Consider the following 57671-nt stretch of genomic DNA (forward strand, 5'->3'; position numbering starts at 1 on the left):
GTCGGCCCCATGGCAATTAATGGGGCTACGCATGTTGATGGGCTTAACCTCCGGCTATATTCCTAATGCGATGGCGTTAGCTGCTGCTGAAATGCCGCGTGAGCGCACAGGTTGGGCGCTTGGAACACTCACCACTGGGCAAGTGAGTGGCGTGATCCTCGGGCCATTGATTGGTGGGATGATGGCCGATCAGATGGGGTTTAGAATTGTATTTTTAGTCACTGGTGGGCTGCTTTTCTGCTGTTTTCTTTGTACGTGGTATTTGGTGCACGAACAATTTGAGCGTCCCGCTCGTGATGAAAAACCACTCACGCGCCAGCAGGTCTTTGCATCGTTATCTTCTCCCGGCTTGGTATTGGGGTTATTTATCGCCACGATGATGATTCAGTTAGCGAATGGTTCGATTAATCCTATTTTGACCTTGTTTGTGTCGCAACTTTCAGAAAACACCCATAATTTGGCATTTATCAGTGGGGTGATTGCGGCTGTTCCTGGTGTGTCTGCATTGTTTTCTGCATCTTGGCTGGGCAAGCTGGGTGATCGCATCGGAAGTGGTCGTATTTTGCTGGTGGCGTTAACCATGACCGCTGCGTTATTACTGATGGTTTCATTGGTGCAAAATACTTTTGAGCTGGGATTAATACGCTTTTTAATGGGATTTTGTGATGGTGCTATGATGCCGGCTGTGCAAGCACTACTAGCGCAGCAAGTGAGTGGCAAAGTGCTTGGGCGAATTTTCGGCTATAACCAATCCTTTTTGTATTTAGGTAGTGTCGTCGGACCGATGCTGGGCGCTGGGGTTTCAGCGTACATGGGGTATCGCTGGGTCTTTGTGATTTCAGCGGTGTTAGTATTAGTGAATTTATTTCAAATGCACTATTACCTAAACCAACCTGACATGGCACGCACTAAGTCAGCATAGGCTCGTCAGCAACGAGCCTATAGTCATCTGCCTTGATTTATTCGTAGTGATAACGCTGCTCAAAACGTTGACTGAAATATTCAATCAGCTCCCATTCCAGGCCACTGTGATCAAAGAAATACAAACGCCTACGATAAGTTTCATTCGGGGTTGCCATTGAGCGTCTGTAACCGGCCGCAATTAATTCTGTTTCAATTTCATCTAAGTTTTCAACCTGTAATCCCCAATGGTTAACGCCAAGTTGGTGATAGGGTATTCGCTTGGAATTCACGCGTGATTGATCACGAGGCTCTTGCAGGGCTAAATAATGCTGGTTATTACCAACATGAACCCAATGATGCTGAGGGGTTTCGCCGCGATGGCGAAGCCGAAAATCGGGGGCGACAATCGCTAAAAATTGTAGGGTTTGTTCAATGCTGCGCACCGTGATATTGGCATGTTCTAAAATAGTCATAATGGCTCCTGATCGATGAATTAGATTCATTCTAAAAGCTCAAGTTAACTTGAGATCAAGAAGTTATTTAGTTATTTTTAAAGCTAAATTTTCGATCTATTTTTTAAATGCAGGGCATGTGATGGAACAATTACTCAATATAGGCAAAGTCGTGAAGCGCAGTGGGGTTGCCGCCTCGACATTGCATTACTATGAAACGCGCGGCTTAATTCAAAGTGTCCGTAGTCCGGGCAATCAACGTCGTTACCATCGTGATGTATTGCGCCGAGTTGCGCTGATTAAAGTGGCACAAAACTTAGGGGTGAGTCTGAGTGAAATTGAACAAGCGTTTAAGCAATTACCTGAAGGCCGTATTGCCAAGCAGCGAGATTGGCAAAATTTAGCCAAGGTTTGGCAATTACAATTAGATCAGCGAATCAGCCAGTTAACCCAATTGCGAGGGCAATTAAGTCATTGTATCGGTTGTGGTTGCCTGTCTGTAGAGGATTGTCCGCTACGCAATCCTGCCGATCAATTAGCCACTAAAGGTAGTGGGGCTCAACTTTTAGATGGGGGAATGTCGGTTACATCATAAATAAATAGATGCTGTGATTTTTGCCAACTAAAGCCATGTTGCTGATAAAACTGATGCGCTCGTTCTCGTTTGACTTGGCTTCGTACGCGCAGCTCAATGCTTTGTTGGCAAGCGAGCTGTTTCACCCAATCAAGCAGTTGCTGACCAATACCTTGACCTCGGTAAGCTTCGTCGACTACAAATGCAAGGATCTCTAAATGTTCGCCACTCGTTAACTGATATTGGCGATCAAGTTGCAGCCAAGCGAGTACTTGCGCATTTTGTTCATATACCCAAATCTGCTGATGGGCGCCTAACTTGTTGATGCGTTGCTGCACTTGCTCAATCGTTACTGGATAACCTAATTGGCCACTTAATAAGGCGATGCGAGCATGGTCTGAGGGAATGGCTTGACGAATGGACATAAGATCTCTAGGTCGATGATAACGATTAATATTAGCATGCGATTATGACAATTCGCTATGTATATAGGCAGTTAACCCAATTGTTCGATTGTCTTGCTTGAGTGATGATAAGTCTCACAAGTTAACACGAAAGGTATTCATCATGAAAAAGACGGTTGTTGCTTTATGTTTAACGATGGTTATGTCTCCGTTGGTGTTTGCTGATGCGCCTGTGACAGACATGAGTACTCCGGAGCAGTCGAGTACTGAGCCGACGCTGCAACAAAAAGCGCAGACAATGGAGAAAGATGTTAAGCAAAAAGCTGAGGTTGCGGGTCAAGATGTGACACAAAAAACGCATCAGGTAATCACTCAAACTGAAAAGTCAGTGAAAAAATGGAAAGCAGAGTCAGCCACTAAAAGTCATAAGATGATAAAAGCTGTACAAGCTGATCTTAAAGAGCTTGGTTATAAAGTGGGGCAGATCGATGGGATGATTGGGGCAAAAACTAAAGCAGCCATTCGTAAATTCCAAGCAGATCATCATCAAACCAGCGATGGCCAAATTACTCAGAAGCTTAAAAATACACTGCAAAAAGTCAAAGCAACATTGAGTGGTCAATCGTCTAACGAGCAATCATCTCAATAAATGGCAGTGAAAGGGGCCAAGGCCCCCTTCACTATTCATCCGTTAGCTATATTGCTATTCTGAGCCGCTTTGGTCGACAGGCGATTGGCAATAATGGCACAGACAAAAATCTGAATTGGATGATAGAGCATAATTGGCAGAAGTAACATTCCCAAGATTGGACTTGCGCCAAAGATAACTTTAGCCATCGGTACTCCCGCTGCGAGCGTCTTTTTAGTTCCGCAGAATAGGCCAGCAGCGAAATCTTCATCATTAAATTTAATCCATTTGGCGACAAAAAATAGGATCAGCATCACCACTGTTAAAATAATGCAGCACAAGACAATGGCGAGTAATAAAGTGCTTAGCTCAAAATCATGCCAAATTCCTCGAATGACTGAGTCAGAAAATGCATTGAATATAATGAGCAAGATGACAAATTTATCGAGTTTGCCGGTAATGCTTTTATAGCGGCGCATCCATTCTCCGATGAGAGGGCGCAGCAGTTGGCCTAACACCATAGGGAGTAGTAACATATAGGCAATATGCAGCACAGTTTGTTCGATATCCATATGCCCATTACTCAATCCAATAAATAATTTAACGTACAACGGCGTTAAAAATATCCCCAGTACACTTGATAGTGAAGCGTTAAAGATAGCACCTGGAATGTTTCCTTTAGCAATGGCTGTCATCGCCACCGATGATGAAATTGTACTGGGTAATACCAATAGATAACAAAAGCCGTAGGCTAATGGTTGCGGCATCAGAGTTTGAAAATAGTGGCCAAAAAGTAACCAAATAAGGGGGTAGAGAACAAATGTTGCCGCTTGGGTATAGATGTGTAATCCCCAGTTACTCATGCCTTGACGAATATCTTTGGGAGATAATGCAATGCCGTGTAATAAAAAGACCAAAGCAATCCCATACTGCGTGACAATATTTAGATGAAGTGGTCCGACACTCGATCCCCAGTGTGGGATAAGAATTGCCAATCCAATGGCGATCAGCATGCCAAATAAAAACCATTCTTTTTTTAATTTTTGCCAAATTATCACGTTGCTCTTCCCATTGTCACATCCGATAAAATAGCGTAAAAGATCTACTCATTGTTATCTGTCGATATAATGCAAAAAAATGTCGAGAATAAGCCATCATCGCACTATCCCAGATTTTGACTCGCTGCCAAGACCGGTTTATGCCCGTCCTGAACAGTGGGATGATCAAGGGAGCCAAACCAGTTGGCATCAACACCCGTGGGGGCAATTTTCCTATGCAGCATCTGGTATTTTAACCGTGTTAACGCCAGATGCGCGTTATGTCGCACCGCCTCAATATGCCATTTGGGTCCCCGCTGGCGTTGAACATCAAGTCGTGTCAAAGACAGCTACGCAGATGCAAAGCCTTTATATAGAGGCATCAGCGTTGACTCAGTCGCGCTGGCGTGATGCGCAAGTGTTAGATGTCTCATTGTTGGTGCGGGAATTAATTAAGCAGTTTTGCCAGCAGGAGCCTTTGTGGCAAGAGAGTAGTTCTGAAAAGCGTCTCGCTCAGGTGTTACTTGATCAAATTGCACAGCTTCCTTGCGCGCGAACGCAACTGCCACTACCGTCGGATCGACGCTTACAAGCATTATGTCAAATCTTGCAGAATCAACCAGATAGCTGCGCTACAATGGTTCAACTGGCCACACAAGTAGGTATTTCTAGTCGCAATGTGAGTCGCTTATTTGTGCAGCAGACCGGCATGAATTTTAGGCAATGGCGACAACGCCTGCGCTTGTTATATGCCTTGGATTATTTAGAGCAAAATCAGCGTGTGACGGATGTGGCATTGGCCTGTGGGTATGATTCGCTTTCTGCATTTGTGGCGGCTTTTCGGGAGCAATTTGGGGTTACACCCGGACAATATACTTAAGTAATTTTACCATAATAACAAGGGGTTATATGCAATCAGCGCTTAAGATCCTGCATACAGCTGACTGGCACTTAGGGCATCAGTTGCACGGCTATAGCCGATATCACGAACACCAAGTTTTTCTTGACTGGCTTTCTGAACAAATTGAGACGTATGACGTTGATATATTGTGTGTTAGCGGTGATCTCTTTGATACCGCTAATCCGTCGGCGACGAGCTGGCAGCAGTTATATCAATTTTTGGCTTATATCACCCATCGATGCCCTGGATTGCAAGTTATCATGGTGGCAGGAAATCATGATTCGCCCAGTAAAATCAGTGCACCGGGTGAATTATTGGCTCATTTTGACTTGCATTTGGTGGGGCAGGTTCATAAAAGTGAAAACGGTCAGCCGGAATTAAACAGATTGCTGATCCCTATGAAAAATCGTCAAGGTGAATTGCAAGGGTGGGCATTAGCCGTTCCATTTTTACGAGCCAGTGATCTGGTTTTAGATAGTCAGATCGGTGATGGTCAACAGCGCTGGCAGCAGGCCATTACGACGCTTTATCAGCAGTTAGGGGAATTGGCTGAATCGGTGCGTCAGCCAGGGCAAATGCTGATGGCGATTGGACATGGCCATATTCGTGGCGGTCAAGTTTCAGAACTGTCAGAGCGCCAGATTCTTATGGGGGGAGAACATGCCCTTCCAGCGAATATATTTCCGGCGAGTTGTGATTATGTTGCGTTGGGGCATTTGCATTTAGGTCAGAAAATTAGTGCACCGATCCCAATTCACTATAGCGGTTCGCCCTTGCCGCTGTCGCTCAGTGAACGGCGTTATCATCACCATGTGCAATTAGTCACGTGGCAACATCAGCAGGTGTCTATACACCCCCTAAATGTGCCACGGCATTGTCAAATGTTGCAAATCCCCAGTGAGCCCAAACCGTTACCAGAAGTATTGACTGAATTAGCTCAGCTACCCGTTTATCAAGGTGCATTGGATGGGGCACCCTATTTAGAGGTACAGGTGCGATTGGAAACCCCTGTTGCACATTTGCGTGAGCAGGTGATGCAAGCTATTAGCGATAAAGGGATGCGTTTAACACGTATTCGTAGCGTCTATCCAGATAGTAATTCGCAAGGCTATAGCCACTACAACGGCCGTGATTTAGATGAGCTCACACCGGTGCAGGTGTTTGAGTTGTGTTACCAGAAACAATATCAGCAAATGCCGGGTGACGAGTTAATGCAGGCATTTGCTCAAGTTGTCCGTGAAGTTGAGGAACAGCAATGAAAATTATCGCTATTCGCGGAGAAAATATCGCCAGCTTAGCGGGTTCATTTGCCGTTGAGTTCGGTTCTGAGCCATTAGCAGAGCAGGGGCTTATTGCCATCACCGGTAAAACCGGCAGCGGCAAAAGTACGTTGCTTGATTGTTTGTGCTTGGCTCTTTATGAACAGGTGCCGCGTTTTGAAGATCAATCTCGCACGGTTGAAATAGGCGAAGAGCAAAATGATAAGCTTAAAGCCAACGATGTGCGACATTTGGTGAGCCGCGGGATGGCACATGCCAGCGCAGAGGTTGAATTTATCGTCAATGACGGCAAACGCTATCTAGCGCGTTGGCAAGTACGACGAGCACGTAACCAGATCAGCGGACGTTGGCAGGCCAGTAGCCGTGAACTACTTGATTGCCAAACTGATCAACCCTTCAGCGCCAATAAACGTGAATTTCAACAGATCATTAATGATCTGGTTGGGCTTGATTATGAGCAATTTCGCCGTTCGGTTATGCTCGCTCAAGGCGATTTTGCCGCATTTTTAAAAGCGCCAGAAGATCAACGTTCTGCTTTGCTCGAGCGGATGACGGGCACGTCGTTGTATAGCCAAATTTCTCAGCAAGTGTATGAAAACTATAAGCAGCAATCACAAGCTTTGACAAATCTACGTGCCCGGATGCAAGAGGTTGAACTACTCGATGAAGAAACGGTCACCCAGCTGCAAGGGCAATTAACACAGGCGCAAACACGTCAAACGCAGTTGCAACAGGTCAAACAAGTCAACCAAAAGCTCAGCCAGCAGTTACTTGATTTAGACAGTGCAAATGCGGCGGTGCAATCTGTTGCCAATACGATTAACACCCATCAACAAGAGCACGTTTTGATTGAATCGCAGCGTCAACAATTAACCCAGTTGGGTCAAGTTGAACCACTGCGAGAAAATTATCAAGCGCGAGCGCGGCTGGCGCAAGCCTTAGCTCGGCAAGATGAACAGCAACGTCATTTGGACAAGATTTATCAAGAGCAGGTTGTCGCAACGGAACAGACGCAGCAGCAAACTCAACAGGCGCGTGAAGCACTGACGTTATTTTCAAAAGAGCAAGATGATCGAGCCCAAGAGTTAGAAACGGCTCGAATGTTAGAAGAACAGCACAAATTGCTATATCAACAGCAGCTCAATCGCCAGCCAGAATTGGCGGACACGCACCAGCAACTCGCCAAGCAGCGGCTATTGTCTCAAGATTTAGACGCGCAACTTCAAAGCTTGGAGGCTGAAGTGCAAACGCTAAATCGCTGGCTTGATGCGCATCAGGTCGAGGCTTTGTGGACACAGCACTATGCACAGATAGAGCATCTGCTACATGATTATCAACGCATACAACAGCAGCAAATCCGTCGCCAAACTCAATTGCAGGATTATCAGCACAATCACGATGAGGCAAAGCTATTTGAACAACGTTTGAACGAGTTAAATCAAGCGTTGGCATTGGTTGACGCAAAACGCCAACCTTTTGCCGAGATAAACCAACATGAAAATCAGCTACGAGAAGCGTATCAGCAACTGACGACGTTATTAGATAGTACCCAGCATCAGCAATCGGCGCTGACTCAAGCGTTGCAGTTCGCTGAACAATACCATGCAGCTCAGCAAAAAATAGTGAGTTGTCAGCCTGCTCTTGATGACATCTACGCGTCACAATATGGCGATAACCAGCAGTTAGAGCAACTCAATGCCCAGGTGAGCGAGTTGCAAAACCAATATAATTTGGCCCGTCAAGTCGTTGAGTTGGATGATTATCGCCAGCAGTTGCAAGTTGATGTACCTTGTCCGCTCTGTGGCAGTAAGCATCATCCCTATCTGGATGAACGTGCCAACGCTCCGGTACAGTCCATTTTGACGCAATTGTCGCAGCGCATTGATGTATTAAACCAGCAACGCCAACACTACCAAGCGCGCCTCTTTAGTGCACCGCAACAAATAGACATGCTTGTTCAGCAGCGTATTGAGGCGGAAGAGATCCGAACTTACAGTCAAGAGCATTTAGCCACACTGGCACAAGATCTCGGTGAATCTCTCTCGACTCTGTTGGAGCTGGCCCATGTAACTTCGCGTTATCAACAAATAGCGGCTCAAGTCAATGAATTGCTAGAGCGGCGCCAAGCGCTTGAGATGAAATGGCAACGATTGAGCGAAGCGAAAGTGCTTCGAGATGATCTCGACAATGAGTTTCAGCATCTCAGTCAATTACGCGATCAACAAGCAACACAGCAGCAATTGTGTCAGCAACGTCTAGAACAGCTGAGCACAGCTCTAGAACATGACGCTGATCAAAGTGAACAATTGGTGCAAATGGGCGCGCAGCTTAGTGAGCGGTTGGGGGATATCGAATGGCAATCTCAGCTGCATCATTATGGTCTCGTCGCGCTGTTAAGCTGGTTGCATGAACAGGTTAGCGAGTACCAAGCAAATGCGCAACGCCACGCCGTGCTTATCACGCAGTGTCAGCAACAACAAGCGCAGTGTCAGCAGCAGAGGCTTAGATGCGAGCACGCTGAGCGAGTGTATCAACAATGCCAGAGCCAAGTTGATGAACTCGTTGAGCAAATAAGCGGTATTGAGCAGCAAGCGAAGCAGCTTTTAGATGGATTCGGCGTGATACAATGGCAACAACAAATGCAGCAGCGTCAGCACCAGTTAGACGGTGTGATTGAGCAGACTCAGCTTAGATTCAGTGAACAAGAACGCGTAAAAAACGACACCCATAGCCGCTTGCAAGCGTTAGCCGAGCAGCAACGACGTGATCGCAGCGAACTAGGCACGTTGCAGCAAGATTGGCAGCATGCATTAGAACGCTTGGATGCAACAGCCGAACGGGTGGAACAGCTATTATCGCTGCCAAGTACATCGGTCGAATCGATGCGTCATCAAGTGCAACATTATGAACAAACGATGGTTGCACTGAAAACCGAACTACAGCAGAAGCGTCAGCACGCCGATACTTTACTTGAAGCGCTACAACATCAGCAACAGATCTTGACTGAGCAGCTCCAAGCACTTGATTTGGATAATATGGATGTACTGATTGAGGTTATGAACCAGTTGGCCGAAGATATCTATCAGATACGTTCAAAACTCGATCAAAATGCTCAATCACACCAGCGCTATCACGCTCTTGATACTGATTATCAGCAGCGGCTAAACGCTTGTAGTGTTTGGGAGCAACTCAATGCGCTGATTGGTTCCGCCAGTGGGGCGAAATTTAGAACCTTTGCCCAGCAACTGACATTAGATAAATTACTATTTGAAGCCAATCATCAATTGACTGAATTAGCGCCTCGCTATCGATTGCAACGCATCCCCGGACAGTCGCTGGCTTTGCAGGTGGTTGACCTTGATATGGGTGATGAAGTGCGTACATTGGCGAGTCTCTCTGGTGGTGAAACCTTCTTGGTGTCACTCGCTCTGGCGCTGGCTTTGTCAGCGGTGTCATCACGTAATTTGCAGATCCAATCGCTGTTTATCGATGAAGGATTCGGTTCACTTGATCCTGAAAGTTTGGATGTGGTGTTAAGTTGTTTAGATAAGCTGCAGGCTAGTGGCCGCCAAGTGACGGCTATTTCGCATGTGCAACCGATGGTTGAGCGTATCAGTGCGAAAATCCAATTGCGAGCCCTAGGCGGTGGGCGGAGCCGTTTGGATACGGTGATTAGTTAATGGCTAGAGACGTCGCGTAACACGCGTTCAAAGGGAAGTCGGCGTGTGGGTTGGCGACTTCCCTTGATTCAAACGTAACTATAGGGGGCTATTTGTTGGTTTGTTCTTTAAGGTAGATATTCTCAAAGCAGTAGTTGGTCGCTTTGACAAAGCCTTCAACGCTGCCACAATCAAAGCGTTGACCCCTAAATTTATATGCCATGACACAACCGTTTTTAGCTTGTTCGAGCAAGGCATCAGTGAGTTGGATCTCACCATTTTTACCCGGTTTAGTGTTGCGCAAAATGTCAAATATATCAGGGGTTAGAATATAACGACCGATTACCGCTAAATTAGATGGCGCTTCATCAGCATTTGGTTTTTCAACCATATTGGTGACTCGATAAAGATCGTCTCGCAATGCTTCGCCTTCAATCACCCCATATTTGTTGATCTGATCTTCAGGCACTTCCATAATCGCAACAATGCTACAACGAAATTGATTATAGAGTTTAACCATCTGCGTTAAAACGCCATCATCGCCCTCATTGAGGCATAAGTCATCGGCTAGGACTACCGCAAAAGGATCATTGCCGATGAGTGACTCACCACATAAAATAGCATGACCTAATCCCATCATCTGTTTTTGTCGGGTATAGGTAAACGTGGTTTTATTCATCAGCTCACGAATACCGGTTAAATAGGCTTCTTTTGAAGTACCCGCAATTTCGTTTTCCAGCTCATAGCTGATATCAAAATGGTCGGTAATCGCCCGTTTACCACGGCCGGTAATAAATGCCATATCCGTTAGGCCTGCTTCTACCGCTTCTTCGACACCATATTGCACAATGGGTTTATTCACGACAGGGAGCATTTCTTTTGGCATCGACTTAGTCGCTGGTAGGAAGCGTGTTCCATAACCTGCGACAGGGAATAAACATTTTTTTATTTTCATCAATTAGATCTCTTATAGCTAAAATCAAAAAGTGTTTTCAGGGATGATTTCCCTAACCGTTATGTTGTACAACGTGCTTACATGTTATTTAACACAACAAAAAATGATCGAAATGTCAAAAAATACTTGGCATAACATCTGCTTGATAAGCTTCAATTATTATAATTTATCATAGCACGACGCTAGATAAATGCGGCCTAGGGAAAACCTTTATTTTACAATGTAGAGGTTGATACTTGATAAGGTTAGCTTATCAGTGACGTGAATTTGAACCGAAGGGGGCTTGATGACGCATCCGCAAACGTTAGCCGAACTGTTACAGTTTGTATATGGTGATGATACCTTAGATACCCTTCTAGAGGCAGTTGAAGAACGTATCGAGCGTATGCGGCATCACCTTGACCGCCATGCACAACCATGGAGCAATGATGATGTGGTTTTGATCACCTATGGGGATTCGGTGACCCATGATGGTGAGCCACCACTACAAGTGCTGACGAAGTTTATTGAGCGCTATTTGGATAAAGCGATCAGTGCGGTTCATTTACTCCCATTCTTTCCTTATAGTTCTGATGATGGGTTTTCAGTTATTGATTATTATCAGGTGAATTATCGCTTAGGAGATTGGCAAGATGTCCGTCAATTGGCTAAGAAAAAAGAGCTGATGGTCGATCTGGTGATGAATCATACTTCGCGGCAAAGTCTGCTGTTTATCGATTTTATTAATGGCGAGGGGACTGGCGCTGAGTTTTTTATTGAAGCCGATCCCGCGCTTGATTACTCTCTGGTGACTCGTCCTCGTACCTCGCCGCTAGTTGTCGACGTGTATACTCGCCAAGGGGTTAAACACGTGTGGGCGACATTCAGTGCGGATCAAATTGATGTGAATTTTCGTCATCCGAAAGTGTTTTTAGCCTATCTTGATATTTTGTTGTTCTATATACAAAACGGCGCGCGTTATATCCGCTTGGATGCGGTGGCCTTTATTTGGAAAGAATTGGGCACTAAATGTATTCATCTGCCACAAACGCATGCACTGGTGAAGGTGATTCGGGCGGTCATGGAGCGGATCGATTCGAATTTGATTCTCATTACCGAAACCAATGTACCGCATCATGAAAATGTGAGTTATTTTGGTCAAGGCAATGAGGCGCATATGGTCTATCAATTTGCGTTGCCGCCGTTATTGCTGCATGCGCTCAATCGAGGCAATGCATCTTATCTCAATGATTGGGCGCGTCATTTAGAGGTTTTGCCCAGCGGCTGTAGCTATTTTAACTTCGTCGCTTCCCATGATGGTATTGGGGTGCGTCCTGTCGAGAGCTTGATCCCTGCTCATGAAATGGATGATCTGCTGAAGAGCGTTCGTGATTTTGGTGGTTTTGTGAGTATGAAAACCAACCCCGATGGTTCTAAAAGCCCTTATGAGCTGAATATTTCATTATATGAAGCGATGCAAGGGACGCGTTCTGGGCCGGATCTGTATCAACTCAGCCGTTATCTATGCTGCCAACTTGTCATGTTGGCGATGCCGGGGATTCCGGGAATTTATATGCATTCGTTGACGGCGACCCCGAATGATCTGCAATTGGTTGAACAGACGGGCAGAACCCGATCAATTAACCGTCATAGTTGGGATTTGGATGAGTTTGAAGCGCAGTTAGAGATTCCATCAAGTGGGCCTGCACAAGTGTTTCATCGTTTGATCGAGCTCATTTCGCTCAGGCGTAAACAAATTGCATTTCATCCTCAAGCAGCGTTTAAAATACTGTCGGTGCAAGATGAAGCGTTGTTTGTGTTAGAGCGTACTAGTATGGATGGGAGTCAGCGTATTTTGGCGATGTATAATATGACGCGCCACCCTCAAGAGGTTGCAGAAAATGCCTACAACTATCCAGCTAAACGGATTTGGGATCTGATCAGTGAAGAGTGGGTGGATGTGAGTGCGCTTACTTTGGCACCCTATCAAGTGTTGTGGTTGCTCATTAAACATCCTTCAAGCCAGTCACTGCCCAATGATTAGGGCAGTTGACATTTTTTCTGGGGCCTTTTGCTCAGCAAGTGAGCCAATTTTATAGTGGGTGGTGCTCTTATTTTTTGTTACCAGCTATGAATTACTCATTAGACGAACGCAGCTTCGTTTCGCGAGAAAAAATTTGTCCGAATTCATACAATTTAATCTCCAAACGCCAACACTCGAGCCATTGAAGACGGTTACAGATCAGTTTGTGACAAAAAACAGGTAACATCCGGTTTTTAGCCGGATGGATCGTATTGAATTAGCTATTATCCGCTTCGACAGCATCATAAATTTTTTCAAGCATTTCAGGGATGGCGCTGGTCACACGGTTCCAACTGGGAATAAAGGGTGTTTCTGACGGACGTTCTAAGAAAATATCACCTGCGCGCATAATTGCTTGAGCAAAGACTTCGACAGCTTCTTCCTCGGCATGACGGGCTACAGTCAAACCGTTAATTATTGCATCATTTTGATAGTTATCAATATAATCAAGCGCCATCCGATAATAGGTGGCTTTGAGCGTGCGTAGTTTACCTGGACTGAAAACATGCCCTTGGGTTGCGAGCTTACGCATGACGGCTTTACTAATATCTGTCGCCATTTTTGCCAAACCATTATCAAAATTATCAATACTTAAGTCTTGATGCTTATGATCATAGACATCCGCTAAGTCAACCTGACAGATCCGGTTGACTGAATAGTTGCGGAAAACTTCCGAGAGTACTCCAATTTCAAGTCCCCAATCCGAAGGAATGCGAAGGTCGCGTAATACGTTGGTCTGCATCGAGAACTCACCTGCTAATGGATAGCGAAAGCTATCTAAATACTCGAGGTATTCATCATATCCTTCGATCCTTTTTAAAGCTTTAATCAGTGGTGCAACCAGAAGTCTGGCGACTCGGCCATTTAATTTACCATCGGCGTAACGTGCATAATAACCTTTACAAAATTGGTAGCTAAAGTGAGGGTTAGCGACAGGATAAAAGAGCCGAGCCAACATATCGCGCGAGTAGGTGGTGATGTCACAATCATGCAGTGCGACGGCCTTACCCTGGCCGGAAGCAAGCACATAACCAATGCAATACCAAACGTTCCGTCCTTTGCCAGCTTCTTGTGGGGCCAAGTGAGCGGTTGCTAACTGGCTGTCTAGTTCACGTAAACGCGGGCCATCATTCCATAGAATACGGACTCGTTGAGGCAGAACACTAAAAAATTCTTGGGCAAAGAGAAACTCATCACGAGTTGCGTTATCCAGACCTATGACGATCTCAGATAAATAAGGGACGTGTTTGAGTTCTTCAACAATTTGTGTCAGTGCGGGTCGTTTCAGTTCAGCAAATAGCGATGGAAGGACCAGCGTCATCGGTCGAATCCGTGAAAAGCTAATTAACTCTTGTTCCAGTTGGTTAATTGGGCGGCGAGTCAAGTTGTGCAATGTAGTGATGAGGCCACTTTGATAAAAATCAGCCATAGTATCTCTCCTTAGGTACATAGTGCTCGATGACACGTAGCAATGCGGCTTGCCAACCAGCAGGGCCAATGCGTTGAGTGTAGATTCGATTTGGCCGACAATTGCCAAGATTGAGTCGATGTTGACCATTATGCGAGCGAATAGCGATAGCCACATCGGCTTCATCAAGCATGGTCTGGTCATTGGGGCCATCGCCAAGAGCAACTTGGATAAATGTCTGAGTCGGCGATTGCTGCTGATAGCAGCGGGTGAGCCAGTGCATGGCAGCCGCTTTATCACTCTCACTTTTTACATGCCCAAATCGTCCGCCTTGGATCACGATGAGCTGCTGCAATTTAAGCTTTTGTTTAAACAGTTCAAGATCGCCCGATTCCCAAACAATCGGTTCAGATGCGAGCCGTTTACGGCTCATTTGGGCTTGTTCTAACGATAAACCTGTAATATTGGCTACTTCTTGGGCAGACATGTCTTGAAAGCCACGAAATTCAAATTCGCCAGTGCGGCGCAGTTGTTGTAAGAGCCGACAAATACTGGCATACGAACGGCCAAAGCGCTTGATGAAATAACGATGTCCACTCGCATCTTCTGCAATTTCGTCATGCTCGGGTAATTGATTGAAATAATTTTCAGGGATAGCAATAGCCGCCCCATTTTCAGTAACAAACGGGTGAAACCCCCCCATTTGTGAGACCAGTTCTGCTGTTTCAGTAAAGGTTTTACTGGTGTTCAGAATAAGGGGAATATTGTAGCGAAATAGCTGAAGTAAGGCCGGTTTAGCAGCTTCATAGCTGTAGTCATGATGATCCAATAAAGTGCCGTCTAAATCACTAAATACGAGCAATTTAGGTGGGTTAACTTTAGTCCTAGCTAATGCTGAGTTTTGATAATGTGGGTATGCTGTTTTATGCTGCGCGTCCACGGCGTTGGTACGGTTAGCCATGCAATACTCCGATTATTAGCTGCGTAAAAGAAACGAGTTCGTTTGAACTAGCACAAACGAACCTGATTAAGAAACTATTGCAGTATCAATGCCAAAATATAGTTTTAGTGGTGAAAGAATCGATGAGCACTGTAATAACTGATGTTATTGAGGCGATCATGATTAAATTTTAGTCGATGATTATGAGATTTGCGTGACGCAATCGCGCTAGTTTTGCACTTTTTTGGTGCATTTCTCGTGATTTCGGCTGTTGCACGCATAGTCAAGCCAGTTAAAATAGGTTTATGATTGGCTTTGCAAGGGTTGTCATAAAAATGTCACTGAAAATCCGCATAATTGTCAAACTATCTTAGATTAGGGTATTGGAATGCCTAGAAGAATTTTAATTGTTGAAGATGAAGCGCCTATTCGCGAAATGCTGTGTTTTGTGCTCGAACAACATGGTTATGAGCCGCTTGAAGCTGGTGATCTGGAACAGGCACAGCAATTATTGGTCGAACCTTATCCTGAATTAGTGATGCTGGATTGGATGTTGCCTGGTGGAAGTGGATTATCGTTATTAAAATCGATGAAACGCAACGATGCTACACGTCAAATCCCAGTGATTATGCTTACAGCTAAAGGTGAAGAAGAAGATAAAGTTCAGGGGTTAGAAGCGGGTGCCGATGATTACCTAACTAAACCTTTTGCGCCTAAAGAGTTAATGGCGCGTGTAAAAGCGGTGATTCGGCGTGTTTCACCCACATCCTTGGATGACGTGATTCAAGTTCAAGGGCTCTATCTTGACCCAGTTTCTCATCGTGTACTTGCCGACAATGAGCCATTAGATATGGGGCCAACAGAGTTTAATTTGTTGCACTTCTTTATGACTCATCCTGAGCGGGTTTATAGCCGTGAACAATTGCTCAACCAAGTGTGGGGGACCAATGTTTACGTTGAAGACCGTACTGTTGATGTGCATATTCGCCGTTTACGAAAAGCGATAGCTTTGCATGAGTATGATAAACTAATTCAAACTGTTCGCGGTTCTGGGTACCGCTTTTCAACTAGGATTAAGTAATCGATGCTTATGCCTGATACTTTGGGCCAACTGCTATGGCGGTTGGTTTGTATCTATACGCCTTTTTTGTTAGTAGGGTGGTTTTTTAACCATATTTTTCTCGCCTTATTCCTTGCCAGTGTTAGCCATATTTCTTGGTTTTATTATCAACAACGTAAGTTGCTCAACTGGCTTTATGTCGATAAACGATTGACACCGCCACAAGGCAGTGGCAGTTGGCAACCTGTTTTTTATGGTATTTATCAACTGGTCAAACGCCGACTTAATCGCGAGCGCGAGTTAGCACATTTAATGAAGTCGTTTCGTTTAGGCGCTGAATCGCTCCCTGATGCGATTGTGGTGTTTAGCGCACATGATGAAATAGTTTGGTGCAATCGTCTAGCGTCAGAATTTCTTGGATTTAAGTGGCCTATCGACTCAGGCCAACATGTCTCCAACTTGATTCGCCATCCCGTCTTTGTTCATTACATCCAGCAACGCCAATTTGATAATGGCATTGAAATTGTTAGCCCCAACCGTACCGACTTAACCCTTGAGTGCCGTGTGATGCCCTACGGCACACAATTTTTGATGATTGTGCGAGATGTCACGCAGCAACGAAAACTGGAAAAAATGCGTAAGCATTTTATCTCTAACGTCTCCCATGAGCTGCGTACACCATTAACGGTGCTGCGCGGGTATTTAGAGATGCTTGATGATGAATTGCCCGATCCTGCTATTTGGATACGGGCGCATCAAATGATGAGTGAACAAGCTATTCGCATGGATAATTTGGTTAATCAGTTGTTGGTGTTAGCGCGCATTGAGGCCGCCCCCGTGATTAGTGCCCAAGAAGAAATTGATGTACCCAAGTTAATGGATATTTTAGAACATGAAGTCCGGCAATTGGCATCGAATAAAGAACTCACGTTCTGTTTTAAAGTGGATGAATGCTTGTGGATGCGAGGAAGTATTGAGCAGATGCGCAGCGCGTTTACGAACTTGGTCCACAATGCTGTTAAATATTGTAATCAACCTGGGCATATTGAAGTCAGTTGGCAATGTGACTCACAATGTGGGCGTTTTGCGGTGACAGATAGTGGGCCAGGGATCTTGCCTAAACATTTGCTACGATTAACCGAACGTTTTTATCGGGTGGATAAAGATCGATCGCGAGATACAGGCGGAGCTGGTCTAGGGTTGTCGATTGTCAAACATGCTTTGCAACACCATCGCAGTGAGTTATCCATCGATAGTGAATTTGGTAAAGGCAGTTGTTTTAGCTTTATTATTCCAGATGACTTGATGTTGCACAAAGACCACGAGTAGCGGTTCATCAATGATTGATCATGGGTAGATAACAAAAAGCCATCGTTATTCACGATGGCTTTTTGCTTCGTGTCGATTGGGTTTATTCGTTCAGCTTCTTCAGTCTCAACTGTTGTTCATGCAGTTTAATGTATTCATAGGTAGCAATTTGTGAGCGGATTTTACGCCGATTCCCCCGCTGGACATACTGGTTAGACTGGTTCTTATCCATAATCCGAGCCTTGGTGGTATCAATGAATTGCAACTCGATGAGCTCATGAATATAACGTTTTAATTCTGGGTCATAGATAGGGCAACCCACTTCGATACGCTGATCGATATTACGCGTCATCCAATCGGCCGATGAGATATATGTTTTATTTTCGCCACTACTGTGAAATATGAATACGCGCGGATGCTCGAGAAAACGGTCCACAATACTAATGATTGAAATGTTGTCACTAAGCCCTGGGATCTCAGGAATCAGACTGCACATGCCACGAACAATCATGCGTATTTGTACGCCTGCTTTACTGGCTGCATAAAGTCGATTGATTAATCCTACATCAACAAGGTTGTTTACTTTCACGGTAATGGCTGCGGGTTGATTCGCATTCGCCTGGCGAATTTCATTATCAATCAGGCTATAGAGTCGCCGCCGCGATTCAATTGGTGAGATAATCAAATGATTAAATTTATAACGCCGGTAGGGACGCTCAATAAACTTGAAGACGTTGTTGACCTCTTCACTGATCTCTTGATTTTTAGTAAACAGCGCAAAGTCAGTGTATATCTTGGCTGTTTTTTCATGAAAGTTTCCCGTACCGATATGTGCGTAATAACGGAGTTGCCCCTCTTCGATACGTTGGACCAAAAGCAATTTGGAGTGAATTTTTAAGCTCGGTAAGCCAAACACAACACGAACGCCAGCCTCTGTTAACTGCTGTGCCCATTCAATATTGGCTTGCTCATCAAACCGTGCCCGCAGCTCAACGACAACAGTGACACGTTTGCCATTGTGAGCTGCTTCAATAAGAGAGTGCATAATCCGCGAATTAGTTGCAACTCGGTAGATATTGATTTTAATCCCTTGAACGGCGGGATCAAAACTGGCTTGTCGGACCAACTCACTTAAGTAACTAAATTTTTGATACGGATAATACAAGAGTACATCTTGCTGGCTAATAGCCTCAAACGCGGTGTTGTAGCGATCAAATTGGTTACTATTCAGTGCCGGTAACTTAGGGTGTTCTAAATACTTACGTCCAAGGTTTGGAAAGCTCATTAAGTCTCTGAAACTATGGTAACGACCGCCGCCACGAATATGATCATAGGAGGATATATGGAGCTTCTCTTTGAGCAGCTCAAGTAGGTCTTGCGGCATCTGTTCATCGTATACAAAGCGCACTGGTTCAGCGGTTAAACGCTGCTTTAGGCCTTCTGACATGGCTTCTAATAGACTTAAATCGACTTCATCGGTCAAATCGTACTCTGCATCACGGGTCATTTTGATCGAATGCGCACAGATTTCATCGTATTTAAAAAAACCAGAGAAAATATCATTCAAGCTAAAGCGAATGATATTGTCTAAAATAATCAGCGATTTTTTCTTGCGGCTTCCCTCTGGTGGCAAGCCAACAAACCGAGGCAGGTCGTCTGTTGGGATTTCAACGAGTGCATAACGTAAGTTAATGAGAGCATTCTCATTTTCGCTATCATGGTCAGCCATTCGAACGGCTAAATAGGTATGATCGTCTTTGAGAAAATCGATCAAATTGATCTCTTTGGTAATGATAATCGGTGTGATGTGGCGGAGTATTTTATTTTGGAAGTATTGGTTGAGCCATTTTTGATGAAATAGGCTAAGCTGGGTTTCGTTAATTAAGAAAATATTACGCCGTACTAACGCGATGATTAGTTCACGATAGGTTTCATCAAATGCACTATCAAGTTGCGCGGTTTTGCTTTGAATTTTGCTTAAGAGGTGTTTAGCCCCTTGATGATCATCATTGTTGTAGCGACTCAGTAACATCCGCCGTTTTACATCAGCGACTCGAACTTTAAAAAATTCGTCTTGGTTACTCGAAAAAATCCCTAAAAAGCGCATTCGTTCAATCAGAGGCACACTTTTGTCTTGTGCTTCTTGCAGTACGCGTTCATTAAAAGATAACCAACTGAGCTCTTTTTCTAAGAAGAGCTTTTCATCACTCATAACCACTCCTGTTTCAGGGCGATGCTTATAGACGTTATCGAGCACAAGTCGAGAACGTGACTCGATTTGGTGCCATTGTTAGCAAATGCCATACTTGACATCCCTTTGAAAAAAGACCCAAAGTTGGTCTATAGCATAATCCATTGTTGCTCCATTATTATGACGTCTTTGGCAAATTATCTATACGAATGAATAACAAATAGCATCGTTGGGTTCGTCTATGTCTCAAGAGATGAACATCATCATTCGATAACAGCTGTAATAATTGTCGCAGATTAAGTCTACGGTCAATTGATAACCCAAGGGTATAGTGACGATACTGTTTGATGGTTATTCACACTAACATGGCACATGGCGGCCCTATTATTCGAGTTGCTTTGCAAGGTGTCTAGGGATGACTCTCAGATTGATGAAATTGTCATGAAAATGTCATATAGATGCTTATAATTTAGCACTTTATTGATATTGGTACGCATATTTAGAGAGTTATCTAGGGTTTGGTGACGTTTTAAGGGCCTTTTTGCGGCTCGGTGAGCTTTTAGGCAAAGCTTGTATCGTGTCGTTATTTTAAACAACTGGCTGATAACGGATCAGAAATGCTAGCCAGATTCTGCCATTATTTTATGGGGGTTACAGAAGGGCTTGTTTGATAATGCGCAGCACAGACTTTTTCGTCACTCACAGCTTGTCACTCATTTGGGATCATTTACCAGCGTTTTTCATTTCGCGAGAAAAACTTTGTCAGAATGAGCAAAATTTAATCTTGAAACGTCAACATGGCCTAGATATGAGCGATTGGGTTTAGTTGTCATCAAACGATGGTCGCGACTGAACTGCTTGTACACTGTGCCGTGCCGCCGTATGCCAAAGTGGGGCATAATGGTGTAACGCATCGATCAGTTGGGTAAATTTTTGGCTTAAATGGTCATGGTGTGTTTGTAATGAGCAACACAGCGCTGCCACAGGCATAGGGCGGCGTATTCGCTGGCTAATATGGGCGAGGGCATTTTGGATAAATACTCGTTTTTCATAGCGATTGAGCCAATCATATTCGATCATTTGATGGGCAACATGGGCGGCAGAATGAGGGAGTGGCGATTGGGTTAATTGCAAATAAACCGATTGACTAAACTCACTTAAAGAAAGTGATGAACAAGTTGGCCAGCTACAGGCTAGCTGGTAGTCCCAATATAGATCGAGAGCGATAGGCGCATAACGACGCTGTTCGCCTGGAAAAAGCGCAGTTAATTGCTCATCAATCACCCACTGGTCAATCCAACTGTCTAATTGACGATGTAGTAAGATCCCAATTTGCTCGCTTTGTGTGTGAGATTGCCAAGCGTGACCTTTGACAAAATCGCCAAGCAATGCGCCGACAAATGATGTTTTGGTTTGAGCGGCTAGATAGAAATGACCTAAATAGTTCATCTTCTGATTGTAATCGGCTTTGGTGAGAAAAAATAGCTCTACTTTTATCGTCTGTTTTGGAGCTTATGGGACTATCGATGAGGGGCATGCAAGAAATAAATTATTATAATCTGTTATATATATCAATATGTGTCGCCATCTGTCTCGTTAATGATATGAATCAATTCACGCATTATTGTTACTTTTCAACTGTGACTAAGGTCTGCAGATTGGCTATGGTTATCAACGCGGTGTCCGTAAAAGAGGTCACCTAAACAGATGTATTGTGATCGACCCTTTAGTCTGTCATTTAACTACTGTTCCCTACTTTTTAATGCATTTTTTTCTGCCTCGTTGTCTCTGCCGTTGACGGCTAAGTGTGATTAACGACAGAATCACTTGAAAAGCCAGCACCCCGTCACTAGACTAGCGAGCTGTTTTTGGTCGTAGGTCGAAGAGAATGCGTGTCGCTGATTTTAGTTATGAACTTCCTGAAGAGCTTATTGCCCGTTATCCATCCGAACAGCGTCGTGATTGCCGTTTACTAAGCTTAGATGGCAATAGCGGCGCCATTGAACACCGTCAATTTCCGGATATCGTCAGTTTGATTCATCCAGGTGATCTTTTAGTGTTTAACGACACGCGGGTGATTCCCGCGCGGGTCTATGGTCACAAAGCAACCGGTGGTAAAATTGAAATATTAATTGAACGCGTGCTCGATGAACATCGTGTGTTGGCGCATATGCGTTCATCTAAGCCACCCAAGGAAGGTGCACGGTTACGATTTGCCGATGCATTCGATGCGACCATGTTAGCGCGTCATGACGCATTATTTGAATTGCGTTTTGACGATGCCAGAGGTGTTTTGGAATTGCTCGATAATTATGGGCATATGCCATTACCTCCCTATATTGACAGGCCTGATGAACAAAGCGATAAAGAACGTTATCAAACGGTTTATAATCGAGCACCGGGCGCTGTTGCTGCGCCAACCGCTGGTTTACACTTTGATCAAGCATTGATTCAAGAGTTGGAAAACAAAGGCGTTGAGACAGCTTATGTCACCTTACATGTGGGTGCGGGAACGTTTCAATCGATTCGTGTTGATCATGTTGAAGAGCATCATATGCATAGTGAGTATGCAATTGTCTCGGATTCGGTCGTTGAAAAAGTACTAGCGACCAAAGCTCGAGGGGGACGGGTGATTGCGGTCGGTACGACCTCAGTGCGTTCATTAGAAAGTGCTGCTAAAGCGTGCCAAGATGGTTTGATTGCGCCGTATCTCGATGAAACGGATATATTTATTTATCCCGGCTATCGTTTTGAAGTGATTGATGCCATGATTACCAATTTCCATCTTCCTGAGTCAACTTTAGTGATGTTGGTCAGTGCATTTGCAGGTAAAGAGCATATATTAGGGGCGTATCGCCAAGCGGTTGTGCAGCACTATCAGTTTTTTAGTTACGGGGATGCGATGTTCATCACTCGACAAGAGAGTTCGACGCCAGCCTAATTTTTTTGGAAAAATGGACGATGAAATACGAATTATTTAATACCGATGGTAAAGCGCGGCGCGGTCAACTTGTCTTTGAACGTGGTTGTGTGCAAACGCCTGCGTTTATGCCTGTTGGTACCTATGGCACCGTAAAAGGAATGACCCCTGAAGAAGTGAGCGCCACAGGTGCTGAAATTATATTGGGGAATACCTTCCATTTATGGTTACGTCCCGGCCAAGCGGTGATGCGCAAGCATGGCGATTTGCATGATTTTATGAATTGGTCTGGCCCCATTCTGACTGACTCCGGTGGATTCCAAGTATTTAGTTTGGGCGATATTCGTAAAATCACCGAGGAGGGCGTGCATTTCCGTAATCCAGTTAACGGTGAAAAGATCTTTTTAAGCCCTGAAAAATCAATGGAAATTCAGTACGATTTGGGTTCTGATATCGTCATGATTTTCGATGAATGTACGCCATATCCAGCCACAGAAATTGAAGCTGAAAAATCCATGCAGATGTCTCTACGCTGGGCTGCTAGAAGTCGCCAGCGATTTGACGAATTAGGCAATCCCAATGCCTTATTTGGGATTATTCAAGGTGGCGTGTATGAGCACTTGCGAGATGTTTCATTGGATGGGCTGCTCAAAGTTGGGTTCGATGGCTACGCCATTGGTGGGTTGGCTGTCGGTGAGCCAAAACCAGATATGCATCGGATTTTAACGCATGTTACCGATAAAATCCCCGCCAACAAACCCCGTTATTTAATGGGGGTAGGTAAACCAGAAGATTTGGTCGAAGGGGTTCGCCGTGGGGTTGATATGTTTGATTGCGTGATGCCGACACGTAATGCGCGTAATGGTCATTTATTCACCGCTGATGGGGTGATTAAAATCCGTAATGCGCGCCACCGCGATGATACCAGTTCACTGGAAGAGGCTTGTGATTGCTACACTTGCAAAAACTATTCACGGGCCTATTTGCACCATTTAGATAAATGTAATGAAATTCTCGGGGCAAGACTCAATACCATCCATAATTTGCGGTATTATCAACGTTTAATGGTTGGTTTGCGTGATGCGATCGAACAGAGTAAATTAGATGCTTTTGTGAAAGATTTCTATGAGCGTTTAGGGCGAGAAGTCCCGCCGTTAGACGACACAACTGATTTTAACAATAACTAAGGAATATGAGGACAAAATGAGCTTTTTTATTACTCCTGCTTATGCCGCGGGTGGAGCACAACCTGCAGGCGGTGGTTTTGAGCTGATCATTATGATGGTCGTTTTTGCAGCGATTTTTTATTTTTTGATCTTCCGTCCCCAATCAAAACGGGCTAAGGAACAGCGTAATTTATTGTCTGCATTGGCAAAAGGCGATGAAGTACTGACCACTGGTGGCTTAATTGGCCGTATCACTAAAATCTCTGACGATACTGATTACCTTCAGTTAAGTCTTAGTGAAGATACAACGATTGTCATCAAAAAAGATTTTGTTTCAGCTGTACTGCCTAAAGGTACACTGAAGTCTATTTAATTTTGCCTGACCAGGGGTAGCGCTTTGTTAAATAAATACCCGTGGTGGAAAACCCTGATGGTGGTGCTTGTCATCTTCATTGGGGTTCTCTACGCACTCCCAAATATTTACGGTGATGATCCAGCTATTCAGATATCAGCCACACGCGGTCACCAAGTTGACTTGGCCCAAGTGAAGACAATCCGTGATTATTTGAAAAAAGAAAAAATCGATGTCAAATCGGTTGCTCTGACTCAAGATCAACTTCTGATTCGTCTTCGTCATATCACAGACCAAGTGAAAACGCGTGATCTACTCAAACAATTGCTCGGTGAAAATTATGTTGTGGCTTTAAATTTGGCACCGGCAACACCTGAGTGGTTAAAAATGATTGGTGGTCAACCCTTAAAACTTGGGCTTGATCTACGCGGCGGTGTGCACTTCTTAATGGAAGTGGACATGAATGCGGCAGTTGCGAAAGCACGCGAACAGATGGTCCAGGATTTTCGTAGTGATTTAAGAGAGCAAAACATCCGTTACATGGGTGCACTGATCCAGCCTAATAAAGGGGTTGTGATGCGTTTTGCTAATGCTACCGAACGTTCTAAAGCTGAAGATTTTCTGAATAGTCGTTATCGCAATCAATATCAGTTCCAAGAGCTACAACAAGATGGAGCATTGATTTTACTTGCTAGTATGACTGATCAACAGCTTCAACAGACTCGCGAATACGCTCTGCAACAAAACATCACAATTATCCGTAACCGTGTCAATGAATTAGGTGTCGCTCAACCTGTTGTGCAGCGCCAAGGTAATGATCAAATTGTGGTTGAATTGCCAGGGATCCAAGATACAGCTCGCGCTAAAGAGATCTTAGGCGCTACGGCAACGCTGCAATTTAGAATGGTTGATAATAATGCTGATCCAACGGCATTGGCACAAGGGCATGTTCCACCTGGTTCTGAGCTCTATCATCGTTCTAACGGCCAACCGATCGCACTGTATAAGCAGGTGGTATTAACTGGGGATCATATTGTTGGCGCAAAATCAGCGTTCGATCAATATAATCAGCCACAGGTCAATATCGATCTGGATAGTCAGGGCGGTAGCCGTATGGCTGCTATTACACGGACCAATATCGGAAAGCCGATGGCGACATTGTTTATCGAATATAAACCGACGCATAAAAAAGATGCTAAGGGGAAAACAATTTTCCAACGTCATACCGAGGTGATTAACGTTGCGACGATTCAATCACGACTGGGACGCAGCTTCCGTATTACTGGATTAGATTCACCGAGTGATGCACAAAACCTTGCGTTGTTGCTGCGAGCTGGGGCGTTGATTGCGCCGATTCAGATTGTCGAAGAGCGCACCATCGGCCCAAGTTTAGGGCAAGAAAATATTAACCGTGGGATTGAAGCCATTGCGGTTGGTCTGATTGCCTTGTTAATTTTCATGCCGTTGTATTATCGCAAGTTTGGTTTAGTGGCCAACTTAGCGTTGGTATGCAATGTGGTGATGATTATTGGTATCATGTCGATGATTCCAGGGGCAACATTGACGCTGCCCGGTATGGCAGGGATTGTCTTAACAGTGGGGATGGCGGTGGACTCCAATGTGTTGATTTTTGAGCGTATCCGAGAGGAGTTACGCGAAGGTCGCACTGTACAGCAGGCCATCTACTATGGTTATAGTAATGCCTTATCGAGTATTGCCGACTCCAATATTACGACGTTACTGACTTCCATTATTTTGTTCTCCGTTGGCAGCGGCGCCGTCAAGGGGTTCGCTGTGACACTAGCGATTGGGATTATGACCTCGATGTTTACCGCGATTATTGGTACTCGTACCATTGTTAATCTCGTGTGGGGTGGTCGTCATCGTATTAACAAGCTGTCAATTTAGGAGGTTGTGTGATTTCGTTATTTAAACCTAGAGGCACAGTTGATTTCATGGGGCATAATAAATTGTCCATGATATTAAGTGTTGTCTTAACCATTGCCTCGCTTGTTTTATTGGCGACCCGCGGTTTGAATTTTGGACTAGATTTCACTGGCGGGACGTTAGTGGAAGTTCAGTTCCAGAAAAATATCGATCTGCAGGATGTTCGCCACGCTATGGCGCAGCAGAATTTCAAAGATGTGGTAGCACAAAACTTTGGTGCCCGCGGTGATGTACTGTTACGCATGAAGCCGTCCAGCAATAATAATGCTGAGCAGATCGGTGACAAAGTGATGGGAATATTGCAAACACTTGATAAAAACGTGCAAATGAAACGCATCGAGTTTGTCGGTCCAAGTGTCGGCAGTGATCTAGCAGAGCAAGGAGGACTTGCCATTTTGGCCGCCTTAGGTTGTATTCTGATCTACGTGGCCTTTCGTTTCGAATGGCGGTTTGCGGTAGGGGCTGTGTTAGCTTTAGCTCATGATACGATTTTAACTCTTGGGTTATTTTCGATGATGCGAGTGCAGTTCGATTTAACCGTGGTGGCTGGTTTATTAACTCTGATTGGCTATTCATTGAACGATACTATCGTTGTATGCGATAGGATCCGCGAGAATTTTCGTAAGATCCGTAAAGGCGCTCCACGGGATATTATCAATGCATCGATTACTCAGGTTTTTAGCCGTACGATCATTACCTCGGCCACCACTGCGATGGTGCTGGCGGTCTTGTTCTTCTTAGGGGGCAACCTGATCCATAGCTTTGCGACTGCGATGTTATTCGGGATTATTGTCGGGACCCACTCCTCTATCTATGTAGCTAGCTCGTTGGCGCTGTGGCTAGGGGTAAAAAAAGAAGACTTTATGCCAAAAGTTATCGAAAAAGAAGGTGCGGATCAAAAGCCACTTCTGTAATTGTTGTTGTTAGTTTAAAAGCGGCTTAAGAAGCCGCTTTTTTTATGCCTGTCATATATCCCTATTTAGTCAATCTGTCTTGCCTACTCACTCATTTACTTGCTCATCCGTTCCTTGCTGAGCCAAGATCGATGACTTACGACTCGATGTCTGTGGAAATGAAGCGGGACATTTTCGCTATTGCGAGTGAGCCCTTATGATCTTTAGGTTAAGCGCAATTGTAGTGTTGATTGGCTATGGCAATTGCTGCTTTGGCACTCATGTCTGAGTAATTACCAAAATATGCAAAAAACTAATCAATGATTATCTTTTAATGAGTATTAGCACTTTAAGATGGACAAGGACGTTGATCACTTACCCCAAGTGGTCAACAGGAGGCAATTGTGCCTAATCTATCTAAGGAGCTAACAAGCTATGTCTTACACAAAAGAATTACCTGATTTTATTCAATCGCGCATTGATTTTTATGTTGATGACCTGATTAAAGCGAATAAAAATGGTAAGCATTTGGTATTGGGGCAACGGCCTAAACCCAATGATATTGTTTTACAGAGCAATGATTATTTATGTTTGGCCAATGATCAGCAAATCCGAGCTCGTCTTCAGCGCTCACTTGAGACGACTCAAGATAGTATCTTGATGTCGGCTATCTTTTTACAGGATGAACAATCCAAGCCAACCCTAGAGCGTGATCTAGCTGAATTTGTGCATTTTGACCATTGTCTGTTATCGCAATCAGGATGGAATGCTAACACGTCGCTACTACAGGCTGTCTGTGCACCCGATAGCCACGTCTATATCGATTTTTTTGCACATATGTCGATTTGGGAGGGCGCGCGCTATGCAAAAGCGCAAACACATTCATTCGTCCATAATAATTGTGATCATTTGCGTAAACTGATTCAGCGTTATGGACCTGGCGTGATTGCGGTTGATGCGGTTTACAGCACCATTGGCACTTTAGCACCACTTGCAGAATTGGTCGCTATTGCCAAAGAATACGATTGTGCACTTATGGTTGATGAGTCACATTCGCTAGGGGTTTATGGCGAAAGTGGTCGTGGTTTGGTGGCCCAACTTGGTTTATCCAAAGAGGTTGATTTTATGACAGCGAGCTTAGCTAAGACCTTTGCCTATCGCGCTGGAGTGATCTGGACCAATAATAATGCCGCGCAATGCATTCCGTTTGTCAGTTATCCCGCTATTTTCAGTTCGACTATGTTGCCTTATGAACTCGAAGTACTTGATGAAACACTTCAAGTAATTCGCCAAGCAGATCATAAGCGCAAAGTGCTCTTTGAAAAGGCCGATAACTTACGAATGGGACTTCGTGATTTAGGGGTGAATGTCAAAAGCCAATCGCAAATTATCTCACTGGATACCAGTGATGAGCGTAACACTGAGGAGGTTCGTGACTATTTAGAAAGCCACGGCGTATTTGGGGCGGTTTTTTGTCGCCCTGCTACGACTAAAAAGCACAATATCATGCGTTTTTCTGTCAATAGTTCGCTTAACAACCAACAGATCGATCATATGTTGGCTGTCTGTCATGATGCAATGAATAAACATCATTTGGTTATTCGCTAAGTACTCATAGCCCCAAGTTTACTTGGGGCTATATCCAACGGGTTAGCTTATTGAGTAAATTTTCTTTGGCTGATGGTTTAACCAAATAATCATTCATCCCGCAGTTTAACATGCGTTGAATCGTGGCAATCTGACTATCACCCGTATGGCCAATAATGGGAATTTGCTGATAGCTATCGTTTGACGAACGAATAGCTTGGGTGGTGGCAAAACCGTCTAAGACAGGCATCTCGATATCCATTAAGACTAAATCGATAGGTTCTTGAGCTATTAGTTGCAGGGCTTGTTGGCCTTCATTGGCTTGAATAACATGGTAGCCATGTGTTTGCAACATTAGGGTCGTTAATTGTCTGACCGATTGGTTATCATCAACCACTAAAATACTTTTTTGTCGCGATTGTTTTTCTGGTGTGGTGAGCTGAATATTGTTTGGAATAATTGTTTCAAATAACAGTTTCTCGATCATCTCAATGCCATTTTCGACAAGCTGATCAACGTTGATTTTTGGCAACAAGGGTGTAATGGCTAGAGGTCCGTGTGGCTTTGACGCGTCAGTATCGACTAAGCAAATGACGGCGTGATCAAATAAGTGTACTAAGGGTTTGCCATGTTGGTTAAGTGTCGTCGAATCTATAAAAATAAGATCGGGTTTACGCCAACTATTGGTATGCGCTAGGATCTGTTGGGGCAGACGCTGCTCAACATGAAATTGATAGTGGTGAGCCAGCTGTTCAAGCTTTTGGCTAAATAACTTTGATTGTCCAATATATAAAATGGCTTGAGTGGCAAGTGTATCTAATTTGAGTTGATTGACACTGCGGCTAGTATACGTTGGAAATAATAAAGAGAATTCTGTCCATTGCCCAAGTTGTGATTGGCAACTGATGTCACCGCCTAGCGATTTCATGACGCGTAAACAAAAGGGCAGGCCTAAGCCAAAGCCACTTGCTTTATCTTTTGTATAAAAATCCTGAAATATCTGCGGAAGGACTTCTTGACTTATCCCTGCGCCATTATCTTTGATGCTAATTTGTGGATGGCCGTCAATGATCTTTAGCGTAATATCGATTTGGAAGTCATCATGACAGCGGTAGACCAGCGCATTTTTGATTAGATTATAGAGTACATATTTAAGTAATATATCACTACCAAAGTAACTTGCGTGAAGTTCGCTAGTAAACCGAACCGCTTTGCGCTCCTCATTATTCGTATACGAATAATCGCGCAGAGCCGTATGGATCACAGTAGTTATATCATGTTGTCTAAATGTCGCGATTGAAATTCGATGCTGGTCGATGGAGGTCAGTAGAAGATCAATAGTTTCTTGGCCGCCATGGATCACGTCATTTGCTTCTTGGAGCAATTGTTCGACCTGTTGGTACTCTAGTGCGGTGAGCGGGTGATGGGATGGGCCACGTTTGAGTAGTAATGTTTTTAGAATATCAACAGTTGACTGTAGCGCACTTAACGGGTTTCTAATCTCGTGAGCGATGCTTGCTCCAAATGACTTGGCAAGTGACGTTTTGGATTCGTGGGAATTCTGATTTCGAATATAGAACATACTGCCAAATGAATAGGTAAATATAAAGATCGGAATATAAGACCAATGAAAAGCACTTAAAGGGGGATGATTGAGTTGAATGTCGGCAATAAAATAGGCGAGGGCAAAATTAATCACCGCTTGTACTAGCATCACTTTGGTGTCATAGACGGTTAAAATATGTAAGAAGGTGGCCGCCATTAATGACAAAACCCAAACATTACTCCAGTGGTTCATAAACAACATATAACTGAAGAAAAACGGCAAACAAAAACCAATAGCAACCAAATAATAAATGGGCATATAGTTTTGTATCAGTTTGGGCAGCTGTTTTCTTAGTGCTATAGGGATGAACAGCACCGAGCAAACGACACGTATCCCTAGCGATTCATAAGGCTGAGGGAAGATATACGTCCACACATAATAGTAGATAGGATAACCTATTATCGCCATGCAGCTAATGAGCGTTAGGTTAGGCTCTGAGTATAGATATATTTTTTTTGCAGCGTTCATTATAGTGCTAACAATCAACTCTCTACTCAATGGTTAATTGAGTGTACGTGATTACATTTTTAATTGAAATGATAGATTCATGTTTAAAGGCAACAACGTAAAATTGCAGCAAATATTTAACCATTTATCAACTACAATCGCTTGCCTGTAGACTTGTTTAATGGGAGCGTTAAGCGCATGAAAAATGCGCGTCTAGTTGCCCATCTGACTTGACTTGAACCACATCCATCTGTGCCTTTCTAGCGGCTTCAAAGCCTAACTCTGTATCTTCAAAGACTACACATTGATTCGGTGTAACTGCCATTTTCTGAGCGGCTAATAAAAATGTGTCAGGGTGAGGCTTATGGCAGGCTACATCATTTGCACTGACAACGACATCAAAATAGTGACGGATCTGATTGGTGGTTAGTAGCGCTTCAGCATTGTGACGTTGACTCCCTGTCCCAATCGCCATTTTGAGTTTGCCATGGTAATACTGGACGATTGCCATAGTGGTAGGAATGACCTTACATTGATGGCGTACCTGGGTGAAATAATGGGCTTTCGCTTGACTGACAAGTATTGGATCCAGGTGTAATGACTGATGCTGGTTAATCAGGTCGATGATTTTAATTGAAGGCATGCCCCCGAGGCTATTTAACCATGCCTCGTCAAATTGGAATTGATACTGTTGGGCAGCATGCTGCCATGCTTGAAGATGCATTGGCATTGAGTCAATGAGAGTACCGTCCATATCAAAAATAATGGCCTGATAACGAGAAAGATCGAGCATAAGGCTCCTGTGCGGCAGTTCGCTAATTGGTAATAAACAAGGTATTGTTAAGCACTAAAATTTGCAAATAAAATAAGCTACGGGGTTTCTTTATGAGTTATCGATTGGTGGCGTTTGATCTCGATGGGACATTGCTTAATTCACAGCGGCTGATCCCTGCCGAATCGATTCAGGCGATCCAAGCGTTGCGTGCTCAAGGGGTTCGAGTCGTTCTGGTGACAGGCCGCCATCATGTGGCTGTGCGTGCTTATCACCATCAGTTACAACTTGATACGCCAGTTGTGTGTTGCAATGGAACTTATTTATATGACTTTCAAGAGGATCGTGTGATTCATGGTGCGCCTTTGAGCCGCGAGCAAGCTGAACAAGTTTTAGAGCAGATGGCGGATGACTCGATTAATATGTTGATGTACACCACTACGGCAATGAACTATCAGAAATTGGATGATCATCTAAAAGGGCTACAAGAATGGGCCCAAACGGTCGCGCCAGAGCTGCGTCCAGTGCTCAATCAAAGTGATCTGTATTCGCTGATTGAACAGGGTGAAACAATTTGGAAGTTCGTTGCTTGTGGTGATGACACTGATTATATTCAGCAACAAGTTCAACAACTTCAGCAGCGGTTAGGGTTAAGTTGTGAATGGTCATGGTTTAACCGCGTAGATATCTCTGCACCCGGAAACACCAAAGGCAATTGTTTACAGCAATTATTGCAAGATTGGCACATTGACCCATGCGATGTGATCGCGTTTGGTGATAATGGCAACGACGTTAGTTTGCTAAATGCCGCAGGTGTTGGGGTAGCGATGGGCAACGCCGTTGAATCACTCAAAGAAGTCGCCGACTACATTAGTGCTGATAACGATCATCAAGGTATTGTGCAAGGATTAAAGCATTATTTTTCACTGAGTGAGTAACGAGGTATCTTGATCATAATAATAATGGTCAGGAGCTACTTTGGCTTGTTTTTTGGCATAACTGGCAATTTCACTGAGCTTATCTAGCGATGGTTCAAGGCCTGCGTGCCAGCGTGTGATACCGCAAGCCAGTTGCGTAAGTGGGAAAAAGGTATGCTGACCACTTCGGCTTAGCCCCTCAATCCCACCGCGCACAATATCTTCTTGGCGATAAAGGGCTCTACTACGTTCGGCAAAGATATGTTGCACTTGCCGAACGGCTGATTGCCAGACATCGGCTTCGGTGAATATTACAATAAAATCATCGCCGCCTAGATGACCAATAAATCGAGCATAAGGTCGCAGATAATTGGTTAATAGTTGGGCGACTAATCGGATCATTTGATCGCCACGTTCATACCCACAGCAATCGTTGAATGGTTTAAAATTGTTCAGATCAAAATAAGCGACTTCAAACGGCTTTCCCAAGGCAATGAGACTTTGTAGCGTTCGATGTAATGGCACATTTCCAGGTAACATGGTTAAAGGATTGGCATAACGAGCCAACTGCAGGCGGTAGTTGGATAAGCGTCGAACCAGCTCTAAAGCGTAGCCTAATCCTTGATAGATGCCATACTGAGTAATAATAAACGCGCCATCTAAGTCATTGGCATTGGCATGACTTAATTTTCGTCCGACTTCTGATAATGGCAAATGGTTTTCCACAATGATGGGTGCGCAATCCATGATATCCGCCACTGTTGTATGTTGATTTAAAGAGTGACCGAAGGGCCCAGAATGTCGCTCGAGTAGTTCTTCACGGCGGACAATACCCAGTACCTTTTTATGTGCATCAGTAACAGCCATATAGCCTAATTGTTTGTCATGGCGCATTTGATAAAGTAACTGATGTGATGATAGATCGGGCGAGATAGATGGAATGTTATGTAATAGTGAAGCGGCGGTATAGGGTTCATCATTGGATGGCCACGTCATCTTTTGCATGTGTGAAAGTGATTGCAAAGTTGATGCTGGCTTTTGAATAAAGAATCCCTGTAAATAGCAGATGTTGAGGTTAGTAAGCAACTCAACTTGTTCTTGAGATTCAATTTTTTCGGCAATAATGATCGTATTGAGATGTTCAGCGATTGTGATTATTTGTTCAATCAAGGTCATGGTATTTGGATTGCTGAGCAAGGTGTCGGCAAAAAAACCATCCAGTTTGATATAATCAGGCTCAATTTGTAACAAGAGTTTTAAACTGGAATAGCCGCTACCAAAATCATCTAATGCGACATCAATATTATGTTTACGTAAGTGGGTTAAAAACTGCACATGCTGGTCAGTTAAATCAAAGGGTTGATCCTCAGTTAATTCTACAACGAGCGGATGGCGGTTGTTCCAGCAAGTCAATTTTTGTTCACTGATATTGATATCGCGCATTAATGCACTAGGTGATAAGTTGATAAAAATTTTCTCGGTGAAGTTTTGGGCAAGCGCTTGCTCGATGGCCAGTTCTGCGCAAAACCATTCCAATTGGTACAACTGATCATGTTCTTGTGCTTTGGCAAACAAGGTTTGTGGATAAAAGTAAGGGCTATCACTGGGCCCACGAGCTAACGCTTCATAGCCGAGAACTTGGTGATGTAAATGATCCCAAATCGGCTGGAAAAATATAGTAATATTCTTACTATGAATCAGTTGGCTAATTATGTTGGACTGTTTCTGTTGTGTCATGCCTGTCGCGCCCTTGTTTTACCTATATCCGTCCTGATTGCTCAAACAGCTATGTGTAACAATATTATATGAACTTATAATGATATGAGTGATGATCAATCAAATGAGAGCCATTCGCTTTGTTGTGATTTAGCTGATTGGCTGTATATTCAACCGCTTATATAGTCGTCGAATATCGCGCAAATTACCAACAAATAAACAGAAATCTAAAAAAAGAAATAGCAAGCACTTGACACAAAAGCATCTCCCTCATAGAATGCGCCTCGCCTTCATAAATTGGCATAAGACGTTTGGGGTTATAGCTCAGCTGGGAGAGCGCTTGCATGGCATGCAAGAGGTCGGCGGTTCGATCCCGCCTAGCTCCACCAAATGTGTTTTATGTGATAATACCAGATTATTTGAAGGGGCTATAGCTCAGCTGGGAGAGCGCTTGCATGGCATGCAAGAGGTCGGCGGTTCGATCCCGCCTAGCTCCACCAAATTCCCAAATTCCCAAATTCCCAAATTCCCAAATTCCCTATATTTTTCTTTTTAAACCCCAATGATTGGCTTTAGAAATTTAGCAACCTGCTCTGCTATGAGTGATTGTGCCTTGATACTAGGATGGATCCCATCTTGCTGCATCATCCCTTTTTGTGAATAGATCGGTTCGACAAAAAAAGGTAATAGTGGAATCTCAAACTGTTTGGCTAATTGATGATAAACTTGATTAAAGGCATGGGTGTAACGTTTGCCATAATTTGATGGGATCTTGATCTCAGTAAGAATGACGTGGCATTGACTGCGCTGAGCTTGATGGATCATTTGGGTGAGTTGTTTTTTCAACAGTGAGGTTGGCAAACCTTGTAAGCCATCATTCCCGCCTAGTTCAAGTAGACACCATGTGGGCTGATATGTCTTCAATAAGATGGGTAAACGCCGAGCGCCACCACTGCTTGTTTCGCCACTACTGCTCGCATTGATAATATCAATGTTGGGTAGTTTTTTTTGCATCAGTGTTGGCCATGCCTGCGTGATATTCATGCGATGTCCTGAACTTAAGCTATCACCTAAGATCAATAATTTTTTTGATGCTGCATTGGCATTTAGGCACCAAATAATCAGGAGACAAGTGATGAACCCAGAGACAATTTTATGCATTGATAACCTCACTAAGTCGATGGATGATGGTCAAGATGCCCCATTTCAATTATATCAGCAAGTGAATCTAACGATGACAACAGGTCAGTCGATTGCACTGGTTGGACCTTCAGGCTGTGGCAAATCAACCTTATTGTCTATCATCGCAGGATTAGAACCATTCTCTCAAGGAGAAGTCTGGTTATTCGGTCAAGCGTTGAGCCAATTGCATGATGAACAGCTTTGCCGCCTGCGCTCACAATACCTTGGTTTTGTCTTTCAATCCTTTATGCTGATCCCAGGTTTTAGCGCCGCTGAAAACTTACAGATGGCTCGTTTTATTCAAGGGCAGCCATTATCGTTTGCCAGTGCGCAGGCAGTGCTCGATCAAGTGGGTTTAGCTGATAAGGCCAACCGCGATGTCGCTCATCTTTCCGGTGGTGAACAACAGCGAGTTGCATTAGCCCGCGCGATTGTCAGCAAACCGAAGTTGTTGTTAGCGGATGAGCCGACTGGCAATCTTGATCCCGCAACCGGTGAACGAATCAGTGATTTAATGTTTGAATTAAATGAGCGCCATCAAATTGCACTGATTCTAGCAACTCACGATTCACAACTAGCGGCGCGCTGTGAGCGCTGTTATACGATTCGTCAAGGGAGCCTTTATGCCAATGACTAAAAGGTCATCTTCGCTAGGCTATGCCTGGCAGAGCATACGGGGGCAATGGAAAAGTGGCATGCTAGGACTGATGGCTTATGCGGTTGTGCTATCAGTTTGCTGTATTGTGTTAGGTCGGTGGTTATCGATTAGTTTAGATCAACAATTTGGCCAGCAGAGTGTGGTGTTATTTGGTGCCGATCGCGTTATTACCAGCGCCCAGCCGATTCAGCTCAGCTCAGCTATTAAACAACTTCCTTTACAACGTAGCCAGTCAGTGGTGTTTCATACCATGGCCTATAGCGGCGATCAGATGCAACTTATTCGGGTGCGGGCAACCGATAGTCAATTTCCGTTAAGAGGGCAGTGGCAGCATGAGCCTGCGCAATCACTGCAAGCAGGGCAACTGTGGCTCGATTCCAGTGCTCTGCAGATTCTTGGCTTGAAGCGTGGTGATGTGATTAGCATTGGAGCAGCGAAATTACGGGTTGCTGGCCGCTCGCTCGCAGAACCAACTACTGGGACACAAACCTTTTGGCTTGTTCCAACCGCGGTGATGAGTTTGGCTGATCTGAAAGCAACGCAGGCCATCGGCCCCGGCAGTCGCATTCAATATATAGAGAGTTTTGCCGGTTCACGTGCAGCACTGGCTAAGCTTGACCAAATTGCGAAGGCGTTTCCTACCCGTTGGCGTTATCGCCAAGCGCAGCAGTTTGGTTCACGGACTCGTGATTGGTTAAGCAATGGTCAACGTTTGATTAGCATCAGCGTGGCCTTTATTGTTCTACTCTGTTTTTATACTCTCTTAATTGCGATGCGTGGTTATTTACGCTCGCAGCGGCGTTTGATGATTGTGGCTCGTACCTTGGGGGCGAGTAAATCGCGTGAGCGAAGTTTGCTATTTTTGCCGTTGCTATTGGTGTTTTCAGCGGCCACATTGCTGGGCGCTATTGCCGCTTGGCTGATTTTTTTAGGTGCAACGCATTGGGGGCCAAGCTGGCTGCATCTGAGCGCCCAGCATTGGCTAAACCTTACTTGGGCCGGCGCACCAACACTCACTGCTTGGCTGATGCTAGAAGCTGCGTATCAGTTGGCCCGTCGTCAGTCGTTACGGGAGTTGTTTAAATCGACGTTAACTCTACGTGTCATGACCCTTGTGTGGGGATTACTCAGTGTGTTGGTGCTGCTAGGGTTATTGCAAAGCTGGCGATGGTTTTTATTGTTTGGCGGGGCAATTGTTGCTGCTATGCTGATTGTTCGTCTGAGTCGCTATCTGTTGGTCGGGTTGTTTTCTAAGTTAAGTTCTCGTTATACGCTGCATTTAGCGCTATTGCAGCTTAAACGCAGCGGACCTGCTTGTGACAGTATGGTGCTTGGGATTACTCTAGCTATGGGGTTTACTGCTGCATTATGGGGTGCTCAACATCAGTTATTAAGCCAATGGTTGAATGATTTGCCAGCCCAAACGCCCAATTACTTTTTAGTGAATCTACAACCTACATCGGTGGCTGAGCTTAAACAGCAAGCGCAGCGTTTTGATGTGAAACTTTCTATACCCTATACCATCGTGCGAGGCCGTTTAAGTGCGATTAATGCAACCGCATTGTGTCAAAAAGATTGTTCGGATAACCAGCCCAAGGCATTAGGGCGAGAGCTAAACTTTACCGAGAGTGCTCTCCTAGCCGATGACAACAAAGTGGTAGCAGGCCAATGGTTCAAACCATCCCAACCACCTAGCGTATCGTTAGAAGCTGATTTTGCCAAACGGATGCATATTCAACTTGGCGATAAGCTCACATTTACTATCTATGGCAGTCGGATTAAGTTTCCTGTCACTAGTATTCGTCAAGTGAATTGGCAATCGTTTCATCCTAACTTCTTTGTGATTTTTTCACCCAATGCACTGGCGGATTATCCGGGAATGGTGATGACTAGTGCTTATGTACCCGCTTCTCATGCGGGTCTGTTTATTCGTGCGATCCGCAAGTTTGATCCGGGGTTCAGCGCCATCGACATCGACCGATTGATCCAATCTAGCCGGCAACTATTAAATCAGTTATCGCTGGCTATTCGCAGTATTGCTGGGTTATTGGTGATTGCTGCTGTGTTATTGTTGAACGCTCAACTTGGGTTGAACTTATTTGAGCGCCGCCAACAGATCGCTGTGTTGCGATTATTAGGCGCAAATCGCTCACAACTTACATTAGCCTTATTAGTTGAATTTTCAATGCTCGGAGGCTTAAGCGCATTGTTAGCGGTAGGCCTTGCGCAAGGGATCCTTTGGCCCTTAGGGCAGTGGTTGATGCTACCGGCACAAAGTTATGGCTTGCTGATGTTGGCTGTGTGTATCTGCGGGCCGGTAATTGTGTGCTTGGCCGTGCTGCGATTTATTCGCCAGCTTGTGCACCAACATCAATGGCAACGCTGGGGCGCTTTTGATTAAGGCCCTGCCCAAGTTTGCTTAAATGCGAAAAAGTGCCCAGTGGTGAGGTGAGCATATAAAAAGCCGCAGATTACTGCTAGTGGTTGAGTAACTCGATGAGGGCCTCATCTAATTGTTTGAACATAAATTGAAATCCTTGTTGTCGAAGTTTTTCCGGAATGGCGCGCTGACCGCCAAGAAGCAGCTGACTCATTTCACCTAATGCTAATTTAAGAGCAAATTGAGGGACTCGAATGATTGCTGGACGGTGCAACCGTTTGGCTAAGCTGCGAGTAAACTGCGCATTGGTGACAGGGGCAGGAGCTGTGAGATTAAACGCTCCTTGGCAGTTTGGGTCATTGAGAAGATATTCGAGCGCACGCACCATATCATGCATATGGATCCAAGGCTGATATTGCGTGCCAGACCCGATCACACCGCCTAATCCCAAGCGAAATGCGGGCAGCAACTGCTTGAGCATCCCCCCATCATGACCTAAAACAAGACCAGTACGGAGTAGACAAACCCGGCAACGAGTTTGTGCTTTTAACGCATTTAGCTCCCATTTAGCGCAGATCTGATGTGAAAAATCATTAGCCAGTGGTGGGGATTGTTCGGTTAAAATTTGATCATGTTGATCGCCATAGAAACCGACGGCACTGCCACTTAAAAATACCTGAGGTGGGTTCTTGCTGGCTGTAATTAACTGACAAAGCTGTTCGGTGACTTGCCATCGACTGTGGCAAATCTGTTGTTTTTTCTTGCTGCTCCAACGACCTGAAGCAATGGGTTCACCGGCTAAATTAATGACCGCATCAAAATTGTCAAAATTTGCGAATTGATTTAGATCGCTACAGACATCAATTTGATGACCTAATTTTTTAAAGGTTTTGAGCGGATGGCGAGTGAACACCACAATTTGATGACCATGGGCAAGTAAATGTGGAATCAAATGGCTGCCGATAAATCCACTGCCACCCGTTATAAATATACGCATAATGTGGACTCGATACTCAGCATGCCTTTACCATAGCAAAAATTCATCATGTTGAGTATGACTAATGATAAGTCAGTAGAATTCAATTCACCTATTGAGAGAGAAATAGTATGAAACACGCATTTATCACAGGTATTGGCCATCGACTCGGATTTTATCTCGCCCTGCGCCTTATTGATCAGGGGTATACCGTCAGCGGTCAATATCGTAGTGAACGGGATACCCTTGCTAAGTTGTCCAGCCAAGGCGTCACGCTTTATCAAGCCGATTTTACCAAGTGGGACTCGTTGTGCCAGTTAGCTGAGCAACTTAGCCCATTACCTCGTTTAGATCTGTTGGTACATAACGCTTCAGCATTTTATCCCACTCAAGATGACCCGCAGGCACAGGCGCAAGATATGGCAAAATTTGCGGCGGTGCATATGCAGGCACCGTTACTACTCACCGAAACATTAAGTGATGCGCTTAAAGCGGGGGAGGATAGCTGTATTGTGGCGTTAACCGATATTTATATCCATCATCCTAATCCACGTTTACATGCCTATTGTGCCAGCAAAGCAGGACTAGATAATTTAATGCAATCGTATGCATTGCGTTTAGCGCCTGAGGTCCGTGTCAACTGTATTGAGCCGGGACCGATCTTATTTTTGGATGAACATGATAGCGCTTACCGCCAACAGATTCTCGATCGTACTCCATTGCAATGTGAGGGTGGGCTTGAACCTATTTGGCAAGCTCTAGCCATGATTATACAAAATCGCTATTTAACTGGAGCACGCATCGCGGTTGACGGTGGTCGCTCTGTGGCCCAGCTGTAATGGGGATTGATTGTTAATGTTAAAGGTGAAGTACTCAGCCGCTTGCGCTGGGTTTTCCTGTGTAAGCTCTTGATATAAAGTGTGCAGATAATCTGGAATATCAAAGCACTGCTCAGATGCGTCGATATTGAGAATATCAAGGTCAAGCACGCGATCTTTTGAGCTACTGTTTGGATCGCTGCGGTCACGGCCATGGGCTATTTCCAGTTGATTAAAAAAGGCTTTGATCTGTGTGCGTGTTAGTGAACTGGTAAATTTAAATAAACTGTTTACAAAAACATGTTCACTGGCCATATTGCGAGGCTGAGTGTAGATGAATGACGAAAACGTTACTTCGTTGAAATAATAGACTAACTCGCTGACAGCTTCAGGCACGTGTTGCTGGGGATCAATATTGCTACCTAAACTACATAGATAAAGCATCTAAATTCCTTGTACGTTTAAAATGGGTTACCTTAGTCAATGAGATAACCTGTATATACTAACCAGAAATATCGATTTTGGGATCACTGAATGAGCCATCAGATGAAGAAATATAGCCCGACAGGGTCAGTTGCTCAATTTTTGTTAGCTGGAGCCGCGTTGGTCGTTCTATTAGCAGGATTGAAAGCCGCAACCCCCATTTTACTCCCCTTTCTGTTGGCACTGTTTATTGCCATTATTGCCAACCCTGCAGTGGTGCAATTGATGCGCTGGAGGATCCCTCGGGCGCTGGCGATTTGGTTGATTCTGATTTTTATTATCGTGCTTATTTTGGCTTTTGCGGGGGTAGTGGGAAGCTCTATTCGTGGCTTTCAGCAGTCTATTCCACAATATCGGAGCCAATTGTTAAACCATTTAGCGTGGTTAACCCACTTGGCCAGCTATCTGGATATCCATATTTCGAAAGAGACGATTAGCAGCTATTTTGACCCCGGAGTCATCTTTGGTGTATTTGCCAATACACTCAGTGGGTTAAGTAGTATGGCGACAGATTTTTTTATTATTTTAGTGACAACTATTTTTATGTTGTTCGAAGCGGACAGTCTGCCTAAGCGCTTATATCGTGATGGTGGCGTTGATCATCATAATTCACCTTTTTATCGCTTTTCTCGTTCGGTGAATCATTATATGGGGGTGAAAACACTCGTCAGTTTAATTACCGCAGTGCCGATTACCTTGGTTTTGTGGGGACTTCATCTTGACTATGCTATTTTGTGGGGAATATTAGCATTTTTACTCAATTTCATTCCTAATGTCGGTTCATTATTGGCTGCGGTTCCTGCCGTATTATTGGCCATTGTGCAATTGGGGACGAGTGATGCGCTGGCGGTTGCATTTACCTATTTAGTGGTCAATTTGTTAGTGGGCAATGTGATTGAACCGCGAATGATGGGACGGGGGCTTGGTTTATCATCGCTGGTGGTGATTTTGTCGTTAATTTTTTGGGGATGGTTATTTGGAAGTGTTGGAATGCTACTCTCGGTGCCATTAACGATGGTGGTTAAAATTGCCCTAGAATCAAGCCCTGATGGACAGCGTTTTGCTCGTTGGCTGAGTCACCCAGATGAACTGGATGCCGGCCATTGAGAGTCAAGCAAATCATTAGTAATCACAATCAGTGGTTGGCTGTTAACGATTTCGCTTGATTGGGTGTGAGTCACATCTTGAAACTGCTCGGCATTAGTGATGAGAATTGGGGTGGTTAAGTCAATACCAGCCTGTAGCAGTGCATTTCGATCAAAGTGAATCAGTGGCTGCCCTACGGCAACTTTATCACCGGTTTGCACGAAGGCCGTGAAATAAGGATGACCAAAATGGGCGGTGTGCAATCCGATATGGATCAACATTTCAATGCCGTCTTCACTTTGCAAACTTATCGCATTATGACCACTGAATAGTTGATGTACTGTGCCGGATATAGGGCTGGTAACTATATTATCGCTTGGCTCGATCGCAAGTCCTTTTCCGAGCATCTGTAGTGCGAAGGTCATGTCATTGATCTGCTCTTGTGTAACAATCGTCCCCGATAAAGGGCTTGGCAGTAGCTGTGAGCGGGCGACCAAGTTTTGTTTGACACTAGGTGCTGGCTCGATAGGTTCGTTTTGAGAAGCGCTCAATGGGCTTTTCATCGTGAAATAACTGCCTATAAATGCGCCCAAAAAGCTGATCATGATGGCAGCTATGATGGCCGTTGTCTGCGCATAAGAGATGGTTGCTGTGTACAGTAAAGTTAATAAATTCGGTAAAATCATCGAATAGCCGTAGCTGGTTTGACCCGCGATCAGTGCGCCAGCACAACCAGCGCTCAAACAGCCCCACATAAAAGAGCGATTTGATCTTAAAGTCACGCCATAAATAGCCGGCTCGCTGATACCCAATAGACTTAATAATGCAGCGAAAAAACTCTGATAAGCATCGACCTGGTGGCGCGTTTTAAGCCAAACAGCGGCCGCTGCACCACTTTGTCCCAGTGCACTACAAGCTAAAATAGGAGCTAACACACTGAATTCTAAATGTGGGATCAGGAGTATTAATATGCCCCACTGTAATCCCAAGAGGCCTATGATGGGCCATAAGCTAGCCAGTAGGAAGCCTGCGACCATGGGCTGAATAAAATATAGCTGGTGTTCGTGATACGCCAGTATATTTTGTAATGAATAGCCAAGTGGACCCATGACAAGAAAGGCAAGTGGAACAAGGATGAGCAGACAGAGCGCTGGGGTGATGACAATACGCGTGACTGGTGACAGGTGGTGATCCAAATAGTGCTGTAATCTTGCCATTCCCCAAGTCAACACAATGATGGGAATGACGGCCGAGCCATAATGAAAATAAGGAATATTAACGTGCCCAAATCGAAGCAGAGTATCGACGGGCCAGCGGGTGTTGCTATCCAAATGAAGGAGTGATGCTGCGATGACTAACGCAATCAATGCCGAGGCACTCAGCCATTTAGCGGTGCGAAAAGCAATTAACAACGGCAAAAAATAAAAAGGAGCATTGGCTGCCGCAGAGAGGATTTGGTAAGTACCATCTTGTGGTTGTACGGGGGTGTATAGGATCATGACAACTAAGATGAATCGAAGAAATCCAGCAGCAATCAGAAAGGGCAGTAGGGGGGCTAACAGTTCAACCAATTGCGCGGACAGGTGTTTGATGTGTAATTTTTTTGGGGATGGTTTTTCGTTGCTGGCGTGTTGGTCAAGCCGGTCGGATATAATCTCAAATAATTCATTAACGTTTGCACCAATGACCAGCTGATATTGCCCCATCCCTTCAACGATTGACAATATTTCATCCATTGCTTCAAATTCGGATGAATGGATCAGCGAGTGATCATGCAAATTAAATCGCAGGCGTGTTGCACAGTGTGTGACAAATTCGATGTTGCCACAGCCACCTACGCTAGCAATGATAGTAGTTGCAAGTTCGTCGTTTGTCATGACTACCAATGAGTTGAAATGGTCCGGTAACGAGTCATCAATTCGGCCTATAGGTGAGGTGCTTTGCTCAATGAGGGCTTTTCTAAAGTCCACTTGGATATATCAAAGTCTCAATTGATTGGCGTGATGGCTACAATGCTTTGAAAAAGTAGCGATAAAACGTCAATGCGTCAATGAATATAAGCCACTCATTTAGTGGGTTTTCTGTGGTTGAGCAGGCGGGTTATTTAAGATTGTAGATATATCAGTGCGCGGAAGATGTCGGCATGATGACTATCACACTTTTGATCGATGAAAATTGTATCATTGAACGAAATTTGTATGCTGGTAGTTCCATGCTTTCTCACTTATAAGATAAATTTTCTAAGTCATTCAACATGGGACGCAAAGTCCGAGACATTCTGGTAGAACATATTTGATTGAGACGAGTTCGTTCATAAGGTGCATTGTCTTTTAGCTGAGACGCTGCCAGCGAATTGTTGGGTTGTTGAGCAAATATATACATTTCATTTATGGTAAAAAGGTATGACTAAATGAGTAAAACACAGGTTTAACAAGCCCTAGAGAGACAGATATTTTTTCTTCACTATGAGGAATTTAACATATTGATTTATATAAGTGTATTTAATGGATTGTACCGATTATGATACATTGAATACTGCACTGGGAATACGCTTTGTTGTGGTTTAGATAATGGGGCTTTTGTGACGCAATGTTAAAAATATCTAAGGTCTTAAATAATAATGTTGTCGTACTTGATGACCACGGACAAGAATCCATTGTCATGGGGCGTGGTCTGGGGTTTCAAAAGCGTCCTGGTGATAGTATTGATTCTGCAATGATCGAGAAAACTTTTTCTTCATCAGAGCCTCTCGTCAGCGATCGACTTACTGAACTTTTAAATGATATTCCCATAGAGGTGATTACAACCACTGAGCGCATTATCGCTGTGGCGCGTGAGCATCTTAAAGGCAAACTACATGATAGTATCTATATCTCGTTAACCGACCACTGTAATTTTGCCATTGAAAGGTTTCGTAAAGGGGCCTTGATTCATAATGTATTACTTTGGGAGATCAAGCGGTTATATCCGGATGAGTTTAGTGTAGGGCTAAAAGCGCTCGATTTGATTGAGAAATATATCTATTTTCGATTACCGGAAGATGAGGCGGGTTTTATCGCTCTGCATTTTGTGAATGCACAGCTTAATGGCGATATGCAAGGGGTCTATCAGATTACAAAAATTATTCAAGAAATCCTAAATCTAATCAAATATCAATTAAATATTGATTTCAATGATGAATCACTCGACCAGCAACGCCTAATTACCCATCTGAAGTTTTTTGTGCAAAGAATGTTAGCAGGTGATCAATCAGAGATTATAAATAGCCCATTAGATGAGGCTATCCATGCCCAGTATCCTGAAGCTAACTACTGCGTGGGTAAAGTCGCCAAGTACATTTCAGAGCGTTATCACTATATGATTAATAATGAAGAGCGAATGTTTTTGACGCTGCATATTGGTCGAATTTACGAAAAAAGTCCGAAGAAGCAATAGCGCAATTTAAGGGGTGATATGGCGAGCTGTTTTGCGTCGGTCAGTGAGATATTTATCTCAGTATTGAATTAAAGGTATTCCAGAGTTTTCACCTCTATAGTGGTGCTAAAAAATAGATTAATAAATGCCCAAACGAGTATTTGCTCGCGATCAATCATTGTATTTATGACAGAACTATGATTGTGAATAAAAAAGGGGTTTTTGGTACTTTATCCACAAAATCTGTGGATTAAATTGTGGATGAAGTTGTGTATGTATAATAATTCACTGATTTATATGATTTTTATAGACTGGGTAAAAATTAGGTAGTGAGCTAGAAAATGGCTATTTTTTCGATACTTCAGTAACAATATCTCGTGAGTTATCGTTAATATGGCCTTCTTCATCGCAAAAAAAAACCACTTCATATTTTGAAGTGGTTTTTTAGTTCATTCCATCAACTGACTAATTTTTTTGGCCAGCTTGAATGGCTGTCAGTGCAATGGTGTAGATAATATCTTCAACCAATGCACCACGAGATAAATCGTTGACCGGTTTTGCCATACCTTGAAGCATCGGCCCAATACTGATGAGCTCGGCGCTACGTTGTACCGCTTTATAGGTCGTATTCCCAGTATTCAGATCAGGGAACACGAAAACTGTTGCTTTACCGGCTACAGGACTGTTTGGCGCTTTACTTTTCGCCACATTTTCCATAACCGCTGCATCATACTGCAATGGCCCATCAATGGAGAGATCAGGGCGACGTTCTTGCGCTAACTTGGTTGCTTCACGGACTTTATCCACGTCACTCCCTTGGCCTGAGTTGCCAGTTGAGTAACTAATCATCGCAACGCGAGGCTCAATCCCAAACGCAATTGCAGAGTCTGCTGACTGAATAGCAATATCAGCGAGCTGTTCAGCTGTTGGATCAGGATTAATTGCACAGTCACCATAGATAAGGACTTGATCAGGCATCAACATAAAGAAAATCGATGAAACTAAGTTAGCACCGGGTGCGGTTTTAATCAATTGCAGTGCCGGCCGAATAGTATTCGCAGTGGTGTGAACGGCACCAGAGACTAAACCGTCAACTTCACCTTGGGCGAGCATCATCGTCCCCAAAACAACGTTATCTTCGAGTTGTTCACGAGCAACAACTTCGGTTAAGCCTTTTTTCTTACGTAACTCACACATTGGCCCAACGTATTTTTCACGGATGACTTCAGGGTCTAAAATAGTTACCCCATCACCCAGCGTCACACCTTCTTGGGCGGCAATACGGGCGATCTCTTCAGGGTTACCAAGTAGTACTGAACGTGCAATACCGCGAGAAGCAGCAATAGCCGCCGCTTTAATAGTACGTGGCTCATCACCTTCAGGCAGAACTACTTTTTTGCCTGCTTGGCGGGCCATTTCAGTTAACTGATAGCGGAACGCAGGCGGTGATAAACGACGTGGGCGCGCTGACTCAGAAGCTAATGATTCAATCCAGTGTTTATCAATGTGTCCGGCGATATAGTCCTGAACTTGTTCAATGCGGTCAACATCATCAACAGGAATTTCCATGTTGAAGCTTTGCAGCACTAACGCAGTTTGCCAAGTATTGGTGTTGATTAACATCATTGGCAAGCCGGTAGTTTGCAGAGCTTGTTCACACAATGCGAGGACTTCTTTTTCAGGGCGATAGCCACCGGTTAGTAGTAATGCGCCGATTTTAACGCCGTTCATTGCTGCCAAACAAGCTGATACGATCACATCAGAACGATCGCCGGATGTGACCAGTAGACTACCCGGATTGAAATGCTCAATCATATTCGGGATACTACGTGCACAGAAAGTTACACGACCTAAACGACGGGTATTGAGTTCCCCTTCATTGATGATCGTGGCACTTAGATGATCCGCTAAATCTTTTGCACGAGGTGCGATTAACACAGGATTCCAAGGAATACAGCCAAGGATGCGCATCGGACTTTTGCTGAACATCTGCAAAACTTCCAGATTAGTCGACATCGAAGGTGCGTTTTTGTCGAACATCTCGGTTAGGTCTGGACGGCTAGGGTGGCGTTCATCAATTGGTGCGCCAACTTTGTTAATGATGCAGCCGATGATGCGTTTATTGCTGATGCCCCCAAAACTGTTGATGGCAATATCCATTCGTTCTTTCAGTTGCTGCGATGAGTTGTTGCCTGGACTGGTGACAAATACAATATCAGCATCTAACGCTTTAGCGACGCCATAGTTCACAGTTGACGCATATGAGCTTGAACTGTTTGGCACCAAGCCTTCAATGACAACTACTTCGGAGTTTTGGGTTCCGTCATTATAACGGGCAACAATCATTTCCAATAAGTCATCAACCTGATTGGCACTGATCATGTTTTCTGCAACATCTGCAGCGAAAGACTCAGGCGGCGTTATATTGGTCGCATTACGGATAATTTCGGTGGAACGTTCCGGACCAGATCGGCGATAATAGTTGGATTGTGCGATGGGTTTGAAAAAGTTCACGTTCACGCCATTGCGTTCCATAGCACGAACCATTCCTAAACTAACCGAAGTAACACCAACACCGTCACCGATCGGTACTAACATAATTGTGCGAGCCACTGCTCTACCTCACTTACTATGTTGATTAAATTACGAAGGGACCTTAACGGCCCCTGATTTTTGATTCTTAGTTTGCTGTTTCAACCAAAGCGGTTGCATCGCGTGCGATGACCAGTTCTTCATTGGTTGGAATCACGAACATTGGGCGACTATCCGCTGTTGAAATGGTCCCTGATGCGCCAAAACGTGCGTCTAAATTGGCTTGTTCGTCAACGATGACACCTAATAAGCCTAAATGGCTGACAATGCGAGTTCGAACAGGGGCTGCGTTTTCACCGATACCACCAGTGAAGACAATTGCATCTAATCGTCCAGCTAATGATGCCGCATAAGAAGCGATATACTTAGCAATGCGGTAGCAGAATACTTCTTTCGCTCGCAACGCTGCATCATCACCAGCAGATGCATGCTCTTCAACCCAGCGACAGTCACTGCTTGCTTCGGTTAACCCTAAAAGCCCAGATTCTTTGGTTAGCATATGATCGACTTCGTCCAGCGAATAGCCAAGACGATTCACTAAATGGAAGATAATAGCTGGATCGATGTCACCACTACGGGTACCCATCACAACACCTTCTAAAGGTGTTAATCCCATGCTGGTGTCGACACATTGGCCATCTTTAATTGCAGAGATGGAAGCCCCATTACCCAAGTGAGCTGTAATCAAGTTACATTCACTTAAATCTTTACCCAGCATTTTTGCCGCTTCATCTGCAACATAGCGATGGCTAGTGCCATGTGCGCCATAGCGACGAATACCATGATCACGATATAATTTGTAAGGCAGACCATAGAGGTATGCTTTACGCGGCATGGTTTGATGGAATGCAGTGTCAAAAACAGTAACATGTTTGAGATTCGGGAAACTTTGCATCGCTGCACGAATACCAACTAGTGCAGGTGGGTTATGTAGCGGTGCAAAATCAGAACACTCTTCAAGCCCTTTTATGACATCATCATCGACAACAACCGATGCAGTGAATTTTTCACCGCCGCTGACAATACGATGGCCGACAGCAATGATATGTTCATTGAGTTCGGGATTTTGAGCCAAAATATTGGTCACGATAAAATCGATTGCTTCTTGATGAGTGGCCTTAGCGGACAGTGGTGACTCGGCTTTTTCACCATTGGCTTTCCACTTAATACGGGCGTCATCAAGTGTCAGACATTCAGCTAAACCTGTGATTTTTTCATCACCGGATTCAGGGTTAAGAATCGCAAATTTGAGGGATGAACTGCCGCAGTTCAATACCAGAACAAGCTTATCGCTCATGGATCATTCCTGTAGATTGGTACCAGAATAAATCAGTTGCCAAAGGATGCGTTTGGAGCAAGGCGCTGACAACTGCACTTTAAATGGATTAGAACAGTTTTTGCATCAGTATTAGTATCGAATGCTATTTCGATCTACACTGAGTGAAGAGGCCAACTGATCTTAGGTTCGAAACGGAGTCTGATCATAGCGAATTTGTTGTAAAATAAACACAAAACATTCAGTAAAAATTAGATTATCCGTAATAAAGTGACGATTTATTGGTCTAAATCAAAAATAATGCGCTAGGAATGATGGTTATGAGTGATTTTTCAACGACGATTAAAGATGGTGTAAGCTACGCAAAGCTTTGGCCCACAGAGCCATCACTGGCGCCGCTGTTTGTCGAGCAGCGTCTTATCCAAACAATTCCTTGGCTGAATAAAGTGATGCCCGCTCTGGCTGTGATCACGATTGTTTTACCTTACATTGGCCAGCAGACGAATTTATTGCCGCAATCTGCGGTGTTTGCTTTGCTGTTTTTAGCGGCGCCTTTTCATCTATATTATTGGCTAGGGCATCGAGCCAATACTATGTTGCCTCCTACTTTGGCGCATTGGTATCGAGAGCTCCATCATAAGCTTTCTGACGCGGGTGAGACAATGCAGCCCGTTGTGTCGCGGCCGCGTTATGTTGAGCTTGCTGATACGCTTAAAAAAGCATTTGCACGATTCGATAAAGGCTTTGTTATCTACGGTGATTGAAGGTCGTAGATTGCAAGAGAGCTATGTGCTTTAACCGATCTATTAGGTAAAAATAAAACATGGGTATTGAGTTTCTGTCGTATCAAGAAAGCGATAAAAACTATATCTGGGACACCTATGTCAAAGCAATGAGGCCGCACATTGAGAAAATGTGGGGTTGGGATGCTGCATGGCAAGAAAAGAACTTCGAACAAAGCTTAGTTGAGTACCATACATCAATACTAAAAATCCCAAGCGGTCGGGTTGGCCACCTCCAAGTAAAATACAATCCTGAGAACATATATAATAGCATTGCACTTGATAAAGATAACGTCCTCGATTTACATCGTGGCCCGCAGATAGACAACTGCGCCATGATTGGCTTGTTTGACGCAATCACCTTCGAAGTATAAACCTTGTGCTAAATATGATTAATGGGCGTCCCGAGTATAGTGATGCAGTGTAAATTGCGCATCGACTGGGCTTTTATCCTCGATGAACTGCTGACGCGTATCGCGGGTTAATTTCCAAGCAAATGGGGTCATATCCATGAGTTGTTCGCGGCTATTGGCATCTAATGTCATAGGATAACAGATAGTTTGTGATTGTTGATGGGTGAGCCCCGGTAATGTTTCCGGCACATCGACATGGGCGCGCAGTTCTGGGTAAATGTATTGACGTAATTGTTTTAGGTGCCAAGCTCCGGGGACAACGGTAATGAGAGCGGCGCCTGGGCGCAAGCAACGCATCACTTGTGAGTCATCTTGAGGGGCAAAAATTCGCGTGATGAGATCCAGCGATTGGTCGGCAAAAGGTAAACGCTGATTACTCGCTACTACAAATCGGCACTCGGGATAGCGCTTGGCGGCTTGTTGTATTCCCCGTTTGGCAATATCTAGCCCCCATACTTGAGCGTCCAATTGACGCAACTGATCGGTGTAGAACCCCTCACCGCAGCCCATATCTAAGATCTGATGATAGGATTTGGCGGTAGCGGCCATTTGAATTAGTGCATCGGCTAACGGTTGATAATAGCCCTGTTGTAAGAATAGCTGCCGAGCTTTAAGCATCGTGGCGTTATCACCGGGGTTCTTAGAGTGTTTAAATTGCACCGCCAGTAAGTTGACATAGCCTTCTTTAGCCTGATCAAAATGATGACGATGATTGCATTGCCACGCTTTACCGTTTTGGATGAGAGGGCCGTGGCATATCGGACAACTTAAAATACTAGGGGTGCTCAAAGCGAGTGCTCTCTACGACATACGGCCCCGAAGGGCCGTCATAAAATTAGAAAATAACTTTCGGGTGATATTCTAACAGAATTTTTTGCAGCCGTTCCATGGTTTCTTTAGGCGGCGCTTCAACACCTTCTAATGGGTAAGCTTCACCCATAGTAGTCCATTTATGTTTGCCTAATTCATGATAAGGCAGCATTTCGATGCGCTCGATATTGCTCATCCCTTGGATGAATTCACCCAGTAATCGAGCGGAGCGATCGCTATCGGTATAACCAGGGACAACCACATGACGGATCCAAGTTCGTTTACCGATCTTTTGGAGATACTTCGCAAAATCGAGTGTACGATGATTGCTCACACCCACAAGCTGTTGGTGTACATCGTCATCGAGCTGCTTGAGATCAAGTAAAACTAAATCAGTGGCATCCATCAGTTCATCAATCACCGGTGTGTGTTTACGGACATAACCGTTGGTGTCCAAACATGTATTGACACCATGTTCATGGCAAGCTCGAAATAGATCACGGATAAATTCAGGCTGCAAAATTGCTTCGCCACCTGATGCGGTGATACCACCACCACTAGCATTCATATAACTTTTATAGGGAAGCAACTCATTGATTAACTCATCCACCGTGACTTCTTTGCCAGTGTGAATATCCCACGTGTCGCGGTTATGGCAAAATATGCAACGCATTAAACAGCCCTGCATGAATACAATAAAGCGGATCCCCGGCCCATCAACGGTACCGCAGGATTCAGTCGAGTGGATACGGCCCTTTAATTGCGCCATAACAAGCCTCCTATTAAAAAAGGCCTTGTCCATTGGGCAAGGCCTTTTGCTTCTCAATTACTCTTTATTTTATCAGGTTACTCGAACAATTACATGTGGTCTGTAAAAGTACGAGTGACAACGTCTTGCTGCTGTTCACGAGTCAGTGAGTTAAAGCGAACGGCATAGCCTGATACACGGATAGTCAACTGAGGATATTTTTCAGGATTTTCCATTGCATCTAACAGCATTTCACGGTTCATCACGTTCACATTCAGATGTTGACCACCTTCTACAGCGTTTTCGTGATGGAAGTAACCGTCCATCAGGCCCGCTAAGTTGCTACGACGAGAATCATCTTCTTTACCTAACGCATTTGGAACGATAGAGAAAGTATAAGAGATACCATCTTGTGCACTTGAGAATGGGAGTTTACCAACAGAAGTCAATGAAGCGACTGCGCCTTTTTCATCACGGCCATGCATTGGGTTGGCACCAGGAGCAAATGGAGCACCTGCGCGGCGACCGTCTGGAGTAGTCCCAGTTTTTTTACCATAAACAACGTTTGAAGTAATGGTCAAAATTGACTGAGTTGGTGTTGAGCCGCGATAAGTGCTTAATGAACGAATTTTGTTCATGAAGCGTTCAACTAAATCACAAGCGATCGAATCAACGCGGTCATCGTTGTTGCCAAATTTAGGATACTCACCTTCGATTTCAAAATCGACAGCTAGACCATCTTCATCACGAATTGGTTTAACTTTGGCATATTTAATTGCAGACAAAGAGTCCGCTGCAACTGATAAACCAGCGATACCACATGCCATTGTGCGATAAACATCACGGTCATGCAGTGCAAGCAGTGATGCTTCATAGCTATATTTGTCATGCATATAGTGGATACAGTTCAAAGCGGTGACATATTGCATGGCCAACCAATCCATGAAGCCGTCCATTTTGCTGAATACTTCTTCATAATCTAAGTATTCGCCAGTGATTTTGTCCATTTTTGGACCGACTTGGATTTTTTTCTTCTCATCAACACCACCATTGATGGTATACAACAAGGTTTTAGCCAAGTTAGCACGGGCACCAAAGAACTGCATCTGTTTACCAATAACCATTGGTGATACACAACAAGCAATGGCATAGTCATCGCTGTCGAAATCAGGACGCATTAAATCATCGTTTTCATATTGGATAGATGATGTGTCAATGGATACTTTGGCACAGAATTTTTTCCAAGCAACTGGCAGGTGTTCTGACCACAAGATAGTCATGTTTGGCTCTGGAGAAGGGCCCATGGTGTACAATGTGTTCAAGAAACGGAATGAAGTGCGAGTTACTAATGTCCGGCCATCTAAGCCCATACCACCGAGTGATTCAGTTGCCCAGATTGGGTCACCTGAGAACAATTCATCATATTCAGGAGTACGTAAGAAGCGAACCATACGTAGTTTCATAACCAAGTGGTCAATCAGCTCTTGAGCTTCTTCTTCGTTCAGTTTACCTGCAGCGATATCACGTTCGATATAGATATCTAAGAAGGTCGCGTTACGACCAAATGACATGGCAGCACCGTTTTGAGATTTCACAGCAGCTAGATAGCCAAAGTAGGTCCATTGAACCGCTTCCTGAGCAGTTTCTGCTGGACGTGCAATGTCACAACCATATTTAGCGGCCATTTCTTTGATTTGTTTCAGCGCACGGTGTTCATCAGAGATTTCTTCACGACGACGAATTACTTCTTCCATATTTTCGCCAGTTGCAGTGGCGTGATACAGTTTTTCTTCCAGAGACTTATGTTGTGAGACTTTATCTTTCATCAAGTAGTCGATACCGTACAGAGCGATACGACGATAGTCACCGATGATACGACCACGGCCATAAGCGTCTGGCAGACCAGTTAAGATACCGGCTTTACGACAAGCGAGGATAGAACTGGTATAAACGTCAAATACGCCTTGGTTATGAGTTTTACGATACTCGGTGAAGATTTTTTCGATTTCAGGGTTTAATTCACGATTGTATGCTTGGCATGATGTTTCGATCATGCGGATACCGCCGTTAGGAATCAATGCGCGTTTTAGTGGCTTATCAGTTTGCAGACCAACGATTTTTTCTAAATCTTGGTTGATATAACCAGCATCATGAGAAGTGATTGTTGAAGCAACATCAGTATCAAAATCAACAGGAGCGTGAGTGCTGTTTTCCTGTTTGATCCCTTCCATTACTTTTTCCCACAGTGCTTTTGTTGCAGCTGTAGCTTCTGCTAAGAAACTCTCATCGCCTTCATACGGTGCGTAGTTTTTTTGAATGAAGTCACGAACGTTGACACTTTTTTGCCAATCACCCGCAGCAAAACCTTTCCAGGCCTGAGTGTTTTGTTCTGCCATGTTATACCTACCTTTAACTATTCAGTAGAAAAGAAATTGATTTGCTTTTGTTCAACCCTGCTGCTTGGTTTACCTTGCTGCTGACTTGAACCACTAAAACCAATGTCCGATTAAGCGGACTAAACTAGCATTTTATCAGTTTGTTAACTCGCTGACTAAAAGCCCTTGTTAATCTGCTATCTTAAAGTATGCGGTGATTGTACAAAGCTACCGGACATGTGAACTTGATCACGATCAACCGTCACTCGCTATTATGTAAACTTACAACATAAAGTCTGTTGCAGTGGTTAAATGTTATCGTGAGATCGCGTTGAATTGTTGGCGAAATTCTGTATTTTTGCGTAAATTATGTACAACTTCAGTAAGATGGGAATCTACGTTATATATATACAAAGATGCAAACTTGTGGAGGGTTATAATTGCTGCCATCGGCGATGTTTATCATGTCAGAATAGTCGCTCGTGTGAGTGGCATAGAATAGTGAACAAGCAACCTTGTGTTTCCATGGATTAGCTCGCAAGGCGCTTGTTTGGTGGCCCTGGGGTCGCGCTGATGCATGGCGAGTTACTTTAGCAGCTGCTAAGGTGGGGAAGCATTTGTGTTTTAGACAACACAATGGTAACTTCGCCACCTTGCTACAACTGCATATTCAGCTAAGTTATATAGGTAGTTATTCAAATGAATGATCTTCCCGCTTTAGAAGTGACAGGGATCCACAAAACATTTGGTCAAACCGAGGTTCTCAAAGGAATCGATTTAACGGCTCACAAAGGGGATGTGATTTCGATTATTGGTTCATCTGGCTCAGGTAAAAGCACTTTTTTAAGATGCATCAATTTATTAGAAATCCCAACGCAGGGTGAGATATCAGTTCATGGCGAGGTGTTATTATTTAAGCATAATCGCTCAGGCGCGCGCGTTCCTGCGGATAAAAAACAAGTACAACGGGTGCGCTCGAAACTAGCGATGGTGTTTCAAAGCTTTAATCTATGGTCGCACTTATCGGTACTTGATAACATTACTCAGGCCCCGATCCATGTCCTCAATGTTCCGCGTAAGGAAGCTGAAGAGAAAGCTGAAGCATTGTTGCATAAGGTTGGGCTTTATGACCGTCGTCATTATTATCCCGCTCATATGTCAGGCGGTCAGCAGCAACGCGCCGCGATCGCTCGGGCGTTAGCGGTCGAGCCGGAAGTGATGTTATTTGATGAGCCCACTTCTGCGCTTGATCCTGAATTGGTGGGTGATGTGTTAAAAGTGATGCGTGCACTCGCTGAAGAAGGGCGCACCATGGCAGTGGTCACTCATGAAATGAGTTTTGCTCGAGATGTGTCTTCACACGTGATGTTTTTACATCAGGGCGTTGTTGAGGAGCAGGGTAACCCAACGAAAGTATTTGATCATCCTGACTCAGAGCGAATGAAGCAGTTTTTAGCGCCTAAATATTAATCTTTCCGGTAACTCCAGATAGGTGCGCCACTGCGTTGGCGCTTTGTTTATTCTCAGCTGTCAGTGCGTGACATAGCCGTGAGGTGTTCTGAATAGCTAATTATTATTGAAATGCTGGTCTTTGTTTGAGCTGGTTATGCCAGTTCAACAGATTGGGCCAGCGTTGATCAATTTCAACATCAAGCAGTTTCGCTACTTTTAACATAATAAACGCACTGATATCGGCAATGCTAAATTGATTTCCTGCAATATAATCAAAGTTACTGAGTTGCTGCTCTAGTTTGGGTAGGATATATTGAAACCGTAGCAATGCTTCATGGCCCCATGCATCAATACAATTTTCTCGTTGTTGATAGATTTTTTTCAAATGACGAAATGCTTGCGAAATCAGTTGAATCCCTTCTAGTTCAATGACTCGATTCCACATCTCAATTTTGCCAATGGTTTCTGGCGACTCCCCGAATAAATGTTGCGGGCAAGGATACAATGCATCTAAATATCGACAGATAGCAATTGACTCACACAAGCACTCTCCTGAATCCAATGTTAACACCGGGACTTTGCCATTGAGGCTGATGCGTTTAAATTCATCTTTAAGGTTATCGCCTGCTCTTACGTTTATTTCAATGCGAGGAATGGTTAAATCGTTTTCTTTAAGGAATATATCGACTCGTTGGCAATTGGGCGTTGCCGCCGTTTGATAGAGTTTCATTGTGTCTCCTTGTGGCTCTGCCACACGTTCATTGATGTGACTATCATGGTAACTTATGGTTGTTTGAGTTAAACCTGAAAATCACTGTCTTTGACAATACCATAGTATTAGCTAATAGTTTGAGCTAGATGTATAACAATGACGCCAATAGAGCGATAGTCTTTGAGTTTAAGAGCATCTTCTCGGTAGATTTAAGACGAATAGGGTGTGAATGATTTGCCCCAATAAGGAGAATTAATGGACGACGCTTTCATTGCTGCTTTTTTGTTTGACGGGCAAGGCGGTGCGCAAGACTTAACAGAAAGTCAAGTGCGAAAATGGCGACCGTCAGATGGCTTGCTTTGGGTGCATATCGATTGCGCTAATGAACAAGGACGGCAATGGTTGGAAGAGGCAAGTGATGTTGATTCCATATTAGTCGGTGCCTTATTGAGTGAAGATACACGTCCTCGTATTACTCATTTTCAAGAACAATCACTGGTGTTTTTACGTGGGGTAAACCTCGCTGAAGGCGCTGATCCCGAAGACATGGTGTCGCTAAGGGTATTAGCCAGTCGAGAACGTATTATCTCGACGCGGCGGCGGCGTCTACTATCGGTTGTCGATATTATTGAATCGCTGCGTGCAGGGGATGGGCCTGTGAGTACCTCTGATTTTTTAGCTCGGGTTTGTCATTACTTAACGATGCGTATTGATGCAGTGGTCGATGACATCGAAGAGCGGATGGCTGATCTTGAAGAGATCTTAATCGATGGTCAGGCTCAACAAGTTCGAAGCGATTTAACGCTATTGCGTCGGCGCAGTATTAAATTACGACGATATTTGGGGCCGCAACGTGAAGCTATGTTTAAATTAAGTAGTGATCGCCGGAGTTGGATCGATGACAGTGATCGCCCTTTATTGCAAGAAAGTACGGACCGCTTGAATCGGTTTGTTGAAGAGTTGGATACTATCCGCGAACGAGCTATTTTGACGCAAGAAGAACTCGCCAGCCAAGTGACGGATCAAATGAACCAACGCATGTATGTGATGTCGTTGATTGCAGCCGTGTTTCTACCATTAAGCTTTTTTACTGGGCTTTTGGGAATAAATGTCGGTGGGATCCCTGGCAGTCAGAATGGACATGCCTTTGTCATCGTCAGCCTGATCTTATGCTTGATTGGTTTTCTTATTTTGGGGGTGTTTAAGCTGAAACGATGGTTTTAGTCTGTCACTAAGACGGGCTTATGTAGCGGCTATATCCTCGTATGGCACACTGCAGCTCTGACTGGCATTGCGCGCTTTCCTTGCACCTGTGGGACTTAAACCAATTTGTTTCATGACGTTGGTCGTTGATTTCAGTATTCCTTTTTCTTCGAGTCTGCCCTTGTCCTCTTTAATGCCATTTCTGTTAGTACCCTCGATGGCATTT

At 44.3% G+C, this 57671-nt stretch carries 46 protein-coding genes and 2 tRNA genes (1 of these 48 running past the window's edge); 27 read left to right on the forward strand and 21 right to left on the reverse strand.

Annotated elements, in window-relative coordinates; all coding sequences use genetic code 11:
- Positions 1-922, forward strand: partial view of a multidrug efflux MFS transporter gene (locus ABUE30_RS09365; RefSeq protein WP_408623481.1) — the 3' portion only. The gene continues 290 nt to the left of window position 1, outside the view; only the last 922 of its 1212 coding nucleotides appear in the window; its start codon lies beyond the left edge, outside the window; its stop codon occupies positions 920-922.
- A 37-nt stretch (positions 923-959) separates the two neighbouring features.
- On the opposite strand, the gene ABUE30_RS09370 is transcribed toward ABUE30_RS09365, so the two are convergent.
- The gene (locus ABUE30_RS09370; protein ID WP_408623482.1) at positions 960-1376 is read right to left on the reverse strand and encodes a VOC family protein; all 417 of its coding nucleotides are present in this window, start codon (positions 1374-1376) and stop codon (positions 960-962) included.
- A gap of 121 nt (positions 1377-1497) precedes the next feature.
- Between ABUE30_RS09370 and soxR the strand changes: the two genes are divergently transcribed.
- Complete coding sequence (soxR, locus tag ABUE30_RS09375; RefSeq protein WP_408623483.1) at positions 1498-1950, forward strand: redox-sensitive transcriptional activator SoxR; 453 nt, start codon at positions 1498-1500, stop codon at positions 1948-1950.
- Here the strand turns inward: soxR and ABUE30_RS09380 are convergent.
- Positions 1914-2354, reverse strand: coding sequence for a GNAT family N-acetyltransferase (locus tag ABUE30_RS09380; protein WP_408623484.1), 441 nt, complete (start codon positions 2352-2354; stop codon positions 1914-1916). The two genes, soxR and ABUE30_RS09380, sit on opposite strands and share 37 nt — an antisense overlap.
- Positions 2355-2496: 142 nt before the next feature.
- Here ABUE30_RS09380 and ABUE30_RS09385 point away from each other — a divergent pair, with 142 nt between their 5' ends.
- Positions 2497-2982: a peptidoglycan-binding domain-containing protein gene (locus ABUE30_RS09385; RefSeq protein WP_408623485.1), complete on the forward strand. Its 486-nt coding sequence runs from the start codon at positions 2497-2499 to the stop codon at positions 2980-2982.
- Between the two features lie 35 nt (positions 2983-3017).
- Here the strand turns inward: ABUE30_RS09385 and ABUE30_RS09390 are convergent, their stop codons facing one another.
- Complete coding sequence (locus ABUE30_RS09390) at positions 3018-4019, reverse strand: bile acid:sodium symporter family protein (protein WP_408623486.1); 1002 nt, start codon at positions 4017-4019, stop codon at positions 3018-3020.
- Between the two features lie 79 nt (positions 4020-4098).
- Here ABUE30_RS09390 and ABUE30_RS09395 point away from each other — a divergent pair, with 79 nt between their 5' ends.
- From ABUE30_RS09395 to ABUE30_RS09405, 3 genes are read left to right on the forward strand one after another with little or no spacing between them, the layout of a single operon-like run.
- Positions 4099-4878, forward strand: coding sequence for an AraC family transcriptional regulator (locus ABUE30_RS09395; RefSeq protein WP_408623487.1), 780 nt, complete (start codon positions 4099-4101; stop codon positions 4876-4878).
- Between the two features lie 29 nt (positions 4879-4907).
- The gene (locus ABUE30_RS09400) at positions 4908-6158 is read left to right on the forward strand and encodes an exonuclease SbcCD subunit D C-terminal domain-containing protein (RefSeq protein WP_408623488.1); all 1251 of its coding nucleotides are present in this window, start codon (positions 4908-4910) and stop codon (positions 6156-6158) included.
- The gene (locus ABUE30_RS09405) at positions 6155-9859 is read left to right on the forward strand and encodes an AAA family ATPase (RefSeq protein ID WP_408623489.1); all 3705 of its coding nucleotides are present in this window, start codon (positions 6155-6157) and stop codon (positions 9857-9859) included. The genes ABUE30_RS09400 and ABUE30_RS09405 overlap by 4 nt, the downstream gene beginning before the upstream one ends.
- A gap of 88 nt (positions 9860-9947) precedes the next feature.
- Here ABUE30_RS09405 and galU read toward each other — a convergent pair whose 3' ends face one another.
- Entirely contained in the window at positions 9948-10793 is an 846-nt protein-coding gene (gene galU / locus ABUE30_RS09410) for a UTP--glucose-1-phosphate uridylyltransferase GalU (protein WP_408623490.1), read from the reverse strand.
- A 286-nt stretch (positions 10794-11079) separates the two neighbouring features.
- On the opposite strand from galU, the gene ABUE30_RS09415 reads away from it, so the two are divergent.
- A complete protein-coding gene (locus tag ABUE30_RS09415) occupies positions 11080-12816 on the forward strand; it encodes an alpha-amylase family glycosyl hydrolase (protein WP_408623491.1) in 1737 nt (578 codons plus the stop codon).
- A gap of 256 nt (positions 12817-13072) precedes the next feature.
- Here ABUE30_RS09415 and ABUE30_RS09420 read toward each other — a convergent pair whose 3' ends face one another.
- Positions 13073-14284, reverse strand: coding sequence for a glycosyltransferase family protein (locus tag ABUE30_RS09420; RefSeq protein ID WP_408623492.1), 1212 nt, complete (start codon positions 14282-14284; stop codon positions 13073-13075).
- On the reverse strand, positions 14277-15224 hold the full coding sequence (locus tag ABUE30_RS09425) for an HAD-IIB family hydrolase (RefSeq protein ID WP_408623493.1): 948 nt from the start codon (positions 15222-15224) through the stop codon (positions 14277-14279). Before ABUE30_RS09425 ends, ABUE30_RS09420 begins: the two co-directional genes overlap by 8 nt.
- A gap of 367 nt (positions 15225-15591) precedes the next feature.
- On the opposite strand from ABUE30_RS09425, the gene phoB reads away from it, so the two are divergent.
- Together phoB and phoR are read left to right on the forward strand one after the other, a co-directional pair.
- Positions 15592-16284, forward strand: coding sequence for a phosphate regulon transcriptional regulator PhoB (phoB, locus tag ABUE30_RS09430; RefSeq protein ID WP_408623494.1), 693 nt, complete (start codon positions 15592-15594; stop codon positions 16282-16284).
- Between the two features lie 3 nt (positions 16285-16287).
- The gene (phoR, locus tag ABUE30_RS09435; RefSeq protein WP_408623495.1) at positions 16288-17592 is read left to right on the forward strand and encodes a phosphate regulon sensor histidine kinase PhoR; all 1305 of its coding nucleotides are present in this window, start codon (positions 16288-16290) and stop codon (positions 17590-17592) included.
- 82 nt (positions 17593-17674) lie between these two features.
- Here phoR and ppk1 read toward each other — a convergent pair whose 3' ends face one another.
- Both ppk1 and ABUE30_RS09445 read right to left on the reverse strand, forming a co-directional pair.
- Positions 17675-19783: a polyphosphate kinase 1 gene (ppk1, locus tag ABUE30_RS09440; protein ID WP_408623496.1), complete on the reverse strand. Its 2109-nt coding sequence runs from the start codon at positions 19781-19783 to the stop codon at positions 17675-17677.
- Between the two features lie 801 nt (positions 19784-20584).
- The gene (locus ABUE30_RS09445) at positions 20585-21211 is read right to left on the reverse strand and encodes an acyl carrier protein phosphodiesterase (RefSeq protein WP_408623497.1); all 627 of its coding nucleotides are present in this window, start codon (positions 21209-21211) and stop codon (positions 20585-20587) included.
- A gap of 439 nt (positions 21212-21650) precedes the next feature.
- On the opposite strand from ABUE30_RS09445, the gene queA reads away from it, so the two are divergent.
- The 6 genes from queA to cqsA all read left to right on the forward strand — a co-directional run bounded on the left by queA (position 21651) and on the right by cqsA (position 28648).
- Positions 21651-22703, forward strand: a complete 1053-nt coding sequence (gene queA, locus ABUE30_RS09450; RefSeq protein WP_408623498.1) for a tRNA preQ1(34) S-adenosylmethionine ribosyltransferase-isomerase QueA — start codon at positions 21651-21653, stop codon at positions 22701-22703.
- 20 nt (positions 22704-22723) lie between these two features.
- Positions 22724-23869, forward strand: coding sequence for a tRNA guanosine(34) transglycosylase Tgt (gene tgt / locus ABUE30_RS09455; RefSeq protein ID WP_408623499.1), 1146 nt, complete (start codon positions 22724-22726; stop codon positions 23867-23869).
- Positions 23870-23885: 16 nt separating this feature from the next.
- Positions 23886-24221: a preprotein translocase subunit YajC gene (gene yajC, locus ABUE30_RS09460; protein WP_408623501.1), complete on the forward strand. Its 336-nt coding sequence runs from the start codon at positions 23886-23888 to the stop codon at positions 24219-24221.
- A 24-nt stretch (positions 24222-24245) separates the two neighbouring features.
- A complete protein-coding gene (gene secD / locus ABUE30_RS09465) occupies positions 24246-26108 on the forward strand; it encodes a protein translocase subunit SecD (protein WP_408623503.1) in 1863 nt (620 codons plus the stop codon).
- Between the two features lie 11 nt (positions 26109-26119).
- Positions 26120-27061 carry a protein translocase subunit SecF gene (gene secF, locus ABUE30_RS09470; protein ID WP_408623580.1) on the forward strand — a complete coding sequence of 314 codons (942 nt, stop codon included), beginning with the start codon at positions 26120-26122 and terminating at the stop codon, positions 27059-27061.
- Between the two features lie 414 nt (positions 27062-27475).
- Positions 27476-28648, forward strand: coding sequence for an alpha-hydroxyketone-type quorum-sensing autoinducer synthase (gene cqsA / locus ABUE30_RS09475; protein ID WP_408623504.1), 1173 nt, complete (start codon positions 27476-27478; stop codon positions 28646-28648).
- Between the two features lie 28 nt (positions 28649-28676).
- Here the strand turns inward: cqsA and ABUE30_RS09480 are convergent, their stop codons facing one another.
- A complete protein-coding gene (locus tag ABUE30_RS09480; RefSeq protein WP_408623506.1) occupies positions 28677-30491 on the reverse strand; it encodes an ATP-binding response regulator in 1815 nt (604 codons plus the stop codon).
- Positions 30492-30870: 379 nt separating this feature from the next.
- The gene (locus ABUE30_RS09485; RefSeq protein ID WP_408623507.1) at positions 30871-31473 is read right to left on the reverse strand and encodes an HAD family hydrolase; all 603 of its coding nucleotides are present in this window, start codon (positions 31471-31473) and stop codon (positions 30871-30873) included.
- A 92-nt stretch (positions 31474-31565) separates the two neighbouring features.
- On the opposite strand from ABUE30_RS09485, the gene ABUE30_RS09490 reads away from it, so the two are divergent.
- Positions 31566-32390, forward strand: coding sequence for a pyridoxal phosphatase (locus ABUE30_RS09490; protein ID WP_408623508.1), 825 nt, complete (start codon positions 31566-31568; stop codon positions 32388-32390).
- On the opposite strand, the gene ABUE30_RS09495 is transcribed toward ABUE30_RS09490, so the two are convergent.
- Positions 32376-34106: a bifunctional diguanylate cyclase/phosphodiesterase gene (locus ABUE30_RS09495; protein ID WP_408623509.1), complete on the reverse strand. Its 1731-nt coding sequence runs from the start codon at positions 34104-34106 to the stop codon at positions 32376-32378. The genes ABUE30_RS09490 and ABUE30_RS09495 overlap by 15 nt on opposite strands.
- Positions 34107-34398: 292 nt before the next feature.
- On the opposite strand from ABUE30_RS09495, the gene ABUE30_RS09500 reads away from it, so the two are divergent.
- A tRNA-Ala gene (locus ABUE30_RS09500) sits at positions 34399-34474 on the forward strand.
- A gap of 35 nt (positions 34475-34509) precedes the next feature.
- Positions 34510-34585, forward strand: a tRNA-Ala gene (locus ABUE30_RS09505).
- Positions 34586-34637: 52 nt separating this feature from the next.
- Here ABUE30_RS09505 and ABUE30_RS09510 read toward each other — a convergent pair.
- Positions 34638-35246, reverse strand: coding sequence for an arylesterase (locus tag ABUE30_RS09510; protein ID WP_408623510.1), 609 nt, complete (start codon positions 35244-35246; stop codon positions 34638-34640).
- On the opposite strand from ABUE30_RS09510, the gene ABUE30_RS09515 reads away from it, so the two are divergent.
- Positions 35221-35904 carry an ABC transporter ATP-binding protein gene (locus ABUE30_RS09515; RefSeq protein WP_408623511.1) on the forward strand — a complete coding sequence of 228 codons (684 nt, stop codon included), beginning with the start codon at positions 35221-35223 and terminating at the stop codon, positions 35902-35904. The two genes, ABUE30_RS09510 and ABUE30_RS09515, sit on opposite strands and share 26 nt — an antisense overlap.
- Positions 35891-38326 (forward strand): ABC transporter permease, encoded by a 2436-nt coding sequence (locus tag ABUE30_RS09520; RefSeq protein WP_408623512.1) that lies wholly within the window; start codon positions 35891-35893, stop codon positions 38324-38326. Before ABUE30_RS09515 ends, ABUE30_RS09520 begins: the two co-directional genes overlap by 14 nt.
- Before the next feature lie 76 nt (positions 38327-38402).
- Here ABUE30_RS09520 and ABUE30_RS09525 read toward each other — a convergent pair whose 3' ends face one another.
- The gene (locus ABUE30_RS09525) at positions 38403-39302 is read right to left on the reverse strand and encodes a TIGR01777 family oxidoreductase (RefSeq protein ID WP_408623513.1); all 900 of its coding nucleotides are present in this window, start codon (positions 39300-39302) and stop codon (positions 38403-38405) included.
- 110 nt (positions 39303-39412) lie between these two features.
- On the opposite strand from ABUE30_RS09525, the gene ABUE30_RS09530 reads away from it, so the two are divergent.
- The gene (locus ABUE30_RS09530) at positions 39413-40120 is read left to right on the forward strand and encodes an SDR family oxidoreductase (RefSeq protein ID WP_408623514.1); all 708 of its coding nucleotides are present in this window, start codon (positions 39413-39415) and stop codon (positions 40118-40120) included.
- Here ABUE30_RS09530 and ABUE30_RS09535 read toward each other — a convergent pair.
- Positions 40067-40543 (reverse strand): 2-amino-4-hydroxy-6-hydroxymethyldihydropteridine diphosphokinase, encoded by a 477-nt coding sequence (locus tag ABUE30_RS09535; RefSeq protein WP_408623515.1) that lies wholly within the window; start codon positions 40541-40543, stop codon positions 40067-40069. The two genes, ABUE30_RS09530 and ABUE30_RS09535, sit on opposite strands and share 54 nt — an antisense overlap.
- Positions 40544-40645: 102 nt before the next feature.
- Here ABUE30_RS09535 and ABUE30_RS09540 point away from each other — a divergent pair, with 102 nt between their 5' ends.
- Complete coding sequence (locus tag ABUE30_RS09540; RefSeq protein ID WP_408623516.1) at positions 40646-41689, forward strand: AI-2E family transporter; 1044 nt, start codon at positions 40646-40648, stop codon at positions 41687-41689.
- On the opposite strand, the gene ABUE30_RS09545 is transcribed toward ABUE30_RS09540, so the two are convergent.
- The gene (locus tag ABUE30_RS09545; protein WP_408623517.1) at positions 41659-43545 is read right to left on the reverse strand and encodes a glucose PTS transporter subunit IIA; all 1887 of its coding nucleotides are present in this window, start codon (positions 43543-43545) and stop codon (positions 41659-41661) included. The genes ABUE30_RS09540 and ABUE30_RS09545 overlap by 31 nt on opposite strands.
- A 712-nt stretch (positions 43546-44257) precedes the next feature.
- On the opposite strand from ABUE30_RS09545, the gene licT reads away from it, so the two are divergent.
- Positions 44258-45103, forward strand: a complete 846-nt coding sequence (licT, locus tag ABUE30_RS09550; protein ID WP_408623518.1) for a BglG family transcription antiterminator LicT — start codon at positions 44258-44260, stop codon at positions 45101-45103.
- A 444-nt stretch (positions 45104-45547) separates the two neighbouring features.
- Here the strand turns inward: licT and pta are convergent, their stop codons facing one another.
- Together pta and ABUE30_RS09560 are read right to left on the reverse strand one after the other, a co-directional pair.
- Positions 45548-47680 carry a phosphate acetyltransferase gene (pta, locus tag ABUE30_RS09555; RefSeq protein ID WP_408623581.1) on the reverse strand — a complete coding sequence of 711 codons (2133 nt, stop codon included), beginning with the start codon at positions 47678-47680 and terminating at the stop codon, positions 45548-45550.
- 82 nt (positions 47681-47762) lie between these two features.
- On the reverse strand, positions 47763-48971 hold the full coding sequence (locus ABUE30_RS09560) for an acetate kinase (RefSeq protein WP_408623520.1): 1209 nt from the start codon (positions 48969-48971) through the stop codon (positions 47763-47765).
- A gap of 299 nt (positions 48972-49270) precedes the next feature.
- Between ABUE30_RS09560 and yfbV the strand changes: the two genes are divergently transcribed.
- Complete coding sequence (gene yfbV, locus ABUE30_RS09565) at positions 49271-49714, forward strand: terminus macrodomain insulation protein YfbV (RefSeq protein ID WP_408623521.1); 444 nt, start codon at positions 49271-49273, stop codon at positions 49712-49714.
- 59 nt (positions 49715-49773) lie between these two features.
- Positions 49774-50106, forward strand: a complete 333-nt coding sequence (locus ABUE30_RS09570; RefSeq protein WP_408623523.1) for a hypothetical protein — start codon at positions 49774-49776, stop codon at positions 50104-50106.
- Between the two features lie 18 nt (positions 50107-50124).
- On the opposite strand, the gene rlmA is transcribed toward ABUE30_RS09570, so the two are convergent.
- From rlmA to pflB, 3 genes are all read right to left on the reverse strand, one after another.
- Positions 50125-50934 (reverse strand): 23S rRNA (guanine(745)-N(1))-methyltransferase, encoded by an 810-nt coding sequence (gene rlmA, locus ABUE30_RS09575; RefSeq protein ID WP_408623524.1) that lies wholly within the window; start codon positions 50932-50934, stop codon positions 50125-50127.
- Between the two features lie 46 nt (positions 50935-50980).
- Positions 50981-51724 (reverse strand): pyruvate formate lyase 1-activating protein, encoded by a 744-nt coding sequence (gene pflA, locus ABUE30_RS09580; protein WP_408623525.1) that lies wholly within the window; start codon positions 51722-51724, stop codon positions 50981-50983.
- An 89-nt stretch (positions 51725-51813) separates the two neighbouring features.
- Positions 51814-54099 (reverse strand): formate C-acetyltransferase, encoded by a 2286-nt coding sequence (gene pflB, locus ABUE30_RS09585; RefSeq protein WP_408623527.1) that lies wholly within the window; start codon positions 54097-54099, stop codon positions 51814-51816.
- 678 nt (positions 54100-54777) lie between these two features.
- Between pflB and ABUE30_RS09590 the strand changes: the two genes are divergently transcribed.
- Positions 54778-55548 (forward strand): ABC transporter ATP-binding protein, encoded by a 771-nt coding sequence (locus ABUE30_RS09590; RefSeq protein WP_408623528.1) that lies wholly within the window; start codon positions 54778-54780, stop codon positions 55546-55548.
- Between the two features lie 103 nt (positions 55549-55651).
- Here the strand turns inward: ABUE30_RS09590 and ABUE30_RS09595 are convergent, their stop codons facing one another.
- A complete protein-coding gene (locus tag ABUE30_RS09595; RefSeq protein WP_408623530.1) occupies positions 55652-56260 on the reverse strand; it encodes a glutathione S-transferase family protein in 609 nt (202 codons plus the stop codon).
- A gap of 237 nt (positions 56261-56497) precedes the next feature.
- Here ABUE30_RS09595 and ABUE30_RS09600 point away from each other — a divergent pair, with 237 nt between their 5' ends.
- Entirely contained in the window at positions 56498-57466 is a 969-nt protein-coding gene (locus tag ABUE30_RS09600) for a zinc transporter ZntB (RefSeq protein ID WP_408623531.1), read from the forward strand.
- The last annotated feature ends 205 nt before the right edge of the window (positions 57467-57671 follow it).

It is taken from the genome of Celerinatantimonas yamalensis (genome assembly GCF_046054155.1).
GTDB classification, from domain to species: Bacteria; Pseudomonadota; Gammaproteobacteria; order Enterobacterales; family Celerinatantimonadaceae; genus Celerinatantimonas; species Celerinatantimonas yamalensis.

What these genes read in the sequence shown, in the direction of transcription:
- ABUE30_RS09370 (WP_408623482.1), bottom strand. Translation starts at nt 1,376, where the DNA reads ATGACTATTTTAGAACATGCCAATATCACGGTGCGCAGCATTGAACAA.
- soxR (WP_408623483.1), top strand. Translation starts at nt 1,498, where the DNA reads ATGGAACAATTACTCAATATAGGCAAAGTCGTGAAGCGCAGTGGGGTT.
- ABUE30_RS09380 (WP_408623484.1), bottom strand. Translation starts at nt 2,354, where the DNA reads ATGTCCATTCGTCAAGCCATTCCCTCAGACCATGCTCGCATCGCCTTA.
- ABUE30_RS09385 (WP_408623485.1), top strand. Translation starts at nt 2,497, where the DNA reads ATGAAAAAGACGGTTGTTGCTTTATGTTTAACGATGGTTATGTCTCCG.
- ABUE30_RS09395 (WP_408623487.1), top strand. Translation starts at nt 4,099, where the DNA reads ATGTCGAGAATAAGCCATCATCGCACTATCCCAGATTTTGACTCGCTG.
- ABUE30_RS09400 (WP_408623488.1), top strand. Translation starts at nt 4,908, where the DNA reads ATGCAATCAGCGCTTAAGATCCTGCATACAGCTGACTGGCACTTAGGG.
- ABUE30_RS09405 (WP_408623489.1), top strand. Translation starts at nt 6,155, where the DNA reads ATGAAAATTATCGCTATTCGCGGAGAAAATATCGCCAGCTTAGCGGGT.
- galU (WP_408623490.1), bottom strand. Translation starts at nt 10,793, where the DNA reads ATGAAAATAAAAAAATGTTTATTCCCTGTCGCAGGTTATGGAACACGC.
- ABUE30_RS09415 (WP_408623491.1), top strand. Translation starts at nt 11,080, where the DNA reads ATGACGCATCCGCAAACGTTAGCCGAACTGTTACAGTTTGTATATGGT.
- ABUE30_RS09420 (WP_408623492.1), bottom strand. Translation starts at nt 14,284, where the DNA reads ATGGCTGATTTTTATCAAAGTGGCCTCATCACTACATTGCACAACTTG.
- ABUE30_RS09425 (WP_408623493.1), bottom strand. Translation starts at nt 15,224, where the DNA reads ATGGCTAACCGTACCAACGCCGTGGACGCGCAGCATAAAACAGCATAC.
- phoB (WP_408623494.1), top strand. Translation starts at nt 15,592, where the DNA reads ATGCCTAGAAGAATTTTAATTGTTGAAGATGAAGCGCCTATTCGCGAA.
- phoR (WP_408623495.1), top strand. Translation starts at nt 16,288, where the DNA reads ATGCTTATGCCTGATACTTTGGGCCAACTGCTATGGCGGTTGGTTTGT.
- ppk1 (WP_408623496.1), bottom strand. Translation starts at nt 19,783, where the DNA reads ATGAGTGATGAAAAGCTCTTCTTAGAAAAAGAGCTCAGTTGGTTATCT.
- ABUE30_RS09445 (WP_408623497.1), bottom strand. Translation starts at nt 21,211, where the DNA reads ATGAACTATTTAGGTCATTTCTATCTAGCCGCTCAAACCAAAACATCA.
- queA (WP_408623498.1), top strand. Translation starts at nt 21,651, where the DNA reads ATGCGTGTCGCTGATTTTAGTTATGAACTTCCTGAAGAGCTTATTGCC.
- tgt (WP_408623499.1), top strand. Translation starts at nt 22,724, where the DNA reads ATGAAATACGAATTATTTAATACCGATGGTAAAGCGCGGCGCGGTCAA.
- yajC (WP_408623501.1), top strand. Translation starts at nt 23,886, where the DNA reads ATGAGCTTTTTTATTACTCCTGCTTATGCCGCGGGTGGAGCACAACCT.
- cqsA (WP_408623504.1), top strand. Translation starts at nt 27,476, where the DNA reads ATGTCTTACACAAAAGAATTACCTGATTTTATTCAATCGCGCATTGAT.
- ABUE30_RS09480 (WP_408623506.1), bottom strand. Translation starts at nt 30,491, where the DNA reads ATGCCCATTTATTATTTGGTTGCTATTGGTTTTTGTTTGCCGTTTTTC.
- ABUE30_RS09485 (WP_408623507.1), bottom strand. Translation starts at nt 31,473, where the DNA reads ATGCTCGATCTTTCTCGTTATCAGGCCATTATTTTTGATATGGACGGT.
- ABUE30_RS09490 (WP_408623508.1), top strand. Translation starts at nt 31,566, where the DNA reads ATGAGTTATCGATTGGTGGCGTTTGATCTCGATGGGACATTGCTTAAT.
- ABUE30_RS09495 (WP_408623509.1), bottom strand. Translation starts at nt 34,106, where the DNA reads ATGACACAACAGAAACAGTCCAACATAATTAGCCAACTGATTCATAGT.
- ABUE30_RS09515 (WP_408623511.1), top strand. Translation starts at nt 35,221, where the DNA reads ATGAACCCAGAGACAATTTTATGCATTGATAACCTCACTAAGTCGATG.
- ABUE30_RS09510 (WP_408623510.1), bottom strand. Translation starts at nt 35,246, where the DNA reads ATGCATAAAATTGTCTCTGGGTTCATCACTTGTCTCCTGATTATTTGG.
- ABUE30_RS09520 (WP_408623512.1), top strand. Translation starts at nt 35,891, where the DNA reads ATGCCAATGACTAAAAGGTCATCTTCGCTAGGCTATGCCTGGCAGAGC.
- ABUE30_RS09525 (WP_408623513.1), bottom strand. Translation starts at nt 39,302, where the DNA reads ATGCGTATATTTATAACGGGTGGCAGTGGATTTATCGGCAGCCATTTG.
- ABUE30_RS09530 (WP_408623514.1), top strand. Translation starts at nt 39,413, where the DNA reads ATGAAACACGCATTTATCACAGGTATTGGCCATCGACTCGGATTTTAT.
- ABUE30_RS09535 (WP_408623515.1), bottom strand. Translation starts at nt 40,543, where the DNA reads ATGCTTTATCTATGTAGTTTAGGTAGCAATATTGATCCCCAGCAACAC.
- ABUE30_RS09540 (WP_408623516.1), top strand. Translation starts at nt 40,646, where the DNA reads ATGAAGAAATATAGCCCGACAGGGTCAGTTGCTCAATTTTTGTTAGCT.
- ABUE30_RS09545 (WP_408623517.1), bottom strand. Translation starts at nt 43,545, where the DNA reads ATGACAAACGACGAACTTGCAACTACTATCATTGCTAGCGTAGGTGGC.
- licT (WP_408623518.1), top strand. Translation starts at nt 44,258, where the DNA reads ATGTTAAAAATATCTAAGGTCTTAAATAATAATGTTGTCGTACTTGAT.
- pta (WP_408623581.1), bottom strand. Translation starts at nt 47,680, where the DNA reads ATGTTAGTACCGATCGGTGACGGTGTTGGTGTTACTTCGGTTAGTTTA.
- ABUE30_RS09560 (WP_408623520.1), bottom strand. Translation starts at nt 48,971, where the DNA reads ATGAGCGATAAGCTTGTTCTGGTATTGAACTGCGGCAGTTCATCCCTC.
- yfbV (WP_408623521.1), top strand. Translation starts at nt 49,271, where the DNA reads ATGAGTGATTTTTCAACGACGATTAAAGATGGTGTAAGCTACGCAAAG.
- ABUE30_RS09570 (WP_408623523.1), top strand. Translation starts at nt 49,774, where the DNA reads ATGGGTATTGAGTTTCTGTCGTATCAAGAAAGCGATAAAAACTATATC.
- pflA (WP_408623525.1), bottom strand. Translation starts at nt 51,724, where the DNA reads ATGGCGCAATTAAAGGGCCGTATCCACTCGACTGAATCCTGCGGTACC.
- pflB (WP_408623527.1), bottom strand. Translation starts at nt 54,099, where the DNA reads ATGGCAGAACAAAACACTCAGGCCTGGAAAGGTTTTGCTGCGGGTGAT.
- ABUE30_RS09590 (WP_408623528.1), top strand. Translation starts at nt 54,778, where the DNA reads ATGAATGATCTTCCCGCTTTAGAAGTGACAGGGATCCACAAAACATTT.
- ABUE30_RS09595 (WP_408623530.1), bottom strand. Translation starts at nt 56,260, where the DNA reads ATGAAACTCTATCAAACGGCGGCAACGCCCAATTGCCAACGAGTCGAT.
- ABUE30_RS09600 (WP_408623531.1), top strand. Translation starts at nt 56,498, where the DNA reads ATGGACGACGCTTTCATTGCTGCTTTTTTGTTTGACGGGCAAGGCGGT.